The following is a 57,671-nucleotide window of genomic DNA, read 5'->3' on the forward strand; positions in this document are numbered from 1 at the left end:
AGCCTTCATGTAGTGGGGGACTCCGACCTCCGGCCTTCGGGTCTGGAGCGGGACGGGCACGTGTTGCTGTTGCACGGCTCGGAGCCTGAGCGGGTGTCGAGCCTGGTGACGTGGATATCTCGCGGCCTGAACCGCGGTGACAAGGTCATCTACGCCGACGCGCCGCGTCCGGCGGGCGGATCGCTGCTCGACAGCTCCGACCGGCAGGGAACCGAATTCGCCGCGGCCCTGGCCGAAGGCCGGCTGGCGGCACTGCCGTTGGTACGGTTCTACCCCCAGGGTGACCAGGAAGCGATCGTCGACCAGGCGTTGGCCGAGGGGTTCCGGTCGGTACGGCTCGCGGCGGAAGCCAGCGCCGCGTTCGACACGCAGTCGATGTCTGATCACATGGACATCGAGCAGTTGATCGACCGTCTGTGCCGGACCCGGCCGGTATCCGCACTGTGTGAGTACGCGACCTCCGCGACCGAAGGAACGGTACTGCGCGAGCTCGTCGCGGGGCACCGGTACGAACTGCGGAGCGCCGCCTTCCACCTGGCCACCGGCCCGGGCGGTCTGGTCCTTCGCGGTGAGATCGACCGCGCGAACGCCGACGTGCTCGCCACCGTCCTCGACGTCGCGGTCGCGGACGGCAAAGGCGTGGTGCGGCTGGATCTGGCGGCGTTGGAGTTCATGGACGTGGCGGCCTGCCGGCAGTTGGTGTACGCCAGCCAGGACTTCCGGCAAGCGGGCGGGCACGTCGTTCTTGCGACACCACAGCCTACGGTCGCCTGGACGCTGCGGCTGCTGGCCGTCGATCAGTTCGCCGGCATCGACCTGGTCGGAGGGTGAGCGGTGACCGTCCCGACCCCCGCCGGCTACCTCCATCAGCTGCTGCTCTTCACGTCGCCGGACGACCTGTTCACCGCTGCGATGCCGGGTCTGCGTCAGGGATTGGACGCCGGCAACGCGGTGATCCTGGCCTGTCGGGACGCGGACAACGCGTTGCTGGCCGACGCGCTCGGTCCGCACCCGCGCCTCGCCTGCGTCAGCCCGGACGGCATCTACACCCGGGCAGCGGCCGCCGCCGAGGCCTATCGTCGGATGGTCGATCAGCGGATCACCGCCGGCGCCCGGCGGGTCCGTGTGGTGGGCGAGCCGGACTTCGGCGCGGACGTGGACAGCGCGGCGGAGTGCAGCCGGTTCGAGGCGATCTGCAACGCGACGCTGGCCAGGTGCCCGCTGACGAGCACGTGCGCCTACGACGTCGGCGCGCTGCCCGAACGGGTTGCCGCGGACCTGACCGCCGTCCATCCGTTCGTACTCACACCGACCGGTCCCGTTCCCAACGGACGGTACGTCGATCCCGCGACGTTCCTGCGCCGGTCGGAAGCCGGTCCGCACCCGGTGGAGCGGACCAGTCCGACGGCCGAGTTCGGGGCGGTGACCGGTCTGCACCAGCTGGCCGCCCTGCGCGACCAGCTACGCGCCGTCCTTCGCGGACAGGCCGTGCGGCCTCGGATCGTGACGGACATCGTGGCCGCGGTCCAGGAACTGGTCGTCAATGGTCTCCTGCACGGCAGACCGCCGGTCCGGGTACGGCTCTGGGCCCCATCTGGGCAGCTGGTGTGCACCGTCACCGACGCGGGTTCCGGCTTCGACGATCCGCTCGCCGGATACGTACGGGCGGCCGACGGCGATCCCTTCGGTCCGGGGGTCGGACTGTGGCTGGTGCGGCAACTGTGCGACCGGATCGAGATGGAGAAAAGCGTGTCCGGCTTCACGGTACGGCTGTCCACCTCGACGCGGGCCGCCGACTGATCCGGCCGTCCACGGCGCGCGGCAAGGGCGAACCGCTGTGCGGCGAGGGCACACGACCGGTGCCGTGCTGGCGGGGCCGGCCTGTCGCCTGCCCCGCCAGCCGACGCTCACCGTGCGTTGGAAACGTAGAAGGTGTAGCTCGTGGAGTCCGTTGCGGATCCGTCCGCCGTATGACCGGTCACGACCATGGTGTGCTGTTCGAAGTCGCCCGCCGGCGTATAGGTCACTGACGCCCGTCCTTGCGAGTCCGCCGGCACGGTGGTCGTGGCGCCGTCATCCACCCGGTAATCGAACGACACGATCCCGGGGGTGCCGCCGCTGAATTCGAACGTCCCTTGGACCCCGGCGCCGCCGGACCAGGTGCCCTCCGGGTACTGGGCGGACACCACATGCGGCGCGGTGCCGACCAGGAACCGGTACTCCGTCACCGGTGACAGGTCACCGGAGGCCGTCAGGCTCTGTACGTAGAGGGTGTTGAGTCCGTTCCGGTCGAGAGTGACCGCAATCCAGGTGTCGGTGCCGTCCGTGGACGCCGGCAGCGTCTGCTCCGGCCCGTCGTTGAGGTGGTACCGGTACTCGACGACCTGGCCGAACAACTGTGTGTTGAACGTGAAGAAGGCCGACGTGCCGATGCCGCCCTGGGCCACGTACTCGCCGTAGCTGCTGTAGACGCTGACCTTGTCGTCCCGGACGTCGACGTACTGGATCCGGGTCTCCGAGGTGGACCCGTCGCCCCCGACGCTCGTGACCTGGACGTCGATGGCGCCCCACGAGCCCGGCGTGTACGTCACCGTCGCCGTGCCGTCGGGACCGGCCGCGACGGTCTGCTCATCGGATCCGTAGATCGAGTAGCGGTACTCCCGCACGCCGGGAAGCCCGGGTGAGAACGTGAAGGTCATCGGCTTGCCGACGATGCCGCTGCTGCCGGGTGGCGACCAGGTGACCACCGGTCCGGAGAAGATGTTGAAGGTGTACGTCGTCTCGGGTGACCTGGTGCCGTCGGACAGCAGCGCCTGGAACACCACGGTGTTGTCGCCAGCGTGCTGCGGGGTCACCGTCGCGACGGTGAACCAGTTGCCGTTGCTGGAGACCGTCTGCTCGTCGCCGCCGTTGAGCCGGTACGCGAACCCCGTCAGGTTGGGTAGCTCGCTCTGCATCTGGATCTCCAGCGGCACCCCGACACCGTCCGTGCGGGGCCAGTAGGCGAGTGTGGGGGCGTATGCGGTCGGATGCGGGTCGATGACGTGGAACTGGTAGACGGTGGGTACCGACAACGAACCGTCGGACCGTACCGATTGGACCTGGAGCAGGTACCAGCTGCCGACCGTGGCGGTCCAGTGCAGGACCGCCGAACCGTCCGCGGCGGCGTCGATGCGCTGCTGGCCGTCACCGAAGTCGTAGACGTAGGCCACCACACCGGCGGCGCGCGGCTTGAACGTGAACGTGCCGGCCCGGGGGGCGATCACGTCCTGGTCGAGGGTGAAATCCGGGGAGTCGACCTGTGGCGCGTCGCTGACGTAGACGTACATCGTGTCGACGCCGATCATCTTCTGGCCGGCGTAGCTGCGCGTGACGACGGCGATGGAACCGGCGGTCTGGAAGGTGATGTCGCTGCTGCCGGTGCCGTTGACCGCGGGGAACTTCACCTCGGCAGCTCCGTCGAGCTGGTAGCTGAACGCGGTGACGCCGGAAACGGGCGACGACAACGTGATCCGGCTCGGCAGTCCTATGCCGGCCACGTCGACCGACCCCCAGGGCGCCGTGTAGCGCACGACGAACTGGTAGTGGGTGGTGGGTCCTCGGTTGCCGGCGGCGTCGACCGGGGTGACGTCGAGCCAGTCGTAGCCGGCGTGGGGCGGGGTGTACTCGAGGACACCGGACCCGCCGGGCCGCTGAGCCGGCACGTTGCCGTAGAAGCCCCAGAAGTCCTGGTAGACGAAGGCGACGGTGTCCCGGTCACCCTGGGCATCGAAGCGGAATTTTCCTTTCACGCCCGGGCCGCCGGAGGCGACCGTCCCTTCGGGGTAGAGGCTTGAGGCCACGGTGGGCGCCTTGGTCGGAGCGGTACGGTCGATCGTCAGATAGCAGGGCTTGGCCCACGCCGACACATCCAGGCCGTCCTCGGCCCGCGCCGTCCAGAGCAGCACCGCGCCGTCCGGGTATCCACGGAGATCGGTCGAGGCGGTCGACGTACCGTCGAAGTACGTGCTGCCGGTGAACTCCCTGCGCTGGTCCGGGTGGTCGGCGGGCCAGACGGCGAAGCGGGCCGTCGGGTAGCTGGGCTTGTCCACGTCGGCCACGTTCGCCTTGAAGACGGTCGAGTCGTTGCCGGTCGGATGCTTGGCCACGGTGCCGCAGGGCCGGTCCGGTCCGGTGAGGCCGAGCCCGCTCACGGTCGGCACGTGGTTGCCGTCCAGGCCCAGTCCGGGCCGCTGCACGGATCGGCCGAGCGCCGGGTCGGCCTCGCTGCCCCGTGCGATCCGCAGTTCGACCGTCAAGGACGTTTCATGCCGGGCCAGTGCCGCGTTGACGGCCGCCGCGAGGTCGGCGTAAAGGTAGCCGGGGCAGAACGCGCCGGCACCGCGTTGAAATCGCTGGATCAGGTCCAGTTCGGCCGGCTGGTTCTTCCACGTGGTGGTCTTCTTGATCGGATCGGTGCGCCACAGTTCGATCGGCGCGGTCGCGGCGCAGCTGTTGACGTTGGTCTCTCGCGTGTACAGCGTGGCGGTGTGGACGACCTGGCCGCGTACCTTGCTGAGGTCGAAAGTGAAGTACGAACGGTAGGTGTGCGCCTTGTGATCGGTGCCGACCGTGGTGCCGAACGGAGCGTCGGCCGGCTGGTTGACGAACGACGTCTTCGGCGCTTGAGAGTCGACGTAGGCCCAGGTGGTAGGTCCGAGGCTGACGACGTCGGCGAAGGCCGGTGATGCCGTTGCGACCGCGGTCGCCGCCAGCGTGATCATGGTCGTGGCCCCGTACACCACTCTTCGTCTGGTGCTGTGCATAGGGTTCCTCCGGGAGGCCTACGCGGAAGATCATCCGCGTGGCGCACAGCGTGCCATGGCGGCCCCCCGCGCGCCGCCCCGATCAAGTGACAATGATGAATCAGTGAGCGATAACGACCTGGTATGTCCTGTTAGCGCCGACGAGTGCGCGGGTACGCTCAGCGCATGTCGGCCAAGACCGAGGTCGAGAGCACGTACGAGGTGCCGGTCGACTTCGCCGTGCCCGACCTGACCGGGGTGTCCGGCGTCGCGGCTGTCGACGAACCGGTGACGCATCGCCTGGACGCCACGTACTACGACACCCCGGGGCTACGACTCGCGGCCCGTCGGGTCCACCTGCGCCGGCGCAGCGGCGGGCATGACGCCGGCTGGCATCTCAAGCGGCCGGCCGGCAACGGTGACCGGACCGAGGCGCACGCACCGCTGGGCGGCCGGAACCGGCGGGTGCCGGCGGAGCTCGCCGCCGAGATCCGGGCGCTCAGCCGCGGCGAGCCGCTCGCGCCGGTGGCGCGGGTACGCACCCGCCGGGTCGAACGGGCCCTGCGCGCCGCCGACGGCACCGTGCTCGCTCTCGTCGCCGACGACGTCGTGTCGAGTACGACCTCGGGCGGCGCCAAGGCCGAGCCGCAGCGCTGGCGCGAGCTGGAGGTCGAGCTCGTCGACGGCGACCGGCAGCTGCTCGACGCGGTCGATGTGGCGCTGCGCGCGGCCGGTGCCCGGCCCGCCCGGATCGCTTCGAAGCTCGCCCGCGCTCTCGGCGACAGGTACCCGGCCGACGAGCCGCCGGGCACCTTCGACCCGCCGGGGCGGCTGCTCAACGCGTACCTGCGACAGCAGCGCGACGCGATCGGAGACAACGACCCGGGGGTACGCCGGGGCGACCCGGAGGCGGTGCACGCCATGCGGGTCGCGACCCGGCGGCTGCGCAGCACCCTACGCACCTTCCGGCCCGTGCTCGACGCCGACCGCACTCGGCCGCTGAGCGAGGAGGCGCGGTGGGTGGCCCAGGCGCTCGGCGAGGTCCGGGACGCCGACGTGATGGCGGGGCGGCTGGCGGCGGCGGTGGCCGCCGAACCGGCCGAGATCGTCGTCGGGCCGGTCGCGGCGGGCATCCGCGAGCGCCTCGGCGCGCGGCACGCGCAGGCGCGGGTACGGCTGATCGAAGCGCTCGACAGCCCCCGGTACGCCGCCTTCCTCGACGCTCTCGACGACCTCGTCCGTACCGAGCCGTCGGGCCCGGTCACCGCCACCCGGTTGCGGCGGTTGGCGAACCGGGCTGTGCTGGACGCGGACCGGTATCTCGACGACGCCCTCGGCCTCGCGCCGGGGACCGGTCCCCGCGACGCCTGCCTGCACGAGGCCCGTAAGGCGTACAAGCGGGCGCGGTACGCGGTCGAGGCGATCGCGCCGCTGGCCGGCAAGCCGGCGCGCCGCCTGACCGGACGCCTCACCGCCCTCCAGGACCTGTTGGGGGCGCACCAGGACGCGATCGTCACCGGCGAGCTGCTGCGCGACCTCGGCGCGCAGGCTCATCTCGCCAGCGAGAGCGCCTTCACGTACGGCCTGCTGCACGCCCGCCAGCACGAGGCCGACGAGCGCCGGCTGGAGCGCATCCCCCGGGCGCGCCGGCGGGCCCGGCGTCCCAAGGTGCGCCGTTGGTTGGAGCGCTGAGGTCAGCGGCCCCGGCGGCCCCGGCGCGCCCGCATGTAGTCGTCCACCACGTACCGGCCCAGCTCTTCGGCCTCCGGGGTGAACACGCGGCCGCCGTTGCGGCGGGCCACCGCGTCGACGAACCGGCGCAGGCCGGGGTCCTCACCGAGCATGAACATGTTGAGCGTGGCGCCGTACCGGGTCAGGTTGTCCACTTCGGACACCGTCGCGTACACGGTCTCCCGCATCGGCGGCCAGGAGAACACCGCTTCGCCGTCGTCGAGCAGGTGGGCGGTCGGCTCGCCGTCGGTCACGACGAGGACGACCGGCTCCGACTCGGAGTGGCGGCGCAGGTGCCGGCCGGCCAGCCGCAGCGCGTGCTGCAGGTTGGTGCCCTGCACCAGGTCCGGCTCGATGCCGGCCAGCTCCGCCTGCGACAGGCTCATCGCGTACCGGCCGAAGCCGATGATCTGGAGGGCGTCCTGCGGGAAGCGGGTGGCCACGAGGTGCGACAGCGCGAGCGCGGTCTGCTTCATCGGCCCCCACCGCCCCTCGGAGATCATCGAGAACGACAGGTCGACGCAGAGCGCCACCGCGGCGGATGCCCGCCGCTCGGTCTCGACGACCTCGAAGTCCTCCACGGCGAGGGCGACCGGGGTCGCCGGGCCGCCGCGCCGGACCGCGTTGGCCACCGTACGGACCACGTCGATGGGCTGCTCGTCGCCGTACTCCCAGCGCCGGGACGCGCCGGTGAGCTCACCGGCCGCGCCGGCCGAGCGCAGGTCGTGCTGACCGCGCCGGCCACCGTCGAGCTGGGAGAAGACCGTTCGCAGCGCGGAGCCGCCCAACCGGCGCAGCGCCTTCGGGCTGAGCGTGAGCCCGTCGGCCCCGCGCGTGACCCAGCCCTGCCGGCGCAGCTCGCGCTCCAGCTCCTGCAGCCGCCGCACGTCGTCGGCCGCACCGCGACCCAGCGTCCGCTCGACCGCCTCCACATCGACGTCGTCGAGGGTCGCGCCGGGGTGCTCCTGGCCGAGCTGGTCGAGCAGGTCGTCGAGGTCGGCGATGTCTTCGAGCGCGCCCGCGGCCTCGCCGTACCCCAGCTCCTGCTGGCCGCGGACCTGCTCGCGCCGGCCCCACGCCAGGTCGGGGCGTAGCGCGCGCAGGTTGTCGGTGAGCGCGGCGAGCTGGCCGGCCAGCTCGCCGTCGCCGAGCGCGCTCGCCATCAGCTGACCCAGCTCCTCGCGCTGCTGCGCCGACAGCGACCGCATCAGCCGCTCGCCGGCCGCCGCCCGCCGCGCCAGGGCGTCGACCAGTTCGTCTACCGACTCGGGGTTTTCCGGGAAGAACTCGCCGTGCTCGGCCATGAACTCGTTGAACGCGTCGGCGGTGTCCTCGCCGCGGGCGTGCCGGGCCAGCAGGTCGTTGAGGTCGGACATCATCGCCTTGAGCCGCTGGTTGGCCTGCGGGTCCGACATCCCCCGCAGCGCCTCGCGCATCCCGGCGAACCGCTGCTCGAGCACGTCACGGCGCAGCCCGTCCAGGATCTGCTGGTACGTGCGCCGGGCCTCGTCGCTGGCCCAGTCGTACTCCGACAGCTCCTCGACCGCCCGCGCGGTGGACCGGGGCAGGTTGTCGAGCGTCGCCTCCGCGAACCTGGCCTCGTCGTCGTCGCGGCGACCCAACTCCTCCCGCTCGGCGGCGAGCGCCTGGTCGAGCAGCGCCTGCGCCCGGGTCACCGCGCCGTCGAGGTTGCCGCGCCGCAGCGCCTCGCGCCGCAGCCGGCGCGCCCGTGCGGCCAGGTCGTCGAGGCCCCGGCCGCCCTGCGGACCCCGGCGCAGCAGGTTGCGCAGCGCCTCCCGCAGGCTGCCACCGGCGAGCACCTCGTTGCCGACCTCGTCGACGGCGGCCCGCACGTCGTAGGGCGGCGCGAGCGGGTCGGGGCCGCCGCGCCAGGCGCCGTACCGGTACCGGTTGGATGCCATCGTTCTATACCCCGTACACGGTCCGGCCGTCGTCGTTGAGGTCCTTGGACAGCCGACGGGTCAGGTGCAGCCCTTCCAGGACGAACTCGACGCCGGCCGCGGCCTCGCCCCGGCTGGGCGCGTCGCCGAGGCCGAGCCGGTCGAGCACCTTCGCCAGGCCCGGGACCGTGCCGACCTGGCGCAGCAGCTCATCGGCGCGGACCAGGTCCCCAGTCTCGATCACGCCGCCGTCGGCGACCAGGTTGGTGAAGCCCGACAGGTCCAGCCCGGCGAGCCGGGCGTGGAACGTCTCGGCGACCGAGGTGCGCAGCAGGTGGGCGAGGATCTCGATCTCCCGGCCCTCCTCGCCGCTTTCGAATTCGACCTTGCCGCGCAGCGTGCTGGTCACCGACACGGTGTCGCCGACCCGGGCCACCGGCTGGTCTTCGCCGAGCAGCCCACCCCGGCGCAGCGCCGACGCAGCGACGGTCTCGGCGGCGGCGATCGCGAACCGGGCCGACACGCCCGACCGGGCGTCCACCGACGGCGACTCGCGGACCGCTCGGGTGAACCGCGCGACGATCTCCAGCACGTGGTCGGGCACCTCGGCGACGAGCTGAGCCTCCTGCCGGATCAGGTCGAGCTCCAGGTCGAGGTCGAGCGGGTAGTGCGTGCGGATCTCGGCGCCGAACCGGTCCTTGAGCGGCGTGATGATCCGTCCGCGGTTGGTGTAGTCCTCGGGGTTGGCGCTGGCCACGAGCAGGAGGTCCAGCGGCAGGCGCAGCTGGTACCCCCGGATCTGGATGTCGCGCTCCTCCAGCACGTTGAGCAGCGACACCTGGATGCGCTCGGCCAGGTCGGGCAGCTCATTGACGGCGAAGATGCCCCGATTGGTACGCGGCACGAGGCCGAAGTGGATCGTCTCCGGGTCGCCGAGGGTGCGGCCCTGGGCCACCCGGATGGGGTCGACGTCACCGATCAGGTCGCCGACGCTGGTGTCGGGCGTGGCGAGCTTCTCGCCGTAGCGCATCGACCGGTGCAGCCAGCGGATCGGCAGGTCGTCGCCGGCCTCGGCGGCCTGGCGGGTCGAAGCCGGGGTGATCGGATGGAACGGGTGCTCGTTGAGCTCCGAGCCGGCGATCACCGGCGTCCACTCGTCGAGGAGGGCGACCAGGGAGCGCATGACCCGGGTCTTGCCCTGGCCGCGCTCGCCGAGCAGGACGACGTCGTGGCCGGCGAGCAGGGCCCGCTCGAGCTCGGGCAGCACGGTGTCGGAGTACCCGACGACGCCGGGAAATCGCGGGACGCCGTCGCGCATCCGGGCGATCAGGTTTTCGCGCAGCTCCTGCTTGACAGTGCGGTACCGGTGGCCGCTCGCGCGCAGTTCGCCGAGTGTGCGGGGCAGGTCGGAGGGAGGGGTGGGCACAACCGTTTCTGTCACGCATCGACGCTAACTCGCGACTGTGACAACCGCTCACCCGCGCCACCCGGAGGTGGGCGACGGAGGCGCCCGAGCGCGTGATCGACTGTCGCGAGGTGCGGGGTCCCCGGCCCGCTGGTGGGATCCGGTGGTCGGAGCTCACCGAGGAGAAGATCGCCGCTATTCCACTGCTGGCCGCGCTGCGCGACCGCCCTTGACCGTCACGCGGGGCCGTCCATCGCCGGTTCGCGCTCGGTCGCCGCGCCCAGAACCTGCGCCTGCTGGAGGCCGCCGTCGGCGTCGACCACGTCGCCGATGACGACGGTGACGTTGTCGGTCGCGCCGTGGTGCAGCGCCAGGGCCACCAGCTGGTCGGCGCAGCTCTGCGGATCCGGGTACGACTCGAGGGCCGCGGCGATCTCCTCGGCGGACACGGCTTCGGACAGCCCGTCACTGCACAGCAGGTACCGGTCTCCGACGACAGCGGGGCGCACCGAGTACCGGGCTTCGACCTGCCGGCCCTGCAGCGCACGGGTCACGACCGACCGGTGCGGGTGTGCGGCGGCCTCGTCCGGGCCGATGGCACCCTCGTCGAGCAGCATCTGCACGTACGTGTCGTCCTTGGTGACCTGCTGGAACTCGCCGTCGCGCAGGCGGTAGGCGCGGGAGTCGCCGACGTGCACCATGCTGATCTTCCCGCCGGCCAGCAGCACGGCGGTCAGCGTGGTGCCCATGCCCTCCAGTGCCGGATTGGCAGCGACTTCGTCGCGGATCCGCCGGTTGGCGTCCTCGGCCACGGCCTGGAGGCTGTCGAGCAGCGTGTCGGTCGGGTCGTCGACGGCCCGTGCCGCCGCGAGCTGGTCCAGCGGCGCCACCGCGAGGATGGTGAGGCGGCTGGCCAGGTCGCCGGCGGCCATTCCACCCATCCCGTCGGCGATGACGAGCAGGCGGGGGCCCGCGTAGGCCGAATCCTGGTTGGCCGAGCGCACGGCGCCGCGGTCGCTGCGCGCGCCGAAACGCAGGATGACACTCACCACGACCTCCTGGATCGGTGGACTCCGCTAACTATGGTCACCAGCTTGCCCCTAACGGCCTTGCCTGTCGCACTATTGCGCATGGTGCCGCGACTGACCCCGCGGCACGACCACCATTCCCTTTCCGATCATGAAAAAACGCGCACAGATCAGATGCATTGCTCCAAGATCGGTGAAAGCGCAGTCTCGCGCAAGGGGAGAAGTGGGACGAAGCTTGGTCAGTCGACGCCGCCTTCCGGTGGGTCCTCGGGTACGCACAGGCTGAGCGCCTGCGGACGGACCGTGACGACCAGCGAACGGTCCGGCTCGATCACGTCCCCGTCGAGCTGGCGCGGCCGCCTGCGGTCACTGATGATCTCGACCCGTCGCGCCCGGAACGTCTCCATCCGCCTGACCTTCCGGCGGCGGCCGAGCACCCCCCACGCCAGCGCCAGCCAGTGCCGGAGGTTGTGCGGGGTCAGCACGGCCACGTCGAGGCAGCCGTCGTCGGGTTCGGCGTCCGGCAGCAGCGGCACCCCGCCCTGCAGTCGGCCCACATTGCCGACCAGGACGGTACGGGCCCGCCGGCGCATCCGCGGGGACGAGTCGAGCCGGATCGTCACCCGCATCGGCCGGTCGCGCAGCCGGCCCAGCGCCGCCCACACGTACGCCAGCCAGCCGATGCGCTTCTTCAGCGGCTCCGGGGTGGCGGCGAGCATCTCGGCGTCGAAGCCCATGCCGGCCATGACGGTGAAGCAGCGGTCGCCGACGACGCCCACGTCGATGCGGCGGCGCCGTCCGCTCGTGGCCACCGCGACCCCCGCCTTCACGTCCGATGACAGGCCGAGGTTGGCGGCGAGCAGGTTTCCCGTACCCGAGGGCAGGACCGCGAGCGCCACGTCCGTGCCGGCCAGCTCGCTCGCGCAGGCCATCACCGTGCCGTCGCCGCCGCACGCGAACACGACCGACACGCCGGCCTCGACGGCCCGGCGGGTCTGCCCGCACCCGGGATCGTCCGGGGTCGTCTCCAGCCACAGCGGCTCCGGCCAGCCGGCCTCGGCGAGGGCGGCGCAGATATCGTGGCGGCGGCCGTCGAGGTCGGCCACCTTCGACGGGTTGATCACGACCGCCGACCGGGTGGCGGTACGGACCTGCTCCGCGGCGACCGTCACGGTCCGACCTTCCGGTATCGGGCCTGGAAGAAGCAGTACACGCCGAACGCGGCGAGCCCGAGGGCGATCGCGATCAGCAGCAGCGGCCCGTACGGCTGTCTGACCAGCAGCCGTAGCGCCGCGTCGAGGCCGCGCGACTTCGCCGGATTGTGGCTCGTCGCGGCCTCCACCAGCAGGACGCCGACGATCCCGAACGCGATCCCCTTGGCGACGTACCCGACCTGACCCAGCCGGACGGCCATGTGTCTGGCCCGGCGGCTCATGTGCGCGATCGTCAGCCGCTTCTCGAACTTCTTGCGCGCGCCGTACACGACCAGGCCGATACCGACCGCCACCACCACGACCCCGCCGACGCCCACCAGCCACCGGCCGGCCGGGGCGGCCATGACGCCGGCGGTCGCGTGCTGCGTCTGTTCGGCGTTCGAGGTCGGCCGGCCGTCTACCACCCGGTACGCGGTCCAGGCGAGCGCGGCGTAGAACACCGTCCGCCAGGCCGAGGCCACCCGCTCGGCGACCCGGGAGAAGCCGTGCTCGTCGCGGTGCCCGATGAACACCAGCAGAAGCTGCCACACGGCCATCGCCGCGAGGCCGATGACCGTCACCATCAGCGCGAACAGGCCGAAGGGCCGCCCGGCGAGGTACCGGAAGGCCCCGGCCTGGTCGCCTTCGCCCGTGGGGTGGCCGAGGGCGATCTGGACGGCGATCCAGGCGACCGCGAGGTGCAGCAGCCCGTACCCGATGAACCCGATCCGGGTCAGGGTTTCGAGCGTGCTGCTGCGCGCGGCCCGGCGCGCCGTGCGTCGGGCGGCTCGTCGTGCGGTGTGCGCGACAGTCATGGACCCGGTATCCCCACTGCGGTGGTCGATTTAAACCTGTGCATGTCGGGTACCACGGCCCAGACGATGCACCCGTTTCGGAGGTAGCGGTGACCACAGTCGCGTCAGCCCGCAGCCGGACATCCGGCCGCAACCTCAGCCGCGTCGCCCTCGCCGGTGGCGCGGCGCTGGTCTTCGCCGTGCTCGTGCTGCTGGTACGGATGCGGTGGCTGCCGCTCGACTCGGTGGACCAGGGCCTCGCCAACGCGCTCAACGACGCGGTGGCGGGGCGCCGGCCGCTGGTGCGCGCGCTGCGGTTCGTCACCAATCTGGGCAGCCACGCCGTCCTCGGGTGGCTGGTGGCGATCGCCAGCGTGCTGCTCGTGGTGCGCCGCCGGTACCCGCTCGCGGCGTACCTGATCGTCACCGGCGCCGGCGCGCTGATCCTCGACCCGGTGCTCAAGCGCGCGGTGGGCCGGCTGCGCCCGGTGGTGGAGCACCCGGTGGCGCACGGTGGCGGCGACAGCTTCCCGAGCGGGCACGCCCTGGGATCGATCATCGTGTACGGAGCGCTGCTGCTGGTCTTCTCGTCGGCCATGTCGACGCGTGGCCGCCGCGTGGCGGCAGGCGTCGTCGCGGCGCTCGTCGCCCTCATCGGGTTCAGCAGGCTGGCGCTCGGGGTGCACTTCCTGTCCGATGTGATCGGTGCGTGGTGCCTGGGCGTGGTGTGGCTGGGGGTCACGACGTACGCCTTCGAACTGCACCGGCACCGGCTCGGTCGGCGCGCGACCCGGCCGCTCGCCGAAGGGCTGGAGCCCGAGGCCGCGGCCGACCTGAAGCCGGCCGGCCCGGCGGTCGCGGCGGAGGTCGTCCGCACCCGGGTGGCGATTGCCGGCAGCGCCGTGGCGTGGGTGCTCGTGTTCGGTGTGCTGTGCGCGATCGGGATCCCGCTGGCCCGCTACCACCACGGCAACGGCGACGTCCTGGGTGATCGGACCATCCCGCACTGGCTGGCGGCCCACCGCACGCCGGCCCTCAACCACCTGAGCTACCTGGGCAGCCAGGCCGGCAACACGCACATGATCCTCGCCGTCGGGCTGGTCGCCGGTGCCGTGGCGCTCGCCGCGATCCGGCAGTGGCGGCCGGTGATCTTCCTGCTGGCTACGATGTTCGGCGAGCTGAGCCTGTTCCTGACGGCGGCCGCGTTCGTCGGCCGGGCCCGGCCGGACGTGCCCCACCTCGACGGGCGGCTGCCCACGTCGAGCTTCCCGTCGGGCCACGTCGCCGCGACGATCCTGCTGTACGCCGCCATCGCGGTGCTCGCCGTACCAAGGATCCGGGCCTGGTGGCGGTGGCTGTTCGTGGTGGCGGCCGGGCTGATGCCGCTGTGGGTGGCCGCCGCCCGGATGTACCGGGGCATGCACCACCCCACCGACGTGCTCGGCAGCCTCATCCTCGCCGCCGGCTGGCTGGCCACGATGGTCTACTTCGTCCGGCCCAACTGCGACCTCGACGGCGACGGGGCCTGCCCGCCGGCCGACGGGCCCGCGAAGGTCGCCGCCCGGGTCGGCTAATCCGAACCGATCTCCTGGGGGCGCCTAGCCTCCCGCAGATGGATGTCGCGGCCGTAGTCGGCGACGAGCTGACCGTACTTCACGTCGAAGGCGGGCCGCTCGGACCTGATCCGCGGGACGTACTCGAAGTTGTGGCGCGGCGGCGGGCAGCTTGTCGCCCACTCCAGCGAGTTGCTGAAGCCCCACGGGTCGTTGACCGTGACCCTCGGGCCGAACTTGAACGACTTGTACATGTTCCACAGGAACGGCAGCGTCGAGGCGCCGAGGATGAACGACCCGATGGTCGAGATGGTGTGCCAGGTGGTGAAGCCGTCGGTGGGCAGGTAGTCGGCGTACCGGCGGGGCATGCCCCGCGCGCCGAGCCAGTGCATCACCAGAAACGTGGTGTGGAAGCCGATCAGGGTCAGCCAGAAGTGAATCTTGCCGAGGCGTTCGTCGTACATCCGGCCGGTCATCTTCGGGAACCAGAAGTAGATGCCCGCATAGACCGCGAACACGATCGTGCCGAACAGCACGTAGTGGAAGTGCGCGACCACGAAGTACGTGTCGGTGACGTGCCAGTCGAGCGGCGGCGAGCCGAGGATCACCCCGCTCAGGCCGCCGAGCAGGAAGGTCACCAGGAACCCGATGGCGAACAGCATCGGTGACTCGAAGGTGAGCTGACCCTTCCACATCGTGCCGATCCAGTTGAAGAACTTGATGCCGGTCGGGATCGCGATCAGGAAGGTCAGGAACGAGAAGAACGGCAGCAGCACCTGGCCGGTGGCGAACATGTGGTGCGCCCACACCGTCATCGAGTACGACGCGATGGCGATCGTCGCGGCGACCATGCCCTTGTAACCGAAGACCGGCTTGCGGCTGAACACCGGGATGACCTCGGTGATGATGCCGAAGAACGGTAGCGCCACGATGTAGACCTCGGGATGGCCGAAGAACCAGAACAGGTGCTGCCACAGCATCGGGCCGTTGTAGCCGGAGTCGTAGACGTGCGAGCCGAACTGCCGGTCGGACAGCAGTACCAGCAGCGCCGAGGCGAGCACCGGGAACGCCAGCAGCACCATGATCGAGGTGATGAGGATGTTCCAGGTGAAGATCGGCATCCGGAACATGGTCATGCCGGGCGCGCGCAGGGTGACGATCGTGGTGATCATATTGACGCCGCCGAGGATCGTACCGACCCCGGACATGACCAGCCCGATGATCCACATGTTCGGGCCCACGCCCGGCGAGTTGTCCACCCGGCTGAGGTTGGTGTAGGCGGTCCAGCCGAAGTCCGGCGCCCCGTTGGGGGTCAGGAAGCTGGCCAGGACGATGAGGCCGCCGAAGACGAACAGCCAGAACGACAGGTTGTTGATCCTGGGGAACGCCACGTCGGGCGCGCCGATCTGCAGCGGCACGATGTAGTTGGCGAACCCGAACACGACCGGGGTCGCGAACAGCAGCAGCATGAGCGTGCCGTGCATCGTGAACAGCTGGTTGTACTGCTCGGTCGACAGGAACTGCAGCCCCGGCCGGGCCAGCTCGGCGCGCATGACCAGCGACATCGCGCCCGCCGCCAGGAAGAACACGTACGACGCGATCAGGTACATGATGCCGATCGTCTTGGCGTCGGTCGTCCGGACCCAGTCGAGGATCACCGAGCCGGTGGGTGCGCGGTGGACCGGGCCGTCGTAGGGCTGTACAGGCTGCGGGCGCAGGATCCGCTCCGGCTCCGCCGGTCTGGACGGCGCCAGCGTCGCCGCGCCGCCCTCACGGATGCCCAGCGGCGGCGCCGGTGGCTCCCGGACCGCCTTGCGCGCCTGCTCCAGCTCGTCCCCCGGGGCCTCCGGCAGCCGCGTGTACCACATGCTGCGGCCCTCGCGCGGCTCGGGGATTCTGACGGGGCGGGCGCCCTGGCGACGCGGATCGAGCGGGCCTACCGGGTCCGTTCGGTCGCGTCGGGGCGCTTCCTGACGCCTGCCGAACATGGGACGCGATCTACCCCGTCACCGGCGGCCAAACCACCTGACGAGGTATTACAGCGGCTGCGTGACCACGCTGTCCGGCGCGAGCCGGCACGCCACGCGTACCGAGTCCGGCGCGTACTCCTCGTACGGACCGTTCAGATACCGCTGCGCCAGCTGGTTGATCAGCTCCTTGCCGCCCTCCTGGGTCAGCGACACCCGACCGCGCGCCTCGAAGTAGCGGTACGGGTCGTTCGGGTCGTACGCGCAGATCGAGATCCGCGGATCCCGCTGCATGTTCTTCATCTTGCGCCGCCCCAGGATCGTGGAGAACACGATCTCGTCGCCGTCGCGCATGGCCCAGATGACGCTCGACTGCGGGCTGCCGTCCGGGTTCAGCGTGCTGAGCACCACAAACGTGTTGCGGTCGAGCAGCTCTCTGGCCAACTCGGGAAGCGCGACAGGCATGGCCGGCTCCCTACCCGACCAGCAGGCCGCTAACCGTTAGCGCGCACCGCCGAGCCGATCGATGCGCCGCACCTCGTCCGGGGTCAGCCGGAAGCCGAACACGTCGAGGTTGGCGACGATCCGCTCCGGCGTCGACGACTTCGGAATCACCACGATGCCGTGCTCGAGATGCCAGCGCAGGACGACCTGGGCGGGCGTCACCCCGTGGTCGGCCGCGATCGACGTGAGTACGGGGTCGCCCAGGTCGGTGTTCTTAAACGGGCTGTACCCCTCGACGGCCACGCCGCGGTCCCGGCTGTCGGCCAGTCGCCGGGCGTCGTGGTAGGACGGGCCCCACGGGATCTGGTTGATCGCCGGCGCCTGCCCGGTTGCCTCGATCAGCTCGTCGATCTGCGCGGTGCTGTAGTTGCTGACGCCGACGGCGCGGGCCAACCCCGCCTGTCGCGCCGCGAGGAACTCCCGCCACGTCTCCGGCCGGGCCTCATCCGTAGGCGGCCAGTGGATCAGCCACAGGTCGACGTGGTCGGTGCCGAGGGCCCGCAGGCTGGCCTGAAGCGTTTCGCGTTCCCGACCGACCCGTCCCGGCGGCAGCTTGGTGGTGATGAACACGTCCTCGCGGCGCAGTCCGCTGTCGCGCAGCGCCCGGCCCACCTCCGCCTCGTTGCCGTACATCGTGGCCGTGTCGATGTGGCGGTACCCGGCTTCCAGGGCGCAGCGGATCGTCTCGTACCCGTGCCGGCCGGTCACCTGCCAGGTACCGAAGCCGACCATGGGCATCTCCACCCCGGCGTCGAGCGTGATCACCTGTGTCATGCCCGGTAGCTTGCCCGGATCCCGGCGCCCCTACGCGCCGATCCTCGGTGACGGCACGCGCTACGCGGGAAGTGCCAACGGTGACGACCGAAGCGCACGGGAGGGGAGCGGAACGTGTTCGGTTTCGAGTCGGAGCCCGGCTGGGAGGAGCATGTCGGCCGGGTGGGGATCGAGGTCATGTGCCGTCGGCTGCAGCCCGTCCTCGATCACCTGCGCGAGGAGTACGCCGGCCACCCGGCAGATGAGATCAAGCCGGTGCTCGCCAGGGAGTGGGAAGCGTGCACCGGTGGGCCGATCGCCGATCCGGACCTGACGCGCTACGCCGCGGTCATCAGCCGGGGTCGGCGGATCGTCCTCGAGCCGCAACCGTGACCGCCATGCGACTGACTGCCATGCGACGCCAGCGGTGCGTCGGGAACGTCATGCGGGCGCCACGACGTCACCGAACGCACCGCTGGCAACGAGAATCACTTGGTGGTGTCGCCTTCGCCGGTGTGGTCCTTCGCGAACTGCACGGCGTTGTCGATCTCGTCGCGGTACTGGTTCTTGGTGCTCTTGCCGATCTGCTCGCGGACCTTGTCCAGCGCGCGGTCGACCTGCTGATCGTGCTCGTCCAACATCTTCTTGACTCGGTCGAAGACGCCGCTCATGGCAGAGTGTTTCCCGTGCCGGGAACCGCCCAAACGGCTACAACTCGTCCATGGCGCGATAAACCCGCTTGTCGGATACCGGGTACGGGGTGCCGAGCGCCTGCGCGAACAGGCTGACCCGCAGCTCCTCGATCATCCAGCGGATCCGCCGCAGACCGGGTGAGTCCGGCACCTCGGTGCGCAGCTGCTCGTACTCCTGCCAGACCTGCTCGACGGTCGCCATGAGCTGCCGGTCGCGTGCCAGGTTGCCACCCACCCGGTCCAGCCGGTATTCGATCGCCTTGAGGTAGCGCGGCAGCTCCCCGAGGGCGTCCCAGCCGGTGCCGGTGACGAATCCCCGGTAGATCAGCCGGGACAGCTGGGCCCGCATGTCGGTCATCGCCGGCACGAGCGTCAGGTTCGCCGTCGCCGACAGCCGCTTGTCGACCTGATACGCGGTCGCCAGGATCGGCTGCACCTCGGTCACGATCGCGAACACGGTGTCAGCCAGGTTGGCGCGCACGAAGTCGCGCAGGCGTTCGAATCCGGCCGCGTCCCAGGCGGGGCCGCCGGCGTCGGCCATCAGCTTGTCGAGCGCGGCGGTGACGCAGTCGTCGAGCAGGTCGGCGGCGCTGTGGTGCGGGTTGCGGCTCAGCGCGAGCTTGGCCTGGTTGGTCAGGCGGGCGTTGACCACCTTGACCGGTGACGGGACGGTCAGTTGCAGCAGCCGCCGGGTGCCCGACCACATCGCCGCGCGCTGCTCGGCCTCGGAGTCCAGGACCCGGATGGCGACATGAGCGCCGCAGTCGACGAAGGCCGGGTAGGCGGTCACCTCGTAGCCGGCCCGGACCTGCCGCACCGTGCGCGGTAGGTCGACGAACTCGCGCAGGCCGGACCGCTCCACCGACTGCGCCGCCGCCGAGATGGTCTCCTGCACCTTCGGCTTGAGCTGCTCGCGCAGCGCCGCGAGGTCCTTGCCCTCGGCCAGGGCCCGACCCTTCTCATCGACCACCCGGAACGTCATCCGCAGGTGGTCGGGCACCTTCGACAGGTCCCAGGCGCTGCGCGGCACGGCCACCCCGCCCAGGTAGTGCAGCTCGCGCTCGAGCGCCTCCAGCAGTGACCCCTGGCCCGGGGAGAGTCGCGCCAAGGCGTCGGCGGCGAAGTCGGGGACCGGCACGAAATTGCGCCGTACCGGCTTGGGCAGCGACCGGATCAGCGCCGTGACCAGCTCATGGCGCAGGCCCGGCACCTGCCACTCGAACGGCTCCGCCGGCACGCGCGCCAGCACCGGCAGCGGGATGTGCGCCGTCACGCCGTCGGCCTCGGTACCCGGCTCGAACTGGTAGGTCAGCCGCAGCCGGAGGTCGCCGACGGCCCAGACGTCGGGGTAGTCGCCCTCGCTGATCCCGCCCGCGCCGGCGTTGATGAGCATCGACTTCTCGAAGTTGAGCAGGTCGGCGTCGGCACGGCGGGCCTTCTTCCACCACGCGTCGAAGTGCCGGGCCGACACGACGTCGGCCGGGATCCGCTTGTCGTAGAACTCGAACAGCGTCTCGTCATCGACCAGGATGTCGCGGCGGCGGGCCCGGTTCTCCAGATCCTCCACTTCGGCCAGCAGTGACCGGTTGTCGTGGAAGAACGCGTGGTGGGTCTGCCAGTCGCCCTCGACGAGGGCGTGCCGGATGAACAGCTCCCGGGCCAGGGCTGCGTCGATCCGGCCGAAGTTCACCTTGCGCTGGGCGACGAGCGGCAGGCCGTACAGGGTCACCTTCTCGTACGCCATGACGGCGCCCTGCTTCTTCTCCCAGTGCGGCTCGCTGTAGCTGCGCTTGACCAGGTGCCCGGCCAGCGCCTCGGCCCACTCCGGCTCGATGCGGGCGTTGACGCGCGCCCACAGCCGCGAGGTCTCCACCAGCTCGGCCGACATCACCCACCGGGGCTGCTTCTTGAACAGCGCCGAGCCGGGGAAGATGGCGAACTTCGCGCCGCGCGCCCCCAGATAGTCCTGTTGCTTCTGCTCTTTCTTCTGGATGTCCTTCATGCCCAGGTGGCTGAGTAGGCCGGCGAGCAGCGACTGGTGGATGGCCGTGCCCTCGGCGGGCGTGTCCGTGTGGACCGTGACGCCGAGGTTCTTCATCACCTGTCGAAGTTGCAGGTAGATGTCCTGCCACTCGCGTACGCGCAGGAAGTTGAGGAACTCCTTCTTGCACATCCGGCGGAACTGGTTGCTCGACAGCTCCTTCTGCTGCTCGCGCAGGTAGTTCCAGAGGTTGAGGTAGGTGAGGAAGTCAGACTCTTTGTCGACGAAGCGGGCGTGTGCCTGCGTCGCCGCCTCCTGCCGGTCGGCCGGGCGCTCGCGGGGGTCCTGGATGGACAGCGCGGCCGTGATGATCATGACCTCGTGTACGCACCCGTTGCCCTCGGCTTCGAGGACCATCCGGCCCAGCCGGGGGTCGACCGGAAGCTGCGCGAGCTTGCGCCCGGTCGGGGTCAGCTTGTCGCCGTCGAGCGCGCCGAGCTCACGCAGCAGGTCGACCCCGTCGCGGATGTTGCGGCGGTCCGGCCCGTCGATGAACGGGAACGCGGCCACGTCACCCAGGCCCAGCGAGGCCATCTGGAGGATGACCGACGCGAGGTTGGTGCGCAGGATCTCGGGGTCGGTGAACTCCGGACGGGCGTTGAAGTCCTCTTCGGAGTAGAGCCGGATGCAGATGCCGTCGCTGGTGCGCCCGCACCGGCCCTTGCGCTGGTTGGCCGACGCCTGGCTGATCGGCTCGATGGGCAGGCGCTGCACCTTGGTGCGGTGGCTGTAGCGGGAGATGCGCGCGGTGCCCGGATCGATGACGTACTTGATGCCCGGCACGGTCAGCGAGGTCTCGGCGACGTTGGTGGCCAGCACGATGCGCCGGCTGGTGTGCGGCGCGAAGACGCGGTGCTGCTCGCCGGACGACAGCCGGGCGTACAGCGGAACGATCTCGGTGTTACGGAGATCCATCTTGTTCAGCGCGTCGGCGGTGTCGCGGATCTCCCGCTCGCCGCTCAGGAAGACCAGGATGTCGCCGGGCCCCCCGGCGACCAGCTCCCGTACGGCGTCGCCGATGGCCTGGATCTGGTCGCGTACCTCGTCGGTGTCCTCCGGGTCATCGCCAGCTTCGATGAGCGGCCGGTAGCGGACCTCGACCGGGAAGGTCCGGCCGGAGACCTCGATGATCGGCGCTTCCCCGAAGTGATGGGAGAACCGTTCCGGGTCGATGGTCGCCGAGGTGATGATGACCTTGAGGTCCGGCCGCTTCGGGAGAAGCTGCTTGAGGTACCCCAGGATGAAGTCGATGTTGAGGCTGCGCTCGTGCGCCTCGTCGATGATCAGTGTGTCGTACTGCCAGAGCATCCGGTCGTGCGACAGCTCGGCGAGCAGGATGCCGTCGGTCATCAGCTTGACCAGGGTGTCGTCGCGAACCTGGTCGGTGAAGCGCATCTTGTAGCCCACCGCACCCGGCGCGCCCAGCTCCTCGGCGATCCGGTCGGCGACGGTACGCGCGGCCAGCCGGCGGGGCTGGGTGTGGCCGATGAGCCCCTTGATCCCCCGCCCGAGCTCCAGGCAGATCTTGGGGAGCTGGGTGGTCTTTCCGGAACCGGTCTCCCCCGCGACGATGACGACCTGGTGGTCGCGGATCGCGGCGAGGATCTCGGCGGACTTCTGGCTGACGGGCAGGGCGTCGGGATAGGTGATCGCCGGTACGCTGTCGCGCCGCTGCGCGATCCGCCGCTGGGCGGTCTCGATGTCCGCCGCGATCTGCGCGGTGACCGCCTCGCGGGCCTGCTCCTTGCGGATACCGCGGACGCCGTCGATACGCCGCCGCAGCCGGCGCTGGTCACGCAGCATCAGATCTGGCAGGAGGGCCGTCAGATCTGTCAGTGGGGAGGGCGCGGCGGTTTCGGGCATACGGCGATCAAGGATAGGCAGGGGGCCACTCTTTCGGCTCGTGGTTTTCGCCACCGCGCGGCGGGTTCCCGGAAAGGTGCCGGCCGGCGGGTGGGGACACTGCGAGGGCGCCCGTACGGGGCCCCTGTTGTGCAACAGGGAAGATCTGCGGCTATTCCTTCGTCGCCGGCGGTCAGCCCGAGGTCGCGTGCCGGTTGCGTGGCGACGCGCCCGGAGCGCCGGCGGGCAGCCCGAAGACCTCGGTGAGGCCGGTGATGTGCAGTTGCCGGTGCACGAACCGGCTGGGGTTGCGGACGACGAAGTCGGCGCCGACGTCGTGGGCGGTGTTGTAGCCCACGACCAGCGCGCCGATGCCGGTCGAGTCCATGAAGGTGACGTTGCGCATGTCGATCACGACCCGGGCCGGCCGCTCCCGCGTGATGGTGTCGACCAGCAGGTTGCGGAACGCGCTGACCGTGGTCACGTCGAGCTCGCCCCGAACGTCGATGATCGCCGCGCCGTCGGCGAGACGCTGCGAGGTCACCAACGCGTCACCCATGGTCACCTCCTCCGGTTTCGGCCGCCCGAACTCGCACTGTACCCCCGCACGGAGGCCGTCAATCGTGACCGGGCGCTCACGCGGGACGGACGGCGGCGACCGGCGCGCTACTCGCCGTTCTGGGCTACCTCCTCGACGCTCTTCCGGACGAGTTCCTGCTCGCGATCGATCTCGTGTTCGGGCGCCTCCTCCAGCCCGGCCAGCCGGGTGAGCAGGTACTCGTGGTCGGAAAGGCCCTGCTCGCGTGCCATGACGGCCAGCACGCTGGCGATCGCGTCGATCTTGGTCTGCAGTGCCCGGCTGTCGCGGTTCTGGCTCGACTGGATGACGAAGACCATCACGAAGGTCACGATCGACGAGACGGTCGAGACCGGCAGTTGGTACGCGGTGCTCGTGTACCCCCCGTGCACGAACAGCCCCCCGATGAGCCAGATCACAACGAGCCCGACCGCCAAGAGGATCATCGGGAACGATCCGGCGGCGGCGGTCGCCTGGGAGATCGTCCGTGTGATCCGGGTACCGCGATCCTGCGGTGTGCCGCGCCCGTACCGGGGATCGTCGCGGGGGTCGTTCTTGCCGCCCATCAGGGGCACCTCCCGGAGTCTTCGCGGGTTTTGCGCCCCATACCCGGCGTGTCGGAGGTCAACCGGCAGCCGGGTACGCCCGGGTCTCGGCCGCCTTCACCGCCGCCCACAGCTGCCGGCCGACGGTGAGGTCCAGCTCGGTGGCGGCCGCCGGGGTGACATCGGCGGCGGTGTCAGCAGGGCCGGTGAGATGGACCCGGATGTGGTCACCGTGGCGCTCCACCCCGTCGACCGTGGCCGGCCAGGTGTTGCGCGGACTGCCCGCCGGCCGCTGCGGGTACAGCGCCACCGCGGCCGGCGGAAACGCGACGAACACCTCGCCGTCGACCACGTCCGCGGTGGTCAGCGTGAGGCCACCGGCCAGGGTCACGGTGTGCCCGGAGCCCCGCCCCCGGTACAGGTTCAGGCCCACCAGCCGGGCGACGTAGTCCGTACGCGGCTGGCGGGTGACCGTCGCCGCGTCGCCGGCCTGCACGACCCGGCCCTGCTCAATGATCACGATGCGGTCGGCCAGGATCATCGCGTCGACCGGGTCGTGGGTGACCAGGATCGTGACCCCCGGGTGGTCGGCCAGGTGGCGGCGCAGGTGGGCGCGGGTGTCCAGGCGGGTACGCGCGTCGAGCGCGGCGAGCGGCTCGTCGAGCAGGAGCAGGGCCGGCGCAGCCGCGAGCGCGCGGGCCAGGGCGACCCGCTGGGCCTGCCCGCCGGACAGGTGCCGGGGCTTGGCGCGGGCCTGCGCGGTCAGGCCCATCCGATCCAGCCAGCCGGCGGCGACCCGGCGCGCCTCGGCCCGGCCCAGCCCGCGGCAGCGCGGACCGAACGCGACGTTGTCGAGCGCGCTGAGGTGCGGGAAGAGCAGGTAGTCCTGGAACACGACGCCGACGGGCCGGGCGTGCGCGGGTACGCCGGACAGCGCCGCACCGCCGAGGTTCAGGTGCCCGGCGTCCAGCGGGTGCAGCCCCGCGAGTACCCGCAGCGCCGTGCTCTTGCCGGCGCCGTTGGGGCCCAGCAGCGCCACGACCTCGCCGGCCGCCGCGGTGAGCGTCACGTCGAGGTGGAACCCGCCCCGCGAGGCGACCAGGTGGGCGTCGAGCAGTGTGTGCGGGCCGTCCGGTCTCACGGCGTACTGATCCAGCGTTCACGCAGGCCGGCGAGGATCGCGACCGAGACGGCGAGCAGGAGCAGGCTCAGCACGATGGCCGCGGCCGGGTCGGACTCCAGGGCGAGGTAGACGGCCAGCGGCATGGTCTGGGTACGCCCCGGAAAGTTGCCGGCGAAGGTGATCGTCGCGCCGAACTCGCCGAGCGCGCGGGCCCAGCACAGCACCGCGCCGGCCACCAGGCCGGGCGTGACCAGCGGCAGGGTGACCCGCCGGAACGCTGTCCACGGGGTGGCGCCCAGCGTCGCCGCCGCCTCCTCGTAGCGCGCGTCCGCGGCGCGCAGCGCACCCTCCACGCTGATCACCAGAAACGGCATGGCCACGAAGGTCTCCGCGAGCACCACCGCCGTCGTGCTGAACGGGACCGTGACGCCGAAGGTGCTCGCCAGCCACCCGCCGAGCAGCCCCCGCCGGCCGAACACGAGCAGCAGCGCCACCCCGCCGACCACCGGGGGGAGGACCAGCGGCAGCGTCACGAGGGCCCGGACCAGCCGGCGGCCGGGGAAGGTGCGGCGGGCCAGTACCCAGGCCAGCGGTACGCCCAGGACGACGGAGACCGCCGTCGCGGCGGTGGCGGTGACCAGGGACAGCCGCAGCGCGTCGACCACCCCGGGCGCGGCCAGCCGCGCCGGAAGCTGCGACCACGGGGTACGGGCGAGCAGGCCGACCAGCGGCAACACCAGGAACGCCAACCCGGCCGCGGCCGGCAGAGCCAGCGCGAGCGGGACGCGACCCGGGCCGGCGGCCGGCGCGCGGCGGCCGGTGCCGGCGCGGCTCGCGGCGGTCGGCAGATCGCCATCGATCATGATGACTGGAGCGCGGTCGGTCATGGCCGCTGGAACCCGGCTCCGGTCAGCACCGCCTCCGCGGCCGCCGACCGGACGTAATCGGCGAACGCTTCCGCGCCCGTCGGGTTGGGGCTGTTGCGCAGCGCGACCACGAGGTAGTCGTTGACGGCGCTCGCCGACTGCGCGAACTCGACGCCGTCGACCTGGGAAGCGACGGCGCGGGCGTCGGTGCGGTACACCAGGGCCGCGTCGACCTCCCCCAGGCGGACCTTGGTAAGCGCCGCTTTGACGTCCTGTTCCAGGGTGACCGGCGTGAGCGTGACGTGCGCGGCGTCGAGGACGGTCCCGGCGGCGGCCCCGCAGGGCACCGCGGGCGCGCACAGCGCCACCTTCACGCCGGGTGCCGCGAGGTCGGCCAGCCCGGTGATCCGCTTCGGGTTTCCCTTCGGTACGGCGATGACGAGCTGGTTTCGGGTGAAGACGCTCGGCGTTCGCGCGGCGAGGCCGGTATCGGTCACCTGTTTCATGGTCGACGGGCTGGCGGAGGCGAACACGTCCGCGGGCGCGCCGGCGGTGATCTGCTGGGCGAGCGTGGAGCTGCCCCCGAAGGAGAATGTGACGTGTACGCCCGGGTGGGCCCGTTCGAAGTCCTTCCCGATCCGGGTGAAGGATTCGGTGAGTGAGGCGGCGGCCAGTACGGTCACCGATCCCGTCGGTTGGCTCGCGGAGCCGGTCGCGCGGTGTTCTGCGCAGCCCGCGCCGGTCAGGACCAGGGCGACCGCGCCCGCGACGGTGCCTGTCCGGAGGTGTCTCACGGCAGCTCCACGACGACGGTGGTGGATTTGACGACCGCGACCGCGACGCAGCCGACCTCGAGCCCGAGCTGGTCGGCGGCCTCCCGGCTCATCAGCGAGACCACGCGGAACGGGCCGGCCTGGATCTCCACCTGCGCCATCACGGTGTCCCGGGTGACGGCGGTGACGATCCCGCGCAGCCGGTTGCGCGCCGACGACCGGGACCCGGCGGCATCCCGGTCGGATCGCACGTACGCGGCGAGGTCGACCCCGTCGACCACGCGGTGGCCGTGCTCGTCACGGGTGGCGGGCAGCCGGCCACCGTCGATCAGGCGGCGCACCGTGTCGGCGCTGACGCTGAGCAGGTCGGCCGCCTCCCCGATCCGGAACATGGTCACGACCACACCATAGCCTGGCGTCTGCGAACGTGGAACGGATCTTTGCCTCGCGGAACAGAGGAGCAAGTCGGAACACTCCTGGCAAGAGCTGTGGCGTCCCGGAGTGGCCCGTGTGGCGACAGACTGGTGCGTGCGAATTCAAAGCCGCAGCCTTTCGTGTCGTCAGCCTGAGACGGGGCTCGGCGATCCCGGTGTCGACGTATCGGCGTCGGCGATTCGAGCCCACGAATCGCTTGGCGACGTGTGTACGTTCGTGCACAATGTAGGGGTGTGCACGAACGTACACAAACTAGAGAGGTGCACGTTCGTGCACAATGTGCGGGTGTGCAATGCCGTGCGCAAGGGAGGGGCGATGCGGGTCCGGACACCGACGGAACTCGGCGCGCTGGTGCGGGACCGTCGCCGGGACCAGGGGCTCAGTCAGGAGGCTCTCGCCACGCGGGCGAGAGTCAGCCGGCGGTGGCTCGCTGCGCTCGAGGCGGGCAAGCCCAGCGCTGAGGTGGGGCTGGTGCTGAGCACACTTGAGGCACTCAATCAGGAGGTCAGCGTCGACGATCGCGCCGGCACCACGCCAACGGTTGATCTCGATGCTGTCCTCGCTGCCGTCGACGAGGAGGACCGGTGAGCGCCGAGCATCTCGAAGTGCGCTACCACGGGGCTCCCGTCGGCTTCCTCGAACGCGCCGCCGGGCGGATTACATTCACCTACAGCGACACCTGGCGCTCCCGCCGGGACGCGACACCGCTGTCGGTGGGGATGCCGGTGCAGCTCCGCGAACACCCGGCACGTGTGGTCGAGCCGTTTCTGTGGGGACTGCTACCGGACAACGACGCGGTCCTTAGGCGGTGGGGGCGGGAGTTCCAGGTGCCGACATCCCACCCGTTCGGGCTGCTCGCCGCCGTGGGTGAGGATTTGCCCGGAGCGATGCAAATCGTGCGCCCGGAGCGCGTCGCCCAACTCGTCAGTGACGAAGCGAACGTCGAGTGGCTCACCGACGACGATGTGGCCGCGCTGCTGCGCACGGACGCATTCGCCGATGTCTGCCGGGATCCGGCCATCGCTGAGCTGTGCAGCGACCTGCCGGGTCGGCTGGTGGATGCGGTGGCAGCACGTGCCCGCCGATGCGCGCAGCAGTTGCGCACTCGTTTAAGCGGGTGAGTCGCGCTGATCGCCGCCGTCCTCGCCCGGACGCCCGGATAGGTCGCGCGTAGCGTTGCCCTATGGACAAGCAGGGGCGCATCGAGCGCGGCCGCAAGCGGGTACGCGCCTACCTGGCCGGCGAACTCGTCGCCGACACGACCCGACCGCTACTGGTCTGGGAGAAACCCTTTTACCCGCAGTACTACATCCCGGCCGCCGATGTGCGCGCGTCGCTGGTTGCGACCGGCACGGGTGACGGTGAAGTCCTCGACGTCGTGGTCGAACGCGGGAAGGCGGCCGGGGCGGCCCGCCGCTTTCCGGACGCCCCCGACCCGCTGCTGCGCGACGCCGTACGCCTCGACTTCGCCGCCATGGACGAGTGGCTGGAAGAGGACGAGCCGATCTACGTGCACCCGCGCGACCCGTACAGCCGCGTGGACATCCTGGCTAGCAGCCGTCACGTCCGGGTCGAGATCGACGGCGTGACCGTCGCCGACTCCCGCGCACCCCGGATCCTCTTCGAGACCGGCCTGCCGCCGCGTTTCTACCTGCCGCTGCCCGACCTGCGGCTGGACCTGCTGCGGTCGTCGGACACGCAGACCCACTGCCCGTACAAGGGCACCGCCACGTACTGGTCGGTCGAGGTCAACGGCCGCGTCCACCCCGACCTCGTGTGGACCTACCGCACGCCGTTGCCCGAAAGTCAGAAGATCGCCGGCCTGGCCTGCTTCTACAACGAGAAGGTCGACCTGTTCGTCGACGGGGTACGCGAGGCGACGTGACTCCGGTGGACGCCGGCACCGACGCCCACCGGAGTCACCGCTGAGGTTCACGTGAGGACGTACCCGCCCGGCGTGTGGGCCAGGCGGCAGCCCAGCGTCGCCAGCTTGCGGTCCAGCGACGCCAGGTACGGGTCGAGAATCATGGATCCGCCGCCGAAGTCGTACCCCCACACGTGCTGGAGGAGTTCGCTGCGGTCGAGCGGTTGACCGGGATTCGCCAGCAGAGCGGACGCGATCCTGCACTCGGTCGGGTTGAGCGCCACCTCCCGGCCGGCTCGGCGCAGCAGCCGGCCGGCCGGGTGGAGCGTCAGGCCGTCGGCCGGTGGCGGGCGACGCACCAGGGCCTGCAGCCGGGTCAGTAGTTCGGTGAGCGCGAACGGCTTCATCAGGCAGTCGTCGACCCCGGCGATGAGCCCGGCCGCGTGGTCCGGAGTGTTGTCGCGGGTCGTCAGCATCAGTACCGGTAGTTGATGACCTTCGGCGCGGAGCATCCGGCAGGTCTCCAGACCGTCCGGCTGCGGCATACCGAGGTCGAGCACGACCGCGTCGGGGCGCTGCGTGCGTACCAGTTCCAGCGCCGTCACGCCGTTGCCGGCGACGCCGACCTCGTACCCGGCGAAGCGCAACGCCCCCGACACCGACTCCCGTACCCCGGGCTCGTCGTCGACCACCAGGACGCGCATGGCTACTTGGCCTTGGTGACCTTGGTGGCGGTGACGATCCCGTTGCCCGTGGCGGAGCCCTCGACGTTCACCTGTGAGCCGGGCGTCAGGTCGGCGAGCGCGCCGCTGGCCGTCACCTGTACCGCGGTGGCGCCGCTCGTCTTCACGGTCACGATCCGGCCGTCGGAGGTCTGCAGGTACACGGTGCCGCCGTCGACGAACTTCACCGTCCCGCTGGTGGTGTTGGCGACCGGCGTCACGGTGGCCGGCCGCTGGCCGCCGCCCGCCGCCGTGCTGGTGTCCTTGGCGGCGGGTGCTCTGCCGAAGTTCTTCTGCACCAGCGCGCCGGCGAGGAATCCGACGACCGTGAGGGCCAGCGCGGCGAGCACCACGGTCCCGAGCGACATGCCGCGCAGCTGTGGCATGATCCCCAGCCGGCTGCCGGCGGGCGAGCCGCTGGCCCGTTCGTCAGGGTTCCCCACGTCCTCGGTGAAGGCCGCCAGTTCGGGCCTGGCGATCCGGTCGACCCCGTCGATCAGGCCGGCGGGCCGAGCCTCGTCGGCGAGGTGCGGCTCCGGAACCCGGTACGGTTGCGCGGCCGGGGGGAGCGGGTTGACGCGCTGCGGCTCGTAGCCGACCGGGGTCTGGTTGATCCGCGGCGGCTCCGGGATCCGGTGGATGGTGTGCAGCTCCTGCGTCTCCTCGCCGTTCACCGCGAGCGGCGCGGTGATGCGGCCGCCCGGCCGGTCGTGGTGCTCGTCGTCGCGCCGGTCGTCGTCGCGCCGGTCGTCGTAGGTCTCGTAGTCGTCCGTGGCCTCCGCGACGTCGTCGGGCTCTTCGTCGGCCGCGTCGTCGTAGCGCTCGTCCACGTCGTCTTCGTCGTCGTAGGTCTCGTACGCCTCGTAGGAGTCGTCGACCTCTTCGATGTCGTCGACCTCCTCGATGTCGTCGGACTCCTCGTCGTCCTCCTCGTCCTCGTAGATCTCCTGGGCGTCGTCGATGTCTTCGAGGTCGTCGTCCTCGTCGAGGTCCTCGGCGAGGTCCGCGGAGACGTCGTCGACGTCGTCCAGATCGTCGACGCTGTCGTCCAGCTCCCGGTCTTCGGTCTCGTCGAGTTCGTACAGCTCCTCGATGTCTTCGAGCTCGACGGTCTTGACCCGCCGTACCCGGTCGATCAGCTCCACCCGGTCGATCAGTTCGACCCGGTCGACGCTGGCGGCGATGTGTGCCCGGCCGTTCTCCTCGTGCTTGCCCGGTGGGTCGATGGCCGCGATCGGTTCGATGGTGTCGCCCCGGCCGATCACGCTGGCGCGGATCGGGTCGGAAATTCGGTCGGTGCGGCCGGCGTGCTCGGTGTCGTGCTCGGGCTCGATCCGGGTCTCGGGCTCGACCCGGGCGCGCTCGGTGGACTGGCCGGCCTTGCCGGTCGTGGCCGGCTGGCCGCTCCTGCCGCGTTCGTCGGGGTGGCCGGTCCTGCTTCGCCCCTCGGGCTGCTCGGTCCGGTTGGACTGTTGAATCCGCTGGATCCGCTGGATGCGCTGCAACCGCTCGGCCCGGCTGCTGCGGTCGGTGCCCTCGGCACCGTGGTCGATGCTGGCGGAGCCGGGTCCGGCGCCGGCGGAGTGCGCCGCCTCGTCCGCCCGGGCCCGCGCCTCGCCACCGCCGGTCGCCGTCCGCGCGTCGGGCTGGGCGGTCCGGCCGGTCCGGTCCGGCTGGCCTGCCTTGCCGGTCTTCTCGGGCTGGCCTGCCCGACCGTTGCGCTCCGCCTGGTCGGCACGGGAACGCCGGTCCGCTCGGCCGGTACGCTCGGCCGCGACGGTGCGGTCGGCGGTACCGGTGTGCTCCGGCTGCTCCGCCCGGCGGCCACGCTCGGTGTGCTCGACCCGTCCGTTGCGTACGGGTTCCTCGGCCCGCTCGGTCCGGTCGGCCTCCTCGACCCGGCCGGCCCGTTCGGCCTTGCGGGCTTTCTCGGCCTCGGCGGCCCGGTCGATCCTGCTGATCCTGCCGCTCTTGTCGACCTTGTTCACGCTCCTGGCGGCCCGGGCCGGACGGTCGTCATTCGGCTGCAGCTTGGCGGTGTGGGATTCGGCTTGTCGCCGGCGTACGTCCATTGTGTCCTCACTCATAGCGAAGTGCATCGATGGGTCGCAGCCCCGCCGCGCGACTGGCGGGGTAGCTGCCGAAAAAGAGTCCGATCGCCACGGACACGCCGAGGGCGAGCGCGATCGAGCTGGGCAAGATCTCCGGATGGATCCCGAGGATCGTGAACTGGCTGCCTACGATGGCCGCAACCACCCCGAGCAGGCCGCCGATCAGGCTGAGGACGGTCGCCTCGGTCAGGAACTGGGTGAGCAGCGTGCGCTTCGGCGCGCCGAGCGCCTTGCGAATACCGATCTCCCGGGTCCGCTCGGTGACCGTCACCATCATGATGTTGGTGATGCCGATGCCGCCAACGAGCAGGCTGAGCGCAGCCACCGCGCCTAGGAAGACGGTGAAGGTTCTCGCGGTGTCGCTGCGCGCAGTCAGCAGTTGCGACTGGCTGAGGATCTGGAACGGTTGGTTGGCGGCGTTGGTCACGTGCAACTTCTCGTTGAGGACCGCCTGGGCCTGCGATCGCGCCGCGCCGACTCGGTCGGCTGCCACCGCCTGCACCAGGATCTGGTTGAGCGGGCCGTAGCCTGACACCGCCTCCTGCGCCGCCGTGATCGGTGCGATCGCGACGTCGTTCGGGTCGGCGAAGGTGAGCCCGCCCTTCTGGCCGAGGAGGCCGACGACCGTGAACCGGGCCACGCCGACGGTGACCTGCTTGCCGATCGGATCGGCGTCCCGGAAGAGCCGCGCGGCCGCACCCGCGCCGAGCACCACCACGCGGTGGTGGCTGCGGACGTCGTCGTCGGTGAAGGACGCGCCCCGGGCGACCGTGTCGTTGACGGCCTCCAGGTAGCTCGGCGTCGTACCGATGAACTGGCTCACGGTGTGGGCGGTGCCCTCGAAGCTGACCCCTTGAGCGCCGGTCACCACCGGCGAGACGCTTTTGACGTCAGGTGTCGCTTCCCGATTGGTCAGCGCGTCGACGAGATCCATCGTCAGCGCGCCGCTCTGGACCCGGGCGCCCGCGCCGCGTGCGGTGGCCGTGGAGATGGTCAGCGTGTCGCTGCCCAACTGCTCGATGTTCTGCTGCACCGCTTTCGCCGAGCCGTTTCCGACGGCGACCAGTAGGATCACCGCGGCGACGCCGATCAGGATGCCGAGGACGGTCAGGCCGGAGCGCAGCTTGTTGGCCACGACGGCGCGGATGGCGAGCCGGATCGCTTCGATCGTGGTCACGCCGGAACCGCCTCGCTGGACGGTCCGGTGCGAGGCCGGTGCCGGCCGTCGTAGGACTCCCCGGCCGGCGAGCGGCGGATCGGTTCGTCGGTGACCACCCGTCCGTCGACCAGTTCGATGAGCCGGTGGGCGTGCTGGGCGACCCGGTGGTCGTGGGTGATCAGCACGACCGTGCGGCCGATCCGGTTGAGGTGGTCGAGCACCTCGAGAACCTCGGCGCTCGAGGTGGAGTCCAGGTTCCCGGTGGGCTCGTCGGCGAGGATCAGGGTCGGTGCGGTGACCAGTGCGCGAGCGACCGCCACCCGCTGCTGCTGGCCGCCGGACAGCTGGTTGGGCTCATGGTCGGCGCGGTCACCGAGGCCGACCGTCGTGAGGGCGGCACGGGCGCGACGGCGCCGGTCCGCGGCCTTCATTCCCGCGTACGCCAGCGGTAACTCCACATTGGCCAGTACCGAGGTGCGCGGGATCAGGCTGAACATCTGGAACACGAACCCGATACGCCGGTTGCGGACCCGGGCGAGCTGGCGGTCGTCGAACGTGCTGACGTCGACGCCGTCGAGCAGGTACCGACCCGAGGTCTGGACGTCGAGGCAGCCCAGGATGTTCATGAGGGTGGTCTTGCCCGACCCGGAGACGCCCATGATGGCCAGGTACTCGCCGCGGTGCACGGCCAGGTCCACCCCGGCCAGCGCCTTGATCTGCGTCTCGCCGTCCCCGTACGTCTTCACGAGGTCCCGGACCTCGATCACGGGGTGCTCGAGGGTACTCATCTGTTCCCCCGCGTACCACCCCGGTCGGCGGCGACCAGCTCACCGGGCCGGAGGCCGGATCGGATCTCGACGTACTCGTCGCCTTCCAGCCCGGTCTGGACGGTACGGGCGTGGCGTATGCCGTCGGAGTCCACGACCTCCACGGTCTGCCGCGATCCGGCCGGCCGGATGGCGTCGGCCGGTACCCGTACCACGTCATCGACGGCGGCGACGGCGACCTTGACGGTGACGGTCTGGCCGATGCGCACGCCGTCGGGCAGCCACTGGAGCTGGACGGTCACGGGGTAGGAGCTGAGGTTGTTCTGGTACGTGGCCGCGGGCGCCACGACGGTGACCCGACCGGCGACGCTGGTCCCGGAGAGCGCCGCCCAGGTGACGGTCACCGGCTGATCGCTCTTGATCTTCATGGCGTCGGCTTCCGGGAAGGACGTCGAGACCTGAAGGTGCGCGAGGTCGGCGAGCTGGATGAAGCCGGCCCCACCCGGCTGGGCGGCGGCGTCCGGTTCGCCCGCCGGGGAGCCGGTGTCGAGCCCGCCCGGGTTCCACCAGGTGCCGACGGTGCCGTTGATGGAGACGACCGTGGCGTCCATCGGTGCGGTGAGCGTCGTCGCGTTGACGGCGCGCTGGGCGGTGTCGACGTTGTTCTGCGCGCTCGTCACCTGGGCCTGAGCGAGAGCGATCGTCGAGGCGTTCGAGGTCGAGTCCAGTACCCGGCTGAGGCTCTTCTGCGCGGAGGCGAGCGACGCCTGTGCCGTGCTGAGCTTCTCCTGGGCGTGCGGGTCGTTGATCCTCGCCAGGACCTGGTCTCGCTTGACCTCGTCGCCGACCTTCACGTCGATCTCGGTGACCGTGCCGGCAGCGGCGAAGTTGAGGTTCGCTGTCGCGCTGCTCTGCACCGTGCCGCTCGCCGACACCGTGGCGACGACCGGGCCCCTGGTGACCATGCTGGCCCCGGCCGCCGCGGAGTCGGCCGCCGCGGCGCCCGCCGCGACGGTGCGGTAGGCCAGCAGCACCCCGACGAGTAACAGCGCGGCCAGGACCGAGTTCATCGCCATCGCCGACCGGCTCATCAGCGGTGAGGCCGACGCCGGTGGCAACAGCCGTCTCAGGTGGAGCGAATGCCGGCGCGCAAGCGGCGGGATGTGTCGCAGGATGAGCGGTAACCGTCGCAGGAAGAACATGGCGCGGGTCCTGCCCGAGCCGTCCGAATTGAGACGTCCTTTTGCTCAAAGCTTCCTTGGAATTGATGCGCCGGTCCACCTCAAGATCCACGCAGTTTGCGCGCGGCCGCTGCTGTTCAACGGCGGAAGGCAGCCGTTTCGGTGAAACCGCGCTAGCGGGCGGTCGCCGGCAGCAGCACGCGGAAGCGGGCGCCGGCGCCGGCGGCGGTGTACAGCTCGACCCGGCCGCCGTGCGCCTGCACGATCGCGGCCACGATGGCCAGGCCGAGCCCGGCACCACCCTGGCGGCAGGTGCGGGCCGGATCCGCGCGGTAGAGCCGTTCGAAGGCGTGCCGCGCCTCGGCGACGCTCATGCCGGGGCCCTCGTCGGCGACCTCGACGACCGCGACCGGCACCCCGTCCGGCAGCGTCGCGCCGACGGTCGCCGCCGGCAGCGGCTGCGTACGCGCGTCGGGTCCGGTTTCCCAGCGGCCGGGCGTGCCGACCCGGACCACCACCGGACAGTCGTCGGGCGTGTGCTGGAGGGCGTTCGCGACCAGGTTCGTCACGACCTGCCGGATGCGGGATTCGTCGCCGAGGACGGTGACGGCTTCGAAGGTGTCGCTGGTGTCGTCGAGGGCGGCGAGCTGGACGAAGCGGGTGGGTACGCGGACGTGGGCGTCGCGGACGGCGTCGGCGGCGACGGCGAGCAGGTCGACGGGGCTGCGTTCGAGGGGGCGTTCCTCGTCGAGGCGGGCCAGCAGCAGCAGGTCGTTGATGAGCAGGCGCGCGCGGCCGACCTCGGCTTCGATGCGGACCATGGCTTCGTCGAGGGCGGGGCCGGGTGGGGCGCCGCCGCGGCGGTACAGCTCGGCGAAGCCCTGGATGGAGGTCAGTGGGGTGCGCAGCTCGTGGGAGGCGTCGGCGAGGAACTGCCGCAGGCGCCGCTCCGAGGCCCCGCGGTCGGCGAGGGCCGCCTGTACGGGGCGCAGCCCGGCGCGTACGACCGTCGCCGCGGCGAGCGCGATCAGCAGCACCACCGCGGACGCGATCACCGCGTGTACGAGGATCAGCGACCGTTCGGCCGTCTCGACCGTGCGCATCGAAACGGCGTGCACCAGGTACTGCCGGCCGTCCGCGATCGGAGTGACCAGCACCCGCCAGTCGCCGCTGGCGCCGACGACGGTGAACGGCGTCGCGGCCGCCCGGGTCGCGATCGCCGGGATCCGCGCGAGGTCCGGCCCGCCGTCGCCGGCGTCCGGAACCGGATGCAGCCGGGTGCCGTCGGTGGCGTACACGAACATCCGGCAGTCCAGGCCGGAGGCCGACCGGTACCGGGCGGGCAGGAACCGCGCCGGTTGATCGGTCGTACCCGGCGCCGGAACGGGTGCGGCCGGCGTTCCGGTCAGCGCCCGGGCCTCCGCCTCCAACTGCGTGTCGAGGCGTCCGACCAGATAGGACCGGACCAGCACCGCGTCGGTCAGGTCGGTCACGATCAGCCCGGTCGCCGCGAGCGCGGCGACCGTGAGCACGACCCGGTGCCGCAGCAGGGCCAGCGGCCGGCCCCGCCGTACCCGCAGCAGCCTCACCCGGCAGGCCCGGCGGTGGCGGGAGCGGGCGTGGCGGTCAGCCCGGGTCATCGGGCGCCAGCCGCAACGCGTATCCGACACCGCGCACGGTGTGCAGCAGCGGCGGTCCGTACTTGTCGATCTTGCGTCGGAGGTAGTAGACGTACGACTCCACGATCCGGCCGTCGCCACCGAAGTCGTAGTGCCACACCTGTTGCAGGATCTGTGCCTTGCTGACCACCCGGCCGGCGTTGTTCAGCAGGTACCGCAGCAGGTTGAACTCGGTCGGCGAGAGGTCGACGAGCCGGCCGGCCCGGCGTACCGCGTGGGCCTCCTCGTCGATCTCCAGGTCGGCGTAGCGCAGCACGCGGCCCGGGCGGCGGCCCTGCGGCGCCTTCGCCGCGGCGCTGCGCCGCAGGATCGCCCGGATCCGCAGCACGACCTCCTCCAGGCTGAACGGCTTGGTGACGTAGTCGTCGCCGCCGGCGGCGAGGCCCGAGATCCGGTCGTCGACCGCGTCCCGCGCGGTCAGGAAGAGGACCGGGGTCGGCTGGTCGGTCATCCGCAGCCGCTGCGCCACCTGGAAGCCGTCGAGGTCGGGCAGCATGACGTCGAGGACGACCAGATCCGGCTCGGACTCCGCCGCGGCCGCGAGCGCCTCCCGCCCGCACCTGGCCACCCGCACCTCGAACCCGGCCAGTCGAAGGGTCGCCGACAGGAGGGCCCGGATGTTCGCCTCATCGTCCACAACGAGCAGTCGGCCGGCCGCGCCGGGTGAGTCGATCCCGGAGGGCATGGCCACAGTCGCATGCGTGCCTGACACACGGACCCTCTACCGGAATAAACTCCGGGCTAACTGGCAAAAAGCTGAGAATCACGGCGCGCCGGCCCTACTCCACGTGGACACCGGCCCTGGTCGCACCGGCCTCCCCGACCCACACCGTCTTGATGTTGCAGAACTCGCGGGGTCCCAGCTCGGCCAGCTCACGCCCGTACCCGGAGTGCTTGACCCCGCCGAAGGGCAGCTCCGGGTACGACGTGGTCATGCCGTTGACGAAGACCATTCCGGCGTCGAGATCGTCGGCGAAGCGCTCCTGCTCGCCGGGATCGTTGGTCCAGGCGTTGGAGCCCAGCCCGTACGGGCTGTCGTTGGCGATCTCGACGGCCTCCTCGTAGGACGACACCCGGTACAGGCCGGCGACGGGGGCGAAGACCTCCTCGTGCCACATCCGCATCTCGGGGGTGAGGTCGGTGACCACGGTCGGCGGGTACCACCAGCCGGGGCGGTACGGGCGTTCGCCGCCCAGCAGCACCTTGGCGCCCTTGGACACGGCGTCGCGCACCTGCTCGTCGGCGTCGATCGCGCCCTGCTCGATGGCGAGCGGACCGACGTCGGTGGCGTCGTCCATCGGGTCCCCGACGACCAGCGACGTCATCTTCGCCACGAACCGTTCGGCGAAGGCCTCGTACACGTCGGTGTGCACGATGAACCGCTTCGCGGCGATGCAGGACTGGCCGTTGTTCTGGCACCGCGCGATCGTCGCCACCTCGGCGGCCTTGTCCAGGTCGGCCGACGGCATCACCACGAACGGGTCGCTGCCGCCCAGCTCCAGCACCGTCTTCTTGAGGACACGGCCGGCGATCCCGGCCACCGACCGGCCGGCGCCTTCGCTTCCGGTCAGCGTCGCCGCCCGTACCCGGTCGTCGGTGAGGACCGCTTCGACCTTGTCCGAGCCGATCAGGAGCGTCTGGAACGCGCCGTCCGGGAAGCCGGCCCGCCGGAACAGCTCGCCCAGGAACAGGGCGGTCTGCGGCACGTTCGACGCGTGCTTGAGCAGGCCCACGTTGCCGGCCATGAGCGCGGGCGCGGCGAAGCGGATCGCCTGCCACAGCGGGAAGTTCCACGGCATGATCGCCAGGACCGGCCCGATCGGCTGGTAGCGCGTGTACGCCCGCAGCGCCTTGACGGCCTTCGCGCCCCGCGGCTCGTCGGCGAGCATCGCCTCGGCGTGCTCGGCGTAGTACCGGCAGCCGGTCGCGCACTTGGTCACCTCGGCCTTGGCGGACGCGAGCGTCTTGCCCATCTCCGTGGTCATCAGCGCCGCGAGCTGATCGCGCTCCGACTCCAGGATGTCGGCGGCCGCGCGCATCCAGGCCGCCCGTTGGTCGAACGACGTACGCCGCAGCGCGGCGAACCCGTCCACCGCGGTCCGCAACCGCTCCTCGATCTGGTCGGCCGACATCGGCTCGAAGGTCTTCAGCACCTCACCCGTGGCCGGGTTGATCGTCGCGATCGGCACGGTGATCCCTCACTTCATCGCTGCACTGCGGTCCTTTCACCGGCTTACCCGCGATCTCAAGGTCAAACCGGGTCAGAAGAAGGTACGGACAAGATCGGTCACGTGTCCGTCGGAGTCGACGACCGGCAGGGCCCGCCAGCGCTCAAACGTGGTGCAGGGGTGGGAGATGCCGCAGGCGACCCAGTCCCCGATCGCGACCTCCCCGCCCGGATCGGACAGGTACGCGTGCTGGTCGTTGAGCGCGGTGATCTCCAGCCGCTCGGCCGGACGCTGCCCGCCCGGTCCCAGGACGGCCACGGGAACCGGTAGGCCCATGTCGTATGAGACGTCCCGCTTGCCCATGTTGAGGAACGCCAGGCCCGGCTCAGGGGCGGAGACGACCGTGGCCCACACCCGCAGCGCGGGCCGTAGCTCGAACGGCGACAGGGAGGCGTAGCGGAGGTCGTCGTGCGCCAGGTACGCGCCGGACCGGAGCACGGCCCGCCGCGCACCGGCGAGCCCGGCGAACGACTCCGCGACCAGATCCGGGTACAGGCTGCCGCCCGCCGTCACGGTCTCCGCGTCGACGACCTCCGCCAGCCGGACCAGCTCGTCGAGGTGGCGGCGCACCGCCGCGACGGAGTCGGCCGACCGGCCGGTGCCGTACGTGGCCTCGTACCCGGCGACCCCGGCCAGCCGCAGACCGGCCGCCTTCTCGACCGCGCGGGCGACGTCGGTGGCGGCCGGCACGCCCCGGGCACCGGTGCGGCCGCCGGGCAGGCCCAGCTCGACGAAGACTCCGACGCTCCGGCCGGCTGCGGTCGCCCGGGCGTCCAGCGCGGCCACACCCTCGCGGGAGTCCACCCAGCAGTAGATCTCGGCGTGCTCCTGCTCCGCGACGATCCAGTCCAGCGAGGCCGGGTCGATGACCTCGTGGGCGAGCAGGAGCCGCCGGGCGCCGAACGCCCGCAGTACCCGCGCCTGCGCGACGTTGGCCACCGTGAACGCCCAGGCGCCCCGCCGGGCCTGCTCCGCCGCGAGCGCCGGCGCCATGGTCGTCTTCACGTGCGGGGCGAACTCCAGACCGCGCTCGGCGCAGAACGCCGCGTAGCGGTCGAGGTTGTCGGCCAGCGCGGGCCCGTCGAGTATCGCCACCGGCGAGGTGAAGCCATCGACGGGCACCCGCCGCCCGACGAGGTCGGCGAGGCTGCCGATGCCCGGCGGCAGGCCCTTGTACTGCCAGTCCAGGGGCTGGCTGCGCAGCCGGTCGACCGCGCCGTGATCGATGAGCGGGTAGTCCACGGTGGCGATCCTGCCAGAGGTGGACCGGCCAGCGAAGATCGAAACCTGAAGATCACCGTAGGTTCAGGTAGGTTGGGCCGACAGGATTTTCGGCAGGCCGACCGGTCGCGTACAGAAATGATCTTGTTCATGCCGGAGACATCGGGCGACACCCACCTCCAATCGCGCGTTCTCGAAGACCTCAGTGACGCCGTCAACTACCAGCGGTGGTTGGCGGATCTGGCGCGGCCCTACCTCGGCGACGACCCGATCGAGCTGGGCAGCGGAATCGGCGACTACGCGGCGGCGTGGCTGAGTACGGCGCCGAGGATCACCGTCACCGAGGCCGACGACAGCCGGCTGAAGATGTTGACCACCCGATTCCTCGACGATCCCCGGGTGGACGTGCGGCCGCTGTTCCTGCCCACCGACGAGCGCGCCGAGCACAGCGCCGCGGTCGCGCTCAACGTGCTGGAACACATCGAGGACGACCTGGCCGGCCTGACGTCGATCGCCGGGCTGCTGCGGCCGGGCGGCGCGGTCGTCCTGATCGTGCCGGCCTTCCCGTCCGCGATGAGCCGGTTCGACCGCGCCATCGGACACTTCCGGCGGTACACCGTCGCCTCGCTCGGCGGTGCGCTGACCGCTGCCGGCCTGCGGATCGAACGGCTGCACTACATCAACCCGGTCGGTCTGGTCGGCTGGTACACCGCCTGCCGGGCGCTCCGGCTCGCCCCGCACAACGGGCCCCTGGTGCGCGTGTACGACCACCTGGTCGTACCGCTGGCCCGCCGCCTCGAACGCAACTGGACGCCGCCGTTCGGCCAGTCCGTCTTCGCGGTCGCCCGCACGCCGCGGTAGCAGCCGTCTCCGCCGGTCACGCCTCCGACACCAGGACGGTCACCCCGACCAGGCCCTCGGCCTCGTCCCGCAACGGGATCGCCGAGACGGACAGCCGCCTCCGCCCGCCCTCCGGGGTGCGGATCATGATCTCCCGCTCGATCGGCTCGACCCACTCCGGCCGCGTCACAAAGCCCGGCTCGTACCGGTACGGGACGCCGGCGCGGTTGGTCGGCGCCATGACGTCGAAAAGCCGCGCCAACGGGGTACCCGGTACGACCGGCCACCCCGTGATCTCCACGGCGCCCGGCGAGACCCGGCGCACCGTCAGGTCCGGCCCGAACAGCACCAGCCCGACCGGTATCCGGTCGAACGTGACGTCCAGGATCCGGTTGGCCCGTACCAGCTGAGCGTGCACCGACGCGTTCTCCAGCGCGACCCCGGCCTGCGCGCACAGCACGTCGAGCAGATCCAGGTAGACGTCGGAGAACGCGGCGGCGAGCCGCCGGTGTTCCAGGTACAGCACGCCGAGCAGGGTGTCACCGCGCACGATCGGCGCGCAGAGCGCCGACCGGGGCCGGTGGGTGGCCAGGTAGTCGTCGGCGGCGAACCGCAGCAGCTCGTCCGGCCCCCCCGTGAGCACCGTCCGGCTGCGCCCGACGTACTCGAGCACCTCGATCGGCAGCCGCCCGCGCGCCTCGACCCCGACGTCGGCGTCGACGTGGATGCCGTCGCGCCGGACCTCGGCCGCGGCGGCCGGCCGCAGGGTGGCCCCGTCGGCCAGCAGCAGGCACCCCCGCTCGGCCGACGAGTGCGCGACGATCAGCTCCAACAGGACGCCGACGAGCCGGTCGAGCCGCAGCTCGCCGGAGATGGAACGGAACGCCCGGACCACGGTCAGCAGGTCGAGCTGGTCGAGCGCGCGGGTGGCGCCCACCGGCCGGCTGGCAGCAGCCAACAGCTCGTCGAGCTGGTCGAGCTTGGTCTCGGCGCCCCACTGCTGGTAACAGGCGCGCGCCCGGCGCAGGTACGCGACGGCGTCACCGACCTCGCCGCAGGCGAGGGCGTGCCGGCCACCCCGCTCCGCCGCGAACGCCTCGGAACGGATGAAGTCCGACTCGCGGGCGGCGACGATCGCCCGGTCGTACCGGACGCGGGCCTGCTCGGCGTCACCGGCCAGCCGCGCGCGCTCCGCCGACAACAGCAGCGTGCGCGCCCGCAGCAGAGCCGGCCCGCGGTCGGCGAGGTCGTCCAACCGGTCCTGCAGCGTCGCCAGCTCGGCGTACAGCGGGTCCCGCTGCTCCGGCGCGGTGTTCTCGCACCGCTGCACCAACGAGAACGCATGCCAGAAGACCGCTTCGGCGGTGAGGAACGTGCTGGGGGAACGCGCCACGATCCGCCCGATCACGTAGCTGAGCGCAGGGTCGTCGTCGTCGAGCAGGTGCGCCGGCGCGAGCAGCGGGGAGAGCCCGACCACGGTGTAGTAGCGGTACTCACCCCGTACGATCCGCTGCCTGGTCGCGTCCTCCCGGGCGGTCGGAGCGGGTGACGTACCCGACACCGGTCGTAGCCGGCCCACCGCCTCTTCCAGCAGCCGGTTCACCGCGCCGGCCGCCTCGTCGACGCCGTGCCGTTGGGCGAACCGCCACCGCGCTTCGAGATCCGCGGCGACCTGGTCCAGCGGCGTGCCCACGGCGAACAGGTGCACCGAGTACACCGCGCCGATGCGCTGCGCCAGCCGGGCCTCGCCCTCCTCCACGGCGGTCCGGTACGCGGCGTACAGCTCGCGGATCATCGAGGCGGGCCCGTCGAGCCAGCAGGGTCCGAGGACGGCGGCCGTCGCGCGGGTCACCCCCGCGTAGCGGGTACCGGGCCGCTCCAGCAGCCGCAGCCCGGCCCCGGCGAAGCGCAGGGCGTCCACGTCCTGGCGTCCGTCGGCGAACACGGCGGCCAGCCGGCACAGCAGGTACGCGGTCGTGGCGGTGGGACCGTGCGCGACCGCCAGGTCGACCCCGACCGTCGCGAGCAGGTCGCGGCCCTCGCGGTCCGGCCAGACGGGCTGGGCGAGGTCGGCAATGAGGTCACCGGCGAGGACCACCCACGGTTCGGCGCAGTACGGGGTACGGGTGAGTGCGTCGAGTACAGCGTCGTCGACGTCCCGGCGCAGCCGCTCGCTGGCCTCCCGGCCCGCTTCCCGCCAGGTGGCCGGGTCGGCCGGGACCCGCAGCCCGAGGAGGTGGAGGGCGTCCACCCCGAAGCGCAGGGCGGCGTCGTCGTCACCGGCGTCCCGGCGCAGCACGGCCCGCGCGCCGAGCAGCCGTGCCCGGTCGGTGGGGTCGGTGACGTATTCGGCGGCCGTGTCGAGCAGCCGTTCGGCCGTCTCGTAGCTGCCGGCGGCGCGCTCGGCCTCGACCGATGCGACGTGCAGCCGGAGGGTGAGATCGGGCCACCGGCGCCAGGCCTCGCCGCCGAGCAGAGCCAGTCCGGTCCGCAGGTACCCGCGCGCCTCCGTGACGGCGCCGACGCGGACGGCGCGGGTACCGGCTTCGAGGTTCAGCTTGGCCAGGCGCCGCCGCTCGTCGCCAGGCGGCAGCAGGCCTGCGGCGGCGTTGAGCGCGGCGACGGCCTCGAACAGCCGCCCGGGGTGCGGCGCCAGGGCCAGGCCGGCGGCCAGCCGCAGCTCGGCACGGCGCTGCTCGTCGAGCTCGGCCAGGACGGCGGTGCGCAACCGCTCGTGTCGCCACCGGTACTCGCCCGGCCGGGCGCCGCCGGTGACCAGCATCGCGCGCACGGCCGGCCGCAGGAGCGCGACCACCCGCGCCGGCTCGCGTTGCCCGGACGCGCCGTCGAGCCGGATCCCGGCCCGCTCCGTCGCGGTCGCCAGCGTCGCGGTGTCGAAGCGCGACCCCAGCACCGCGGCGAGCTCGAGTACCTGCCGGACATCTGCCGGGAAGCCGGCCAACGTCGTCCGGACCAGCGCGGTCAGGTCGGCCGCCGGGCGCTCCTCGTCGACCCGGTGGTGCTGCCACTGCCACATCACGCCGTCGGCGGAGAACGCCAACAGGTCCCGGTCGGCGAGCGCGTGCAGATAGTGCGTCACCAGCAGCGGGTTCGAACCGGTCCGGGAGGCGACGGTACGGGCCAGCCAGGAAGCCTCCCGCATGCTCACGCCCAGCGTCTCGGACAGCACACCGGCCACGGCGCTGTCGGCCAGGGGCCGCAGCGCGACCGACGATCTCGTCACCCGCTCGTCGCGCAGAAGGGCCTGGAGCGGATGGTCCGGCCCCACGTCGGCCGGACGGTAGGTCACGACGACCAGCACCGCCGGTGCGTCCGGCGCCGCCAGCACGTACCGCAGCAGGTCGACGGTCGGCTCGTCGGCCCACTGGACGTCACGGATGGCGACCACGAGCGGCCGGCCCGGGGCGGTGACCGCGCCCAGGAGTCGTCGCGCCGCGAGCTGGACCCGCTGTCGCGCGGTCGCGGCCGACCCGTCCGGCGACGGCGCGTCGCCGAAGACGGCGCGCAGCGCCGGAACGAGTTCGGTGAGCGCCGGACCACCGCCGGCCACCGCGTCGGCGATCCGGCTGCGCTGCTCGGCCGGCGCGTCGACGAGTTGGTCGGCGAGGTCGGTGAGCAGGCGGGCGACGGCCGCGTACGGCTGGCCGTCGTCGTGGGCGCAGCCGGCCCGCAGGGTCCGGCCGCCGCCCGTGACGATCGAGTCGGTGAAGGTGGCGACCGTGGCCCACCTGCCCAGGCCCGCGTCCGCGGTGACCGCGACGAGCTCGGCCGGCCCGCCGGCCGCGACCCGGTCGTACGCCGCCTGCAGCCGGCTGAGCTGCCGCTCCCGCCCGTGCAGCCGGCCGGTGAAGACCAGCTGGTCGGGCAGGTCGCGGATGCGCAGCAGCAGCGCGCGCCCGGCTTCGCCCGCGGCGAGCGCCTCACGGCAGCGCTCCAGGTCGGTGGCGAGACCCCGAGCCGTCTGGTACCGGTCGTCCGGCGACTTCTCCAGCAGCAGGGCGACGATCTCGCCGAGCGCCGGTGGCAGTTCCGGCACGAGCTCGGCGAGGGGCCGCGGGCTCTCGGTGAGGTGGCAGCGCCGCCACTGCGCGGGGGTCTCCGCGTCGAACGGCAGCCGGCCGCCGAGCAGCCGGTAGTACAGCACGCCGAGGGTGTACAGGTCGGTGCGCTCGTCGATGCCGCGCTCGAGCCGGCCGCTCTGTTCGGGCGCGGCGTAGGCGGGATCGGGCGCCGGGTAGCCGGGTTCGGGCGCGGCGTGCGCAGCGGAGGGCGGCCCGGCCGGGCCGGCGACGAGCCGGACCGCTCCGGTCGGGCCGACACGGATCACGTCGGGACCCAGGGCCCCGTGCGGCCCGTGGAGCCGGTGCCACTCGTCCAACGCGGCGGCGAGGTCGATGGCCAGGCGGAGAAACTCAACCGGGGCGAGCGGCCCGGATGCCGTCAGCGGCCCGGATGCCGTCGGTCGCCCGCCTTCTCCGGCGTCATCCGCGGCGGCGTCTATGTGGCCGCGCAATCCAGCCCCTCCTCGGCTCCGGCATGGCCACACACCCGTTGGCGGGAACACCCGATTGCTCACGGACACCTACCCTGTACGCTCGGTAGGCTTCCGTGGTGACGGTGACCGATACGAGAGCGTAGCGCGATAGATCGGCAAGGTTGGGTACTTGCCGCTATCGATCTTCAACGGCCCAGGTCGGAGCGGTTCCCACCGGTACGCCGGCACGATCACAGTGGCAACTACAGTTACACGAGGTGAGCCGGGAAGTCTGGTCGGCGCGTGTTGATCCTGCGCGTCAGAAAGGCCCGACATGAGCTCGCTGCCTCCCGTCCGTCGACGGGCCGCCCATGGGTGAGACCGAAGCGTTCGGCGCGGTCGTACTCGCCGTGGCGGTCGTCGGCCTCGCCGCCGTCCTGTCGAGCCGCGTGAGCGCGAAGTTCCGCATCCCGACTCCGGCGATCTTCCTGCTCTGCGCGGCCGCCGCCTCCGACCTCTGGCCGCGGCTGGGCGCCATTCCGATCGGGACCGTCGAGCGGGTCGTCACCGTGGCGCTCGCCGTGATCCTCTTCGACGGCGGCATGCACATCGGCCGGCGGCGGCTGCGTTCGGCGGCCGGCGCCACGCTGTGGATCGGCGTGGTCGGGACACTCGCCACGGCGGCGGCGATCGCAGTCCTGGCGCACGCGCTGTTCGGCCTCGACTGGCGGGCCGCGCTGCTGCTGGCCACGGCGCTGTCGCCGACGGATCCGGCGGTCGTCTTCTCCGTGTTGGGCGGAAAAGAGATCGCGGGGCGCAGCGGAGTTCTGCTGGAGGGCGAGTCCGGCGCCAACGACCCGGTGGGCATCGCGCTGCTGGTCAGCCTGCTGGTGGCCGGCGGCAGCGGCGGTGGGATGGCCTTCCACGTCGCCGCCGAGTTCGTGCTGCAGATGGTCATCGGCGCGGCCGTGGGTCTGCTCGGCGCGGCCGGGCTGATCCTGCTGATGCGCCGGGTACCGCTGCCGTCCGGCCCGCTGTACCCACTGCGGGTACTCGCGGGTGCGCTGGCCATCTACGGCGCGGCGACCGTCCTGCACGGCTCGGGCTTCCTGGCGGTCTTCGTCGCCGGGATCGCGCTCGGCGACGAGCGTGCCCCGTACAAGCGCGAGATCCAGCGGTTCCACTCCTCGCTCGCCAGCCTCGCCGAGATCGTGGCGTTCGTGCTGCTGGGTCTCACGATCCAGCTGCGCGAACTGCCGCAGCACAACGCGATCGCCATCGGCCTCGGGCTCGCCGTGCTGCTGGCGTTCGTCGTCCGGCCGGTCATGGTCGGGCTGCTGCTGCTCCCGGTGCGGCTGAGCTGGCCCGAGCGCCTGCTGGTGATGTGGGCGGGGCTCAAGGGCGCGGTGCCGATTCTGCTCGGCGCGTTCATCCTGTCGGCGCACGGTCCCGATGCCGGACTGCTCTACCAGCTCATCTTCGTCGTGGTCGCGTTCTCGGTGATCGTCCAGGGCGGGCTGCTGCCGACGGTCGCGCACCGGCTGGGCGTGCCGCTGCGGTCGGTGCCGCCGGAGCCGTGGAGCCTGGGCGTACGACTGCGGCACGAGCCGCAGGGGGTGGGCCGGTTCCGGGTGGCGCCCGGGGCGCCGGCCGACGGCGCCCGGGTCAGCGACCTGCCACTCGGTGAGGGGACCTGGGTGAGCATGGTCGTTCGGGACGGCGGACTGCTGCCACCCAACTCCGACACCGTGCTGTGCGCCGGTGACGAGGTGCTCCTCCTGGTCGATCCGGACGAGGAGAACGAGCTCCAGCCCGTGTTGTCGCGGATCTTCGCGCAGTAGCCCGGGCGCGGGTGCCCGGGCTCGCGCCCGGGTGGGCTGCCGCGTCCCGGTGTCTCGCTAGGCCGCCGCGTTCCAGGTGGCGGCGAACGCCGCCGCCTCTCCGGCGAGCCACTGCTCGAGCTGCTCCGGCTTGGTCAGCTCGTCGGTGCGGTGCACCTCGCCGCGGCGCACGTCGACGACGACGGCTTCGGCGCCCGGCAGCACGTCGTCCATGTGGCGCTGGGTCAGGTGCAGGGTCGCCAGGATCGCCTCGCGCGGTGGCCGCTCCTCGTCGAAGAGCAGCCGGACCGCCTCCGCCCGACCGTCGGCGTAGCGCAGCCCGAACTGAGGGTTGATCTTGACCGGCAGGGGGCCGACGAACGCGACCACCTCCTGCGGGCGAACCAGTTCACACTCGGAGAGGTCGCCGAGCGTCCACAGGTAGGCCTTGGTCGCGGGCACGAGGACGTTGTAAAGCGGCCGCCAGCGGTCCTTGACCGCGGTGCGCACCTGGTCGAGATGGGTGCCCTCGGTCCGGAACTGGATGTCGGCCTTCAGCGCCTTGAGGAGGGAGCTGTGCGGGTTGAAGCCGGAGTGGCTGGCGCGCTGGCGGCGTAGCCCCCCGACGAAGGATGCCCGCGATGGGCCGGTGCGGCCGACGTAGCGGGCGAAGCCCAGCAATGTCACGTACGGATTGAGGGTGGGAGTGGGGGTGGTCACGGAGATCCTCCGTTCATGTTCTTTCGAACATATATTCTAACGGGAATGGAACTTCGGCGACCAGGTCGTCGCACCTTCTGAAGCCCCGACCGGCGGTGAAGATCAGGGCGGGCTGCCCGGCGTTTTGTCCTGCTGCGGCCGGGGTAGCCATGGATGGCATGGGACACACCGATACCGCGCTCCGTGCCGTGCAGGGTTACGCGGAGAAAGCCCCAGACGAGCGCCCCCTCAAGGGCTACGCGATCGCGATGAGCGTCTATGCGGGCGCGGCCGCCGCGGTGGCCGCGGCCGCTCGACTGACCGGTAAGCGGCTGCCCGACCGGCCAGCCGCGTCAGACCTGGCGCTGCTGGCCATCTCCACCCACAAGGTGTCCCGACTGCTCACCAAGGATGCGGTCACCAGCCCGCTGCGCGCGCCGGTCACGAAGTTCGAAGGCTCCGCCGGCGAAGCGGAGATCAACGAGAGCCCGCGCGGCACCGGCGCGCAGCACGCCTTCGGGGAGCTGTTGACCTGCCCCTTCTGTACGGCCGTCTGGGTCGCGGGCGGGTTCGCCGCCGGATTGATCTTCGCGCCCCGGCTGACCCGGTTCGGAATGGGGATCGCGAGCGCCATCGCGGGCGCCGACTTCCTGCACCTCGGGTACGACGCCGCCAAACGCCTCGCCAACGGCAACGGCTGAGGGCCGCGCGCCGTCGCACCCGCAGGGGTGACGACCCTGGTGGAACCCGGAGATTTTGGCATTGTGGGTTGTGGCGATCTGTGGCAAATGTAACGTGAGGTCCGGCTGAATGATCACCATCGACGACGTACGCGCCGCCGCGAAGAGCATCGCGGGAATCGCGGTGCGCACCCCGCTCCTTCCATCGTGGACGATCGGCCCGGACCTGTGGCTCAAGCCGGAGAACCTCCAGCCGGTCGGCGCGTTCAAGGTGCGCGGAGCGGTCCACGCGCTCATGTCGCTGCCGAGCGAAGCCCAGGCGGCCGGCGTCATCACCCACTCGTCGGGCAACCACGGGCAGGCTCTCGCGTACGCGGCACGGGTCGTGGGCGCTCCGGTCGTCGTGGTCATTCCCGAGGGCGCGCCCGCTGTCAAGGTCGACGCCATCCGGGCGCTCGGCGCCGAGGTCGTCCTGGTCCCGCCCGCCGAGCGGGAGAGCCGTACCGCCGAACTGGCCGCCGCCCGGCGGCTCACGATCATCCCGCCGTACGACCACCGCGACATCATCGCCGGCCAGGGCACGGTCGGCCTGGAGATCGCCGAGGACCTGCCCGAGGTCGAGGTCGTACTCGTACCGGTCGGCGGTGGCGGGCTCGCGTCGGGCGTGGCGACCGCGATCAAGGCCCTCGTACCGGACGCGGCGGTGATCGGGGTGGAGCCCGCGCTGGCCGGGGACGCGGCGGACAGCCTGGCGCAGGGCCGGCTGCGGCCGTGGAGCACCGAGGAGCGGTACCGCACGATCGCCGACGGTCTACGGACCGCCCTGTCGGAGCTGACCTTCGCGCACCTGCGCGAGCGGCTCGACGGCATCGTCACCGTCTCCGAGGAGGAGATCCTCACGACCGTCCCGGTGCTGGCCCGCTCGGCCCGGCTGGTGGCCGAGCCCAGCGGCGCGGTGACCGTGGCCGCCTATCTCCATCATCGAGCGGAGCTGCCCGCCGGCCGTACGGTCGCCGTCATCAGCGGCGGCAACATCGACCCGGCGCTGCTGGCCGGCCTGCTGATCTCCGAGGAGCTGGACACCCGGCCGGATCAGCCGGCGAGTGACACCCGGCCGGATCAGCCCGCGAGCACGGACGGTGCGGATCGCCGTGACGACCCGCACCGTCCGTGATCAATCCCCCGGATCAAGCAGTGGCGTGGGCCGTGACCGGGCCATGCGCGGCGGCCGGCGCGCGCCGCGTACCGAGCCCCGCGACGATCACCCAGAGCGGCAGGAGCACCGCCGGGGCGACCACGAACGAGGTGAGTAGGAGTACGGCGACCACCATGCCGCTGACGGCGACCCAGCCCGGCAGCGCACGGGTCCGGGGCGCCCGCAGGCACACCGCGAACGTGGTCGCGGCGAAGGAGAAGACACCGCCCACGATCGCGACCAGCAGACCGGCGTGGGCGAACGTCTGCGCGATCGCCACGCCCACGAACGGCCGCCCGGAGTTCATCTGCACACTGGACGGGGCGAGCGCGATCGCGCCGCCGACGATGACGGCCGCGGTGCCCACCGCCGCCATCCGGCGGACGAATCCGGTGAAGGCGCCGGGCTCCAGCCGGGCCGCCAGTTCGGTGAAGAACCAGGTCATCAGCCAGCTACCGACGACGAGGACGAAGTAGAGCCCGAGGGCCGTCGCCCGGCGCCCGCCGTCGTGGTAGAAGTCGGTGATCTGCTGGTCGGTGACGTCGCCGCCACCGGGGATCGTGAACAGGGTGAACAGGCCCGCGCCGAAGGTGAGCCCGGCGAGTACACCGGCGAGCGGCAGTCGGGATCGGTTCTCGGTCATGAGTGCCTCCGGGTTTCGGGTCAGCTGATCTGGTTGCCGCGGATGGTGTTGTCGGAGCCGCTGCCGTCGTAGTTCACGGCGACCGGCGAGCCGCTGATCCGGTTGCCGGTCACCCGGTTGCCGGTCGGGGCCGCGCCGCCGGTCAGCGCGCCGGCATCGAGTACGGCGACGCCGTAGCCGCCGAACGCGGCCGGGTTGCTCGGCGCGTTGCCGGTGATCCGGTTACCGGAGACGGTCACCTCGTTGGTGCCGAGAAGCACCACCCCGGCTCCGCTCATGGACGGCGCGTCACCGTCGCCCGGGAAGTAGCGCGTGTTGTCGCTGATGTCGTTGCCGGTGATCCTCAGGTCGCCGGTCGGGTGGGGGTCGGCGGTGTCGGCCACCATCAGGCCGATGGCGTTGCCGGTCAGGACATTGCCCGACACCGTGCCGGTTCTGGTGTCGAGCAGGGCCAGGCCGATGCCGGTGTTGCCGGTGAAGCGGCTCGCGGAGACGCGGACGTCGTGGGAACTCCGTAGTGACGCGGCGGCGAACCCGGCCGTACCCGTCATGGTGACGTGCGAGAGCACGGTGCCGTCGCCGTAGAAGCTCAGCAGCGCCGAGTCGGCGTTGTCGCGTCCGGTCACCGACTCCACCGTCATCCCGCGGGTGCCGACGGCCTCGATGCCCTCGGTGAAGCCGGCCACCGTCAGGTCCTTCAGATGTACGTCGGCGACCGGCGTCACCACGGTCGGCAGGTCACCTTCACCGGGGTCGGGCAGTGCCAGCGTGCCGAGAACGCAGATCCCCACCGGCGAGGGCTGGCCGTCCACCATGGCGTCCGGGTCGTCGGTGCAGAGGTTGCGGTTGAGCGTCGCCGGCCGCACCAGGGTCACCGTGCCCTGCCCGGCCAGCGTGACCGGCCGGGTGATGAGCAGGTTCTCCCGGTACGTACCAGCGGTCACGACGACCGTCCCGTGCGCCGGGGCGGCGTCGATGGCGTGCTGGATCGATTCACCTGGGTGCACCGTGATCCGGTCCCGCCCCGCCGCACTGTTCGCCGTCGCGCTGTTCGCGGACGCGCTGTTCGCCGCCGCCGGACCGGCCGCCGCCCCGATCACCGCCGCGGTGGTGACCGCCGCGGCCAGCACCCCGGTCACCGGTCGGATTGTTCGCATGTGGACTCCTCCGTTCATCGGTCCGGAGCGTTGAACCTCCGGCCCGGTCAGCGTCGGACCGCCGGCGTCCCGACGTGGAGTACCTGCGCGTCCCCGATGTTCGGGACATCCGTCCGACGACGCGGGGACGCCGGGTACCGGATCATCGGGTTCGATGTGAAGGGGGGCGGCGTGGTCGAGGAGCGAGTGATGCGCCGATCCCGGCGGTGGGCCGTCGGGATCGTGATCTGGCTGATCGGTGTGCCCGCGCTCCTGTTCGCTGTGAAGGCGCTGCTGCCCAGTGACAATGTGCTGACGGCACCGCCCGGCAGCGGGGAAGCCGCTGGCGTGGTCGCGCTGCAACCTGTCGGGACGGTCCCCGGCATTCAGGGCGGTGATGTCCTGCTGGCCGTCGACGGCGTGCCGGTATCGGCGTACCTGCGCGGCGAGCGGCCGGCCCGGTCCGTCCACGCCGGCGACGTGTTGACCTACCGCATCCGGCACGGTTCTGACGTGCGCGACGTACCGGTACGCGTCGCCGCCCGCCCCGACCTGCTCAACCTGATCACGGCCGGGGAGCCCGACGCGGCACTGGTCTCGCTCGCGATGCTCGGGCTCGCGTGCTGGCTGCTGTGGCGGCGCCCCGGTGAGCTCGCGGCGCACGCGTTCCTGATCTTCGCGGCCGGTTGGGCATCGGACGACGTCTCGTCCTGGGCATGGACGACGCCACTGGACCTCGTCGCCCGGCCGTGGGCGGCAGTCTGGTCCTTGGCCGGGATCGGCGGTTACCTCGTAACCGGGATCAGCATGCTGCTCTTCGCGCTCGCTTTCCCCCGGCCCGTCGGCTGGTTCCGCCGGCGGCCGTGGCTGCCGGTTGCGGCGGCGCCACTGCTGTTCTGTGCGGTCATGGCCGGTCGGGCCGTGATCGAGGGGCCGCGGATCGACCACCTCGGCGGATCGGACATCGTCGCCGAGTTGGTCTGGGAGCCGTGCGTCCTCGGCGCCCTGCTGCTCATGCTCGTGCGGTGGGTGCGACTGCGCAAAGACGCCGAGGCACGCCGCCGGGCCCAGATCGTCCTGCTCGGTTTCGCCACGGCGATCGCCGCGATACTCGTCGGCAAGTGGATCGCGGTACCGGCGGGCACGTGGGGATTCGGTCTGCTGCTGCTGATCTTCCCGGCGTCGGTCGCGGTCGCGGTCGTCAAGCGGGACCTGTTCGAGCTGGACCTGGCGCTCAACCGGGGGCTGGTCGCGGTGGTGTGCGGCGCGGTGCTGCTCGGGCTGTACCTCGGTGCGGCCGCGGTGACCGTCGCGCTGAGCGGCCAGCACGGGCCGTCCGCCGCCCTACCGGGCGCCGGCCTGGTCGCGGTCGCGTTCGCCCCGGTCCGCGCGGCCGCGCAGCGGGTCATCACCCACCGACTGTTCGGTACCGGCGGTGACCCGCAACTGGTGCTGCATCGCCTCGGGGTGCGGTTGGAGGCCTCCGACGACCCGGAGTCGCTGCTGTCCGCCGTGGTCGACACCGCCGCGGAGAGCCTCCGCCTGCCGTACGTGGCAGTGGAGCTTTGGTCGGATGCCGGTTGGCAGGCGACCCGGCAGCGCGGCCGGCGCCCGGCGAACGTGGAGAGCACCCTGGAGAGCTTCGATATCAGTGTCGGCGACCAGGTCGTCGGCCGGCTGGTGGTGGCGCCCCGGCCGGACGCGAAGACTCTGTCGCCGCTGGACCGGCAGCTGCTGTCCGACCTCGCCCGGCACAGCGGCGTCGCCGCCCGGGTGGTCGGACTGCTGACCGACCTGCGTACCGCGCAGCAGCGGCTGCTCGTGGCCCGGGAGGAGGAGCGCTTCCGGATCCACCGGGACCTCCACGACGGGCTCGGTTCGAGGCTGGCCGGGCTGGCGCTGCACCTGGAGGTCGCCGCCGACCTGGCCGGCGACGGCGAACTCAGCGCGCTGACCCGGCGTATGCATGGCGAAGCGACCCGCGCCACCGAAGACGTCCGGCGGATCGTGCGGGAGTTGCGGCCGGGTGAGCTGGAGGAGCTGGGACTGTCCGCCGCGGTCGCCGCGGCAGCGGCCCGGCTGCGCTCGCCGAACGCGCCCGCCTTCGACCTCGACACCCCGAGCCTGCTGCCGGAACTGCCGGCCGAGGTCGAGGATGCGGCATACAAGATCTGCCTGGAGGCGATGACGAACGTGATCCGGCACAGTCGGGCGACCCGTTGCCGCATCCAGCTGCGTGACACCGGCAACGAGCTGGAGCTGGAGATCAGCGACGACGGTCAGGGTCTCGACGCCGACGGCGACGATCCCAGCGGGGGCGGTACCGGACTCCGGTCGATGCGGGACCGGGCTGCCGCCGCAGGGGGCACCGTGACGATCACCGGTGACACCGGCACCACCGTATTGGCCCGCCTTCCCCTGGCTCGGCAGGTCGCGTCGTGAGCCGGCCGATCAAGGTGTTCATCGCCGACGACCACCCGATCGTGCGGGAAGGGCTCCGCCTCGTCCTGGAGCGTCGGGGGGATCTCGAGGTCGTCGGCGAGGCCGCCGACGGCCGGAGCGCCATCAGGCTGGCCACCCAGCTGCGTCCCGACGTCGCGATCGTCGACCTGGACATGCCGCAGCTCGACGGGGTACGCGTCATCGGTGAGCTGGCACGTCAGGTGCCAACCTGCCGGTGCCTGGTGCTCACCCTGCATGAGGACGACGCGCACCTGTCCGGCGCGCTCGCGGCCGGCGCGGCGGGATTCCTGGTCAAGGGCGCCGGCAGCGCCGACATCGAGCGCGCGGTGCGCGCCGCGGCGGCCGGGCAGATGGTGCTCGCACCCGAGGTCGGACCCCGCGTAGCGCGCGCGATGGCCACCAACCGGCCGGCACGGGGTGGCGAAAGGTTCGCCCACCTCACCCAGCGCGAACTGGACCTGCTCGAACTGCTCGCCGAGGGCGCCGACAACCTGACAATCAGCCGTACCCTGCACCTCGCGCCCAAGACCGTGCGCAACCAGGTGTCGGCCCTGCTCGACCGCATCGGAGCGCCCGACCGGGCCGCCGCGGGCCAGACCGCCCGGGAGGCCGGCCTCGGCCGGCAACCCAGGTGGCCGTCGGTTCCATAGACTTCTCTCCATTACTGCGAGGGGGAGGCGCGGTCGATGGCCGACGCGGTCGGATCCAGCTTCGCCAAGTCTGCGGACGGACGCGTACGCGCGACCGTCACGGCGGGTGGACCGCTACGTGACCTGGTCGTCGACCCGCAGCTGATCCGGTCACGTGATCCTGAGCTGCTCGTCGAGGAGATTAAGGCGGCCGTCCGAACAGCGATGACAGGCCGTGTACAACCGGTCGGGGGCATGCGGCGGCGGGAATTGGACGATGCTGCGTCGGTGACTAGAATTGTAGTCATGACGACGTTGCCGTTGGCCGACGCTAAGGCCCGCCTGTCCGCTGTCCTCGACGAGGTCCGTGACACCCACGAACGAGTTGTGATCACCCGCAACGGACGCCCGGAGGCGGTCATCATGGCCGTGTCCGACCTCGAAGCCCTCGAGGAGACGCTGGATCTGCTGTCCACCCCTGGCGCTCTGGACCAGATCCGCCAGGCTGAGGCCGATATTGCCGCTGGTGAAGGTGTTGACGCCGACGAACTGAAGCGCCTGCTGACTGAGCGGGCGGACCGGGAGCGCCGTGGCTGACGAAGCGTACCGCCTATCGCTAGCGCCCGCAGCGCGCCGCACGCTGACCGAGGCACCCCCCGCCGGCCTCCCTCTCGCAGTGGCGATGGCCGTAGGTGAGTTCATCTCCGGCCCGCTGCTAGATAATCCCCATCGGGTCGGCAAGCCACTCACTCGCGACCTGTCCGGCTATCACTCCGCTCGGCGCGGCGCCTACCGGGTCGTTTATCGCATTGACGACAACGCTCGCATCGTTCATGTCATGCGCATCGACCACCGCGCCAACGTGTACCACTCCTGAAGCTGGGCGAAGGTCGCAGCGCGTGATCGTGGAACGCTCACGTTGTGATAGCAACACTTTCCGTGATCAAGGCGGTCAGCGCCATCTGACATTTTGACGACACCTGACGCGACGCGGCGGCGGAACCCGCGCCGTCACGGACCCGTCATATCGGCATGACGGCGCGACTGACTCCGGTAGTCCTGACGACAGTACTGGTGGCCGCAGGAGGGTGTGCGGCCAAAGGCGGATCTGCGGCGCCTCAGCCGCTCTGGCAGCGAACCTTCCTGTCGACCGCGGTCACCGAGCACGGACAGCCCCGGCCGCTGGTTGCCGGTACCCGCATCCGGCTGACCTTCGACAACGGCCGGGTGCAGGCGCACGCGGGCTGCAACCAACTGGCCGGGCAGGCCAGGGTCGACGGTGACCGGCTGGTCGTGTCGCAGGTGATGTCCACCGACATGGCGTGCGGACCCGAGGGCCAGCAACAGGACGCCTGGTTGTCCAGCTTCCTCACCGCCGGTCCGAACTGGCAGCTCGACGGGGACCACCTGACGCTGCGCACGGTACAGGCGGAGCTGCGGCTCACCGACCGCCGCTCGGTCGACCCGGACCGGCCGCTGGTGGGTACCCGTTGGACGGTCGAGTCCATCCTCGGCGGTCAGCAGACCAGCTCCATCCCGGCCGGCGTGACGGCGTACCTGACGTTCGACCCCAACGGTCGGGTGACCGGCTCTACCGGCTGCAACACACTCAGCGCGAGCGCGCGCCGCGACGGCGACACGGTGACGTTCGACGCGGTCACCGTGACCAAGCGGGCGTGCGACGGCGACGCCGCTCGTGTCGAGTCCGCCGTGCTGGCCGCGCTCACCGGGCGAGCCGCCATCCACATCGCCGCCGACACGCTGACGATCACCCAGCCGGACGGCCACGGCCTCGGGCTGCGCGCGACCGGCTGACCGACCGGGCTGACCGGATCCGCCCGCTTCCCGACGTCGCTCGGGCGTACCTGTGTCGGCTTTCGCGCTCCGCGTGACACCGGACCTCACGCGCGACCGATCGCCAGCACGAGGCCCGTACGGGGCCCGTACGACGGGCGTACGAGGCCCGCACGAGGGCGGCAAAGCGGCCGACGACCCGCTCAGTGGCTGAAACCACGCGACCGGCCGCACAGCGGTCGGCAACCCTTCGACGGTAACGGATCCGCGCCAGCGCGGATCCGTTGATCCTCCGAGGCGACGACGAGCGTCGACAACCCGCACCATCCGTGTCGGATCTACGACCGGGTCGGCGGTCGGTATTCGACAGGCTTCTCTGCGTTGCGTCCCGGAACGGCGGGTGGTGCCCGAGTCACCTCCCGAGGGGAGCCGAAACCGGGCGCAGACGCCTGAGGGAGGCGCGAGTGCGATCCAGCAAGGTAATCCTGGGAGCCGTCGTGGTCGCGGGGATGATCACCACGGGAATCGGCGGCGGCACCGCATGGGCCGCCGCGCCGACCGACCCCAACGCGGCGGTCGTGAAGCGGTCGACGCAGAGCGTCAGCGACGTACAGAAGTACTGGACGCCGGAGCGGATGCGGGCGGCGAAGGAGGCACCGGTGCCGGCGGCAGCGGCGACCCGGGCGGCGCCGGCGCAGAGCCACCGGTTACCGGCGACGTCGGCGCCGGGGGCGCTGCCGGCCAAGGTGGCCGGCCCGAGCAACGGCGCGAGTAGCGGCGCGACCGGTGACCTGGCCATCGGGCCGATGGCTGTCACACAGTCCGCCGTCTGGACCAGCCACGGCGTGATGCCGGCGACCACGGTCGGCAAGCTGTACTTCACCACGCCCAAGGGCAACGCCGAGTGCACCGCGTCCGTGGTGAACTCCGGCAACCACAGCATGATCTGGACCGCCGGGCACTGCGTCACCGACGGGGCGCAGCACTGGTACAGCAACTTCTCGTTCGTGCCGGACTACCACGACGGTGTGTCGCCGCTCGGCAGGTGGGTGTGGAAGTCCGCCTCCACGCCGACCGCGTACTTCAACGGCGCGAACTTCGACTACGACCTCGCGGCCATCACGCTGTGGCCGCAGAACGGGGTCAAGGTCGCCGACCGTACCGGCTGGCAGGGGTACAAGTTCAACTACGGGTACAACTGGAACGCCTACGAATTCGGGTACCCGTACGACACCCACCCGGCCCGCTCCGGGATCAACGGCCAGCAGCTGAGGTACTGCATCTCGGGTACCTGGCAGGCCGGTAACCAGCAGGCCATCCACTGCGACCAGGGCCACGGTGCGAGCGGCGGCCCCTGGCTGGACGACCTGCAGCTCTCGCGTGGCTGGGGGTACCTGATCGGCAACGTCAGCTACCACCCGAGCGACACCTCCGACGAGGAGCGCAGCCCGCACTTCGGTGACGCGGCCGTCAACGTGTACAACGCGCAGACCAACGCCTGACCCGACGACCTCGGGGCCGGTCCGCATCCGGGCCGGCCCCGAGATCACGGGCCTCAGGAGGCCCGGCCGACCAGATCCAGCACCCAGGCGTTGACGAACGCCTCTTCCTTCCAGGCGTCGTACCGTCCGCTAGGCCCGCCGTGGCCGGCGCCCATCTCGGTCTTCAGCAGCACCTTCGCGCCGGGCGCGGTGGCGCGCAGGTGCGCCACCCACTTCGCCGGCTCGTGATAGAGCACCCGGGTGTCGTTCAGGCTCGTGATGGCGAGGATCGCCGGGTACCGGCGGTCGGCCACGTTCTCGTACGGCGAGTACGACTTCATGTACCCGTACACGTCC

General features: G+C 71.5%; 49 protein-coding genes (1 of these 49 cut by a window edge). 18 read left to right on the forward strand and 31 right to left on the reverse strand.

Annotated elements, in window-relative coordinates:
- Positions 1-12: 12 nt before the first annotated feature.
- Together HC031_RS04655 and HC031_RS04660 are read left to right on the forward strand one after the other, a co-directional pair.
- On the forward strand, positions 13-831 hold the full coding sequence (locus tag HC031_RS04655; protein ID WP_167923880.1) for an MEDS domain-containing protein: 819 nt from the start codon (positions 13-15) through the stop codon (positions 829-831).
- 3 nt (positions 832-834) lie between these two features.
- Positions 835-1,800: an anti-sigma factor RsbA family regulatory protein gene (locus HC031_RS04660; protein WP_167923881.1), complete on the forward strand. Its 966-nt coding sequence runs from the start codon at positions 835-837 to the stop codon at positions 1,798-1,800.
- 107 nt (positions 1,801-1,907) lie between these two features.
- Here the strand turns inward: HC031_RS04660 and HC031_RS04665 are convergent, their stop codons facing one another.
- A complete protein-coding gene (locus tag HC031_RS04665; RefSeq protein WP_167923882.1) occupies positions 1,908-4,805 on the reverse strand; it encodes a DNRLRE domain-containing protein in 2,898 nt (965 codons plus the stop codon).
- Positions 4,806-4,970: 165 nt separating this feature from the next.
- Between HC031_RS04665 and HC031_RS04670 the strand changes: the two genes are divergently transcribed.
- Positions 4,971-6,476, forward strand: coding sequence for a CYTH and CHAD domain-containing protein (locus HC031_RS04670; RefSeq protein ID WP_167923883.1), 1,506 nt, complete (start codon positions 4,971-4,973; stop codon positions 6,474-6,476).
- 2 nt (positions 6,477-6,478) lie between these two features.
- On the opposite strand, the gene HC031_RS04675 is transcribed toward HC031_RS04670, so the two are convergent.
- From HC031_RS04675 to HC031_RS04700, 5 genes are all read right to left on the reverse strand, one after another.
- Positions 6,479-8,437 (reverse strand): vWA domain-containing protein, encoded by a 1,959-nt coding sequence (locus tag HC031_RS04675; RefSeq protein ID WP_167923884.1) that lies wholly within the window; start codon positions 8,435-8,437, stop codon positions 6,479-6,481.
- 4 nt (positions 8,438-8,441) lie between these two features.
- The gene (locus HC031_RS04680; protein WP_167923885.1) at positions 8,442-9,857 is read right to left on the reverse strand and encodes a magnesium chelatase ATPase subunit I; all 1,416 of its coding nucleotides are present in this window, start codon (positions 9,855-9,857) and stop codon (positions 8,442-8,444) included.
- Positions 9,858-10,057: 200 nt separating this feature from the next.
- Complete coding sequence (locus HC031_RS04690; RefSeq protein ID WP_167923886.1) at positions 10,058-10,870, reverse strand: PP2C family protein-serine/threonine phosphatase; 813 nt, start codon at positions 10,868-10,870, stop codon at positions 10,058-10,060.
- A gap of 218 nt (positions 10,871-11,088) precedes the next feature.
- A complete protein-coding gene (locus HC031_RS04695; RefSeq protein WP_338090480.1) occupies positions 11,089-12,021 on the reverse strand; it encodes a diacylglycerol/lipid kinase family protein in 933 nt (310 codons plus the stop codon).
- The gene (locus tag HC031_RS04700; RefSeq protein ID WP_167923887.1) at positions 12,018-12,857 is read right to left on the reverse strand and encodes a DUF1206 domain-containing protein; all 840 of its coding nucleotides are present in this window, start codon (positions 12,855-12,857) and stop codon (positions 12,018-12,020) included. Before HC031_RS04700 ends, HC031_RS04695 begins: the two co-directional genes overlap by 4 nt.
- Positions 12,858-12,946: 89 nt before the next feature.
- Here HC031_RS04700 and HC031_RS04705 point away from each other — a divergent pair, with 89 nt between their 5' ends.
- Positions 12,947-14,410, forward strand: a complete 1,464-nt coding sequence (locus tag HC031_RS04705) for a phosphatase PAP2 family protein (RefSeq protein ID WP_167923888.1) — start codon at positions 12,947-12,949, stop codon at positions 14,408-14,410.
- On the opposite strand, the gene ctaD is transcribed toward HC031_RS04705, so the two are convergent.
- From ctaD to HC031_RS04720, 3 genes are all read right to left on the reverse strand, one after another.
- A complete protein-coding gene (gene ctaD, locus HC031_RS04710) occupies positions 14,407-16,257 on the reverse strand; it encodes an aa3-type cytochrome oxidase subunit I (protein WP_167923889.1) in 1,851 nt (616 codons plus the stop codon). The genes HC031_RS04705 and ctaD overlap by 4 nt on opposite strands.
- A 168-nt stretch (positions 16,258-16,425) precedes the next feature.
- Positions 16,426-16,821 (reverse strand): PPOX class F420-dependent oxidoreductase, encoded by a 396-nt coding sequence (locus HC031_RS04715; protein WP_167923890.1) that lies wholly within the window; start codon positions 16,819-16,821, stop codon positions 16,426-16,428.
- Between the two features lie 36 nt (positions 16,822-16,857).
- Positions 16,858-17,634, reverse strand: coding sequence for an aldo/keto reductase (locus HC031_RS04720; RefSeq protein WP_240942091.1), 777 nt, complete (start codon positions 17,632-17,634; stop codon positions 16,858-16,860).
- Positions 17,635-17,748: 114 nt separating this feature from the next.
- Between HC031_RS04720 and HC031_RS04725 the strand changes: the two genes are divergently transcribed.
- Positions 17,749-18,006, forward strand: a complete 258-nt coding sequence (locus HC031_RS04725) for a hypothetical protein (RefSeq protein ID WP_167923891.1) — start codon at positions 17,749-17,751, stop codon at positions 18,004-18,006.
- A 95-nt stretch (positions 18,007-18,101) separates the two neighbouring features.
- On the opposite strand, the gene HC031_RS04730 is transcribed toward HC031_RS04725, so the two are convergent.
- From HC031_RS04730 to HC031_RS04765, 8 genes are all read right to left on the reverse strand, one after another.
- Positions 18,102-18,284, reverse strand: coding sequence for an antitoxin (locus tag HC031_RS04730; protein ID WP_167923892.1), 183 nt, complete (start codon positions 18,282-18,284; stop codon positions 18,102-18,104).
- 37 nt (positions 18,285-18,321) lie between these two features.
- Positions 18,322-22,209, reverse strand: a complete 3,888-nt coding sequence (gene hrpA / locus HC031_RS04735) for an ATP-dependent RNA helicase HrpA (protein ID WP_167923893.1) — start codon at positions 22,207-22,209, stop codon at positions 18,322-18,324.
- Positions 22,210-22,381: 172 nt separating this feature from the next.
- Entirely contained in the window at positions 22,382-22,747 is a 366-nt protein-coding gene (locus tag HC031_RS04740; protein ID WP_167923894.1) for an STAS domain-containing protein, read from the reverse strand.
- Positions 22,748-22,854: 107 nt separating this feature from the next.
- Positions 22,855-23,331: a low affinity iron permease family protein gene (locus tag HC031_RS04745; RefSeq protein WP_167923895.1), complete on the reverse strand. Its 477-nt coding sequence runs from the start codon at positions 23,329-23,331 to the stop codon at positions 22,855-22,857.
- A gap of 58 nt (positions 23,332-23,389) precedes the next feature.
- Complete coding sequence (locus tag HC031_RS04750) at positions 23,390-24,451, reverse strand: ATP-binding cassette domain-containing protein (RefSeq protein ID WP_167923896.1); 1,062 nt, start codon at positions 24,449-24,451, stop codon at positions 23,390-23,392.
- Positions 24,448-25,296, reverse strand: coding sequence for an ABC transporter permease (locus HC031_RS04755; protein ID WP_167923897.1), 849 nt, complete (start codon positions 25,294-25,296; stop codon positions 24,448-24,450). The genes HC031_RS04750 and HC031_RS04755 overlap by 4 nt, the downstream gene beginning before the upstream one ends.
- A gap of 20 nt (positions 25,297-25,316) precedes the next feature.
- Positions 25,317-26,093, reverse strand: coding sequence for a molybdate ABC transporter substrate-binding protein (gene modA / locus HC031_RS04760; RefSeq protein WP_167923898.1), 777 nt, complete (start codon positions 26,091-26,093; stop codon positions 25,317-25,319).
- On the reverse strand, positions 26,090-26,470 hold the full coding sequence (locus HC031_RS04765; RefSeq protein WP_167923899.1) for a TOBE domain-containing protein: 381 nt from the start codon (positions 26,468-26,470) through the stop codon (positions 26,090-26,092). Before HC031_RS04765 ends, modA begins: the two co-directional genes overlap by 4 nt.
- Positions 26,471-26,822: 352 nt before the next feature.
- Between HC031_RS04765 and HC031_RS04770 the strand changes: the two genes are divergently transcribed.
- The 3 genes from HC031_RS04770 to HC031_RS04780 all read left to right on the forward strand — a co-directional run bounded on the left by HC031_RS04770 (position 26,823) and on the right by HC031_RS04780 (position 28,392).
- A complete protein-coding gene (locus HC031_RS04770; RefSeq protein WP_167923900.1) occupies positions 26,823-27,095 on the forward strand; it encodes a helix-turn-helix domain-containing protein in 273 nt (90 codons plus the stop codon).
- The gene (locus tag HC031_RS04775; RefSeq protein WP_167923901.1) at positions 27,092-27,628 is read left to right on the forward strand and encodes a HipA N-terminal domain-containing protein; all 537 of its coding nucleotides are present in this window, start codon (positions 27,092-27,094) and stop codon (positions 27,626-27,628) included. Before HC031_RS04770 ends, HC031_RS04775 begins: the two co-directional genes overlap by 4 nt.
- Positions 27,629-27,690: 62 nt before the next feature.
- Positions 27,691-28,392, forward strand: coding sequence for a DUF427 domain-containing protein (locus tag HC031_RS04780; RefSeq protein WP_167923902.1), 702 nt, complete (start codon positions 27,691-27,693; stop codon positions 28,390-28,392).
- A gap of 47 nt (positions 28,393-28,439) precedes the next feature.
- Here HC031_RS04780 and HC031_RS04785 read toward each other — a convergent pair whose 3' ends face one another.
- The 9 genes from HC031_RS04785 to HC031_RS04825 form a co-directional block, all read right to left on the reverse strand.
- Positions 28,440-29,075: a response regulator transcription factor gene (locus HC031_RS04785; protein WP_167923903.1), complete on the reverse strand. Its 636-nt coding sequence runs from the start codon at positions 29,073-29,075 to the stop codon at positions 28,440-28,442.
- 2 nt (positions 29,076-29,077) lie between these two features.
- A complete protein-coding gene (locus HC031_RS04790) occupies positions 29,078-31,180 on the reverse strand; it encodes a hypothetical protein (RefSeq protein ID WP_167923904.1) in 2,103 nt (700 codons plus the stop codon).
- Positions 31,173-32,381 (reverse strand): ABC transporter permease, encoded by a 1,209-nt coding sequence (locus HC031_RS04795; RefSeq protein ID WP_167923905.1) that lies wholly within the window; start codon positions 32,379-32,381, stop codon positions 31,173-31,175. Before HC031_RS04795 ends, HC031_RS04790 begins: the two co-directional genes overlap by 8 nt.
- Positions 32,378-33,151, reverse strand: coding sequence for an ABC transporter ATP-binding protein (locus HC031_RS04800; protein WP_205862228.1), 774 nt, complete (start codon positions 33,149-33,151; stop codon positions 32,378-32,380). The genes HC031_RS04795 and HC031_RS04800 overlap by 4 nt, the downstream gene beginning before the upstream one ends.
- On the reverse strand, positions 33,148-34,221 hold the full coding sequence (locus tag HC031_RS04805; RefSeq protein ID WP_167923906.1) for an efflux RND transporter periplasmic adaptor subunit: 1,074 nt from the start codon (positions 34,219-34,221) through the stop codon (positions 33,148-33,150). The genes HC031_RS04800 and HC031_RS04805 overlap by 4 nt, the downstream gene beginning before the upstream one ends.
- A 263-nt stretch (positions 34,222-34,484) precedes the next feature.
- Positions 34,485-35,951: a sensor histidine kinase gene (locus HC031_RS04810; RefSeq protein ID WP_240942092.1), complete on the reverse strand. Its 1,467-nt coding sequence runs from the start codon at positions 35,949-35,951 to the stop codon at positions 34,485-34,487.
- The gene (locus HC031_RS04815; protein ID WP_167924056.1) at positions 35,938-36,675 is read right to left on the reverse strand and encodes a response regulator transcription factor; all 738 of its coding nucleotides are present in this window, start codon (positions 36,673-36,675) and stop codon (positions 35,938-35,940) included. The genes HC031_RS04810 and HC031_RS04815 overlap by 14 nt, the downstream gene beginning before the upstream one ends.
- A gap of 94 nt (positions 36,676-36,769) precedes the next feature.
- Positions 36,770-38,179 (reverse strand): NADP-dependent succinic semialdehyde dehydrogenase, encoded by a 1,410-nt coding sequence (locus HC031_RS04820; protein WP_167923907.1) that lies wholly within the window; start codon positions 38,177-38,179, stop codon positions 36,770-36,772.
- Positions 38,180-38,251: 72 nt separating this feature from the next.
- Positions 38,252-39,460 (reverse strand): alanine racemase, encoded by a 1,209-nt coding sequence (locus tag HC031_RS04825; protein ID WP_205862229.1) that lies wholly within the window; start codon positions 39,458-39,460, stop codon positions 38,252-38,254.
- Positions 39,461-39,589: 129 nt separating this feature from the next.
- On the opposite strand from HC031_RS04825, the gene HC031_RS04830 reads away from it, so the two are divergent.
- Complete coding sequence (locus HC031_RS04830) at positions 39,590-40,300, forward strand: class I SAM-dependent methyltransferase (protein WP_167923908.1); 711 nt, start codon at positions 39,590-39,592, stop codon at positions 40,298-40,300.
- Between the two features lie 16 nt (positions 40,301-40,316).
- On the opposite strand, the gene HC031_RS04835 is transcribed toward HC031_RS04830, so the two are convergent.
- Complete coding sequence (locus tag HC031_RS04835) at positions 40,317-44,813, reverse strand: AAA family ATPase (RefSeq protein WP_167923909.1); 4,497 nt, start codon at positions 44,811-44,813, stop codon at positions 40,317-40,319.
- A 332-nt stretch (positions 44,814-45,145) separates the two neighbouring features.
- Here HC031_RS04835 and HC031_RS04840 point away from each other — a divergent pair, with 332 nt between their 5' ends.
- Complete coding sequence (locus HC031_RS04840) at positions 45,146-46,615, forward strand: cation:proton antiporter domain-containing protein (RefSeq protein ID WP_167923910.1); 1,470 nt, start codon at positions 45,146-45,148, stop codon at positions 46,613-46,615.
- Between the two features lie 57 nt (positions 46,616-46,672).
- Here HC031_RS04840 and HC031_RS04845 read toward each other — a convergent pair whose 3' ends face one another.
- A complete protein-coding gene (locus tag HC031_RS04845; RefSeq protein ID WP_167923911.1) occupies positions 46,673-47,314 on the reverse strand; it encodes a hypothetical protein in 642 nt (213 codons plus the stop codon).
- A gap of 158 nt (positions 47,315-47,472) precedes the next feature.
- Between HC031_RS04845 and HC031_RS04850 the strand changes: the two genes are divergently transcribed.
- Both HC031_RS04850 and HC031_RS04855 read left to right on the forward strand, forming a co-directional pair.
- A complete protein-coding gene (locus tag HC031_RS04850; protein ID WP_167923912.1) occupies positions 47,473-47,994 on the forward strand; it encodes a DUF1360 domain-containing protein in 522 nt (173 codons plus the stop codon).
- 109 nt (positions 47,995-48,103) lie between these two features.
- The gene (locus HC031_RS04855) at positions 48,104-49,147 is read left to right on the forward strand and encodes a threonine ammonia-lyase (protein ID WP_167923913.1); all 1,044 of its coding nucleotides are present in this window, start codon (positions 48,104-48,106) and stop codon (positions 49,145-49,147) included.
- Positions 49,148-49,160: 13 nt separating this feature from the next.
- Here the strand turns inward: HC031_RS04855 and HC031_RS04860 are convergent, their stop codons facing one another.
- Complete coding sequence (locus tag HC031_RS04860; protein ID WP_167923914.1) at positions 49,161-49,811, reverse strand: hypothetical protein; 651 nt, start codon at positions 49,809-49,811, stop codon at positions 49,161-49,163.
- A gap of 20 nt (positions 49,812-49,831) precedes the next feature.
- Positions 49,832-50,968 carry a right-handed parallel beta-helix repeat-containing protein gene (locus HC031_RS04865; protein WP_167923915.1) on the reverse strand — a complete coding sequence of 379 codons (1,137 nt, stop codon included), beginning with the start codon at positions 50,966-50,968 and terminating at the stop codon, positions 49,832-49,834.
- A gap of 189 nt (positions 50,969-51,157) precedes the next feature.
- Between HC031_RS04865 and HC031_RS04870 the strand changes: the two genes are divergently transcribed.
- From HC031_RS04870 to HC031_RS04895, 6 genes are all read left to right on the forward strand, one after another.
- Positions 51,158-53,389, forward strand: a complete 2,232-nt coding sequence (locus HC031_RS04870) for a sensor histidine kinase (protein WP_167923916.1) — start codon at positions 51,158-51,160, stop codon at positions 53,387-53,389.
- Complete coding sequence (locus HC031_RS34250; protein WP_167923917.1) at positions 53,386-54,060, forward strand: response regulator; 675 nt, start codon at positions 53,386-53,388, stop codon at positions 54,058-54,060. Before HC031_RS04870 ends, HC031_RS34250 begins: the two co-directional genes overlap by 4 nt.
- A gap of 36 nt (positions 54,061-54,096) precedes the next feature.
- Complete coding sequence (locus HC031_RS04880; protein WP_167923918.1) at positions 54,097-54,636, forward strand: type II toxin-antitoxin system prevent-host-death family antitoxin; 540 nt, start codon at positions 54,097-54,099, stop codon at positions 54,634-54,636.
- Between the two features lie 85 nt (positions 54,637-54,721).
- The gene (locus tag HC031_RS04885; protein ID WP_167923919.1) at positions 54,722-54,916 is read left to right on the forward strand and encodes a type II toxin-antitoxin system RelE family toxin; all 195 of its coding nucleotides are present in this window, start codon (positions 54,722-54,724) and stop codon (positions 54,914-54,916) included.
- Between the two features lie 155 nt (positions 54,917-55,071).
- Positions 55,072-55,854: an META domain-containing protein gene (locus HC031_RS04890; protein ID WP_167923920.1), complete on the forward strand. Its 783-nt coding sequence runs from the start codon at positions 55,072-55,074 to the stop codon at positions 55,852-55,854.
- 443 nt (positions 55,855-56,297) lie between these two features.
- Positions 56,298-57,335, forward strand: a complete 1,038-nt coding sequence (locus tag HC031_RS04895; protein ID WP_167923921.1) for a trypsin-like serine peptidase — start codon at positions 56,298-56,300, stop codon at positions 57,333-57,335.
- Positions 57,336-57,388: 53 nt separating this feature from the next.
- Here HC031_RS04895 and HC031_RS04900 read toward each other — a convergent pair whose 3' ends face one another.
- Positions 57,389-57,671: the 3' portion of a prolyl oligopeptidase family serine peptidase gene (locus HC031_RS04900; RefSeq protein WP_167923922.1), read on the reverse strand. It continues 1,796 nt past the right edge of the window; only the last 283 of its 2,079 coding nucleotides appear in the window; its start codon lies beyond the right edge, outside the window; the stop codon is at positions 57,389-57,391.

Source organism: Planosporangium thailandense (assembly GCF_011947195.1).
In the GTDB taxonomy this organism is placed as follows: domain Bacteria; phylum Actinomycetota; class Actinomycetes; order Mycobacteriales; family Micromonosporaceae; genus Planosporangium; species Planosporangium thailandense.

What these genes read in the sequence shown, in the direction of transcription:
- HC031_RS04885 (WP_167923919.1), top strand. Translation starts at nt 54,722, where the DNA reads ATGGCCGTAGGTGAGTTCATCTCCGGCCCGCTGCTAGATAATCCCCAT.
- HC031_RS04865 (WP_167923915.1), bottom strand. Translation starts at nt 50,968, where the DNA reads ATGCGAACAATCCGACCGGTGACCGGGGTGCTGGCCGCGGCGGTCACC.
- HC031_RS04665 (WP_167923882.1), bottom strand. Translation starts at nt 4,805, where the DNA reads ATGCACAGCACCAGACGAAGAGTGGTGTACGGGGCCACGACCATGATC.
- HC031_RS04675 (WP_167923884.1), bottom strand. Translation starts at nt 8,437, where the DNA reads ATGGCATCCAACCGGTACCGGTACGGCGCCTGGCGCGGCGGCCCCGAC.
- HC031_RS04870 (WP_167923916.1), top strand. Translation starts at nt 51,158, where the DNA reads ATGCGCCGATCCCGGCGGTGGGCCGTCGGGATCGTGATCTGGCTGATC.
- HC031_RS04740 (WP_167923894.1), bottom strand. Translation starts at nt 22,747, where the DNA reads ATGGGTGACGCGTTGGTGACCTCGCAGCGTCTCGCCGACGGCGCGGCG.
- HC031_RS04770 (WP_167923900.1), top strand. Translation starts at nt 26,823, where the DNA reads ATGCGGGTCCGGACACCGACGGAACTCGGCGCGCTGGTGCGGGACCGT.
- HC031_RS04800 (WP_205862228.1), bottom strand. Translation starts at nt 33,151, where the DNA reads ATGAGTACCCTCGAGCACCCCGTGATCGAGGTCCGGGACCTCGTGAAG.
- HC031_RS04790 (WP_167923904.1), bottom strand. Translation starts at nt 31,180, where the DNA reads ATGAGTGAGGACACAATGGACGTACGCCGGCGACAAGCCGAATCCCAC.
- HC031_RS04810 (WP_240942092.1), bottom strand. Translation starts at nt 35,951, where the DNA reads ATGACCCGGGCTGACCGCCACGCCCGCTCCCGCCACCGCCGGGCCTGC.
- HC031_RS04855 (WP_167923913.1), top strand. Translation starts at nt 48,104, where the DNA reads ATGATCACCATCGACGACGTACGCGCCGCCGCGAAGAGCATCGCGGGA.
- HC031_RS04860 (WP_167923914.1), bottom strand. Translation starts at nt 49,811, where the DNA reads ATGACCGAGAACCGATCCCGACTGCCGCTCGCCGGTGTACTCGCCGGG.
- ctaD (WP_167923889.1), bottom strand. Translation starts at nt 16,257, where the DNA reads ATGTGGTACACGCGGCTGCCGGAGGCCCCGGGGGACGAGCTGGAGCAG.
- HC031_RS04840 (WP_167923910.1), top strand. Translation starts at nt 45,146, where the DNA reads ATGGGTGAGACCGAAGCGTTCGGCGCGGTCGTACTCGCCGTGGCGGTC.
- HC031_RS04780 (WP_167923902.1), top strand. Translation starts at nt 27,691, where the DNA reads ATGGACAAGCAGGGGCGCATCGAGCGCGGCCGCAAGCGGGTACGCGCC.
- HC031_RS04850 (WP_167923912.1), top strand. Translation starts at nt 47,473, where the DNA reads ATGGGACACACCGATACCGCGCTCCGTGCCGTGCAGGGTTACGCGGAG.
- HC031_RS04730 (WP_167923892.1), bottom strand. Translation starts at nt 18,284, where the DNA reads ATGAGCGGCGTCTTCGACCGAGTCAAGAAGATGTTGGACGAGCACGAT.
- HC031_RS04815 (WP_167924056.1), bottom strand. Translation starts at nt 36,675, where the DNA reads ATGCCCTCCGGGATCGACTCACCCGGCGCGGCCGGCCGACTGCTCGTT.
- HC031_RS04805 (WP_167923906.1), bottom strand. Translation starts at nt 34,221, where the DNA reads ATGAGCCGGTCGGCGATGGCGATGAACTCGGTCCTGGCCGCGCTGTTA.
- hrpA (WP_167923893.1), bottom strand. Translation starts at nt 22,209, where the DNA reads ATGCCCGAAACCGCCGCGCCCTCCCCACTGACAGATCTGACGGCCCTC.
- HC031_RS04830 (WP_167923908.1), top strand. Translation starts at nt 39,590, where the DNA reads ATGCCGGAGACATCGGGCGACACCCACCTCCAATCGCGCGTTCTCGAA.
- HC031_RS04700 (WP_167923887.1), bottom strand. Translation starts at nt 12,857, where the DNA reads ATGACTGTCGCGCACACCGCACGACGAGCCGCCCGACGCACGGCGCGC.
- HC031_RS04755 (WP_167923897.1), bottom strand. Translation starts at nt 25,296, where the DNA reads ATGATCGATGGCGATCTGCCGACCGCCGCGAGCCGCGCCGGCACCGGC.
- HC031_RS04745 (WP_167923895.1), bottom strand. Translation starts at nt 23,331, where the DNA reads ATGGGCGGCAAGAACGACCCCCGCGACGATCCCCGGTACGGGCGCGGC.
- HC031_RS04890 (WP_167923920.1), top strand. Translation starts at nt 55,072, where the DNA reads ATGACGGCGCGACTGACTCCGGTAGTCCTGACGACAGTACTGGTGGCC.
- HC031_RS04720 (WP_240942091.1), bottom strand. Translation starts at nt 17,634, where the DNA reads ATGACACAGGTGATCACGCTCGACGCCGGGGTGGAGATGCCCATGGTC.
- HC031_RS04880 (WP_167923918.1), top strand. Translation starts at nt 54,097, where the DNA reads ATGGCCGACGCGGTCGGATCCAGCTTCGCCAAGTCTGCGGACGGACGC.
- HC031_RS04670 (WP_167923883.1), top strand. Translation starts at nt 4,971, where the DNA reads ATGTCGGCCAAGACCGAGGTCGAGAGCACGTACGAGGTGCCGGTCGAC.
- HC031_RS04715 (WP_167923890.1), bottom strand. Translation starts at nt 16,821, where the DNA reads ATGCCTGTCGCGCTTCCCGAGTTGGCCAGAGAGCTGCTCGACCGCAAC.
- HC031_RS04785 (WP_167923903.1), bottom strand. Translation starts at nt 29,075, where the DNA reads ATGCGCGTCCTGGTGGTCGACGACGAGCCCGGGGTACGGGAGTCGGTG.